The organism is Humiphilus diazotrophicus (genome assembly GCF_059726315.1).
Genome location: NZ_AP040870.1, coordinates 3,041,244 through 3,098,914 on the forward strand (window position 1 = coordinate 3,041,244; position 57,671 = coordinate 3,098,914).

The 57,671-nt window shown below is 47.7% G+C and carries 43 protein-coding genes and 1 pseudogene (2 of these 44 cut by a window edge); 5 read left to right on the top strand and 39 right to left on the bottom strand.

Going from position 1 to position 57,671, the window contains the following annotated elements; all coding sequences use genetic code 11:
- From AC6I7T_RS13155 to AC6I7T_RS13215, 13 genes and pseudogenes are all read right to left on the bottom strand, one after another.
- On the bottom strand, nucleotides 1-1,943 hold the 5' portion of the coding sequence (locus AC6I7T_RS13155; protein WP_497793917.1) for an RHS repeat domain-containing protein. 1,735 nt of this gene lie to the left of the window's left edge; 1,943 of the gene's 3,678 nt are visible here — the first part of the coding sequence; it begins with the start codon at nucleotides 1,941-1,943; the stop codon falls past the left edge of the window.
- Nucleotides 1,944-2,319: 376 nt separating this feature from the next.
- Nucleotides 2,320-3,780 (bottom strand): hypothetical protein, encoded by a 1,461-nt coding sequence (locus tag AC6I7T_RS13160; RefSeq protein ID WP_497793918.1) that lies wholly within the window; start codon nucleotides 3,778-3,780, stop codon nucleotides 2,320-2,322.
- A 43-nt stretch (nucleotides 3,781-3,823) separates the two neighbouring features.
- Nucleotides 3,824-5,173 carry a hypothetical protein gene (locus tag AC6I7T_RS13165; protein WP_497793919.1) on the bottom strand — a complete coding sequence of 450 codons (1,350 nt, stop codon included), beginning with the start codon at nucleotides 5,171-5,173 and terminating at the stop codon, nucleotides 3,824-3,826.
- Nucleotides 5,174-6,096: 923 nt separating this feature from the next.
- On the bottom strand, nucleotides 6,097-6,954 hold the full coding sequence (locus AC6I7T_RS13170) for a hypothetical protein (protein ID WP_497793920.1): 858 nt from the start codon (nucleotides 6,952-6,954) through the stop codon (nucleotides 6,097-6,099).
- Between the two features lie 53 nt (nucleotides 6,955-7,007).
- Nucleotides 7,008-8,609: a hypothetical protein gene (locus AC6I7T_RS13175; protein WP_497793921.1), complete on the bottom strand. Its 1,602-nt coding sequence runs from the start codon at nucleotides 8,607-8,609 to the stop codon at nucleotides 7,008-7,010.
- Between the two features lie 732 nt (nucleotides 8,610-9,341).
- Entirely contained in the window at nucleotides 9,342-10,541 is a 1,200-nt protein-coding gene (locus AC6I7T_RS13180; protein WP_497793922.1) for a hypothetical protein, read from the bottom strand.
- A gap of 60 nt (nucleotides 10,542-10,601) precedes the next feature.
- The gene (locus tag AC6I7T_RS13185; RefSeq protein ID WP_497793923.1) at nucleotides 10,602-11,804 is read right to left on the bottom strand and encodes a hypothetical protein; all 1,203 of its coding nucleotides are present in this window, start codon (nucleotides 11,802-11,804) and stop codon (nucleotides 10,602-10,604) included.
- Nucleotides 11,805-12,885: 1,081 nt separating this feature from the next.
- Entirely contained in the window at nucleotides 12,886-13,530 is a 645-nt protein-coding gene (locus AC6I7T_RS13190; protein WP_497793924.1) for a hypothetical protein, read from the bottom strand.
- A 134-nt stretch (nucleotides 13,531-13,664) separates the two neighbouring features.
- Nucleotides 13,665-14,354, bottom strand: a complete 690-nt coding sequence (locus AC6I7T_RS13195) for a hypothetical protein (protein ID WP_497793925.1) — start codon at nucleotides 14,352-14,354, stop codon at nucleotides 13,665-13,667.
- Nucleotides 14,355-14,563: 209 nt separating this feature from the next.
- A pseudogene (locus AC6I7T_RS13200) lies at nucleotides 14,564-14,710 on the bottom strand (RHS repeat-associated core domain-containing protein); the annotation flags it as partial.
- 177 nt (nucleotides 14,711-14,887) lie between these two features.
- Nucleotides 14,888-15,652, bottom strand: coding sequence for a hypothetical protein (locus tag AC6I7T_RS13205; RefSeq protein ID WP_497793926.1), 765 nt, complete (start codon nucleotides 15,650-15,652; stop codon nucleotides 14,888-14,890).
- Nucleotides 15,653-15,726: 74 nt separating this feature from the next.
- Entirely contained in the window at nucleotides 15,727-17,859 is a 2,133-nt protein-coding gene (locus tag AC6I7T_RS13210) for an RHS repeat-associated core domain-containing protein (protein ID WP_497793927.1), read from the bottom strand.
- A 133-nt stretch (nucleotides 17,860-17,992) separates the two neighbouring features.
- Nucleotides 17,993-20,518: a hypothetical protein gene (locus AC6I7T_RS13215; protein ID WP_497793928.1), complete on the bottom strand. Its 2,526-nt coding sequence runs from the start codon at nucleotides 20,516-20,518 to the stop codon at nucleotides 17,993-17,995.
- 403 nt (nucleotides 20,519-20,921) lie between these two features.
- On the opposite strand from AC6I7T_RS13215, the gene AC6I7T_RS13220 reads away from it, so the two are divergent.
- A complete protein-coding gene (locus tag AC6I7T_RS13220) occupies nucleotides 20,922-21,902 on the top strand; it encodes an IS5 family transposase (protein WP_497793517.1) in 981 nt (326 codons plus the stop codon).
- Nucleotides 21,903-21,989: 87 nt separating this feature from the next.
- On the opposite strand, the gene AC6I7T_RS13225 is transcribed toward AC6I7T_RS13220, so the two are convergent.
- From AC6I7T_RS13225 to AC6I7T_RS13350, 26 genes are all read right to left on the bottom strand, one after another.
- Nucleotides 21,990-22,754 (bottom strand): hypothetical protein, encoded by a 765-nt coding sequence (locus AC6I7T_RS13225; protein ID WP_497793929.1) that lies wholly within the window; start codon nucleotides 22,752-22,754, stop codon nucleotides 21,990-21,992.
- 539 nt (nucleotides 22,755-23,293) lie between these two features.
- Complete coding sequence (locus AC6I7T_RS13230; RefSeq protein ID WP_497793930.1) at nucleotides 23,294-24,514, bottom strand: hypothetical protein; 1,221 nt, start codon at nucleotides 24,512-24,514, stop codon at nucleotides 23,294-23,296.
- Between the two features lie 56 nt (nucleotides 24,515-24,570).
- Nucleotides 24,571-25,029: a hypothetical protein gene (locus tag AC6I7T_RS13235; RefSeq protein WP_497793931.1), complete on the bottom strand. Its 459-nt coding sequence runs from the start codon at nucleotides 25,027-25,029 to the stop codon at nucleotides 24,571-24,573.
- A 308-nt stretch (nucleotides 25,030-25,337) separates the two neighbouring features.
- Nucleotides 25,338-26,807 (bottom strand): hypothetical protein, encoded by a 1,470-nt coding sequence (locus AC6I7T_RS13240; RefSeq protein WP_497793932.1) that lies wholly within the window; start codon nucleotides 26,805-26,807, stop codon nucleotides 25,338-25,340.
- A 967-nt stretch (nucleotides 26,808-27,774) separates the two neighbouring features.
- Nucleotides 27,775-28,971, bottom strand: coding sequence for a hypothetical protein (locus tag AC6I7T_RS13245; protein WP_497793933.1), 1,197 nt, complete (start codon nucleotides 28,969-28,971; stop codon nucleotides 27,775-27,777).
- A gap of 58 nt (nucleotides 28,972-29,029) precedes the next feature.
- On the bottom strand, nucleotides 29,030-29,887 hold the full coding sequence (locus AC6I7T_RS13250) for a hypothetical protein (RefSeq protein WP_497793934.1): 858 nt from the start codon (nucleotides 29,885-29,887) through the stop codon (nucleotides 29,030-29,032).
- 316 nt (nucleotides 29,888-30,203) lie between these two features.
- Nucleotides 30,204-31,832, bottom strand: a complete 1,629-nt coding sequence (locus AC6I7T_RS13255) for an autotransporter outer membrane beta-barrel domain-containing protein (protein ID WP_497793935.1) — start codon at nucleotides 31,830-31,832, stop codon at nucleotides 30,204-30,206.
- Between the two features lie 66 nt (nucleotides 31,833-31,898).
- Nucleotides 31,899-33,080 carry a hypothetical protein gene (locus tag AC6I7T_RS13260; RefSeq protein ID WP_497793936.1) on the bottom strand — a complete coding sequence of 394 codons (1,182 nt, stop codon included), beginning with the start codon at nucleotides 33,078-33,080 and terminating at the stop codon, nucleotides 31,899-31,901.
- Between the two features lie 52 nt (nucleotides 33,081-33,132).
- Nucleotides 33,133-34,494 carry a hypothetical protein gene (locus tag AC6I7T_RS13265; RefSeq protein ID WP_497793937.1) on the bottom strand — a complete coding sequence of 454 codons (1,362 nt, stop codon included), beginning with the start codon at nucleotides 34,492-34,494 and terminating at the stop codon, nucleotides 33,133-33,135.
- Between the two features lie 67 nt (nucleotides 34,495-34,561).
- Nucleotides 34,562-35,134, bottom strand: coding sequence for a hypothetical protein (locus AC6I7T_RS13270; protein ID WP_497793938.1), 573 nt, complete (start codon nucleotides 35,132-35,134; stop codon nucleotides 34,562-34,564).
- An 11-nt stretch (nucleotides 35,135-35,145) separates the two neighbouring features.
- A complete protein-coding gene (locus AC6I7T_RS13275) occupies nucleotides 35,146-35,721 on the bottom strand; it encodes a hypothetical protein (RefSeq protein WP_497793939.1) in 576 nt (191 codons plus the stop codon).
- A 46-nt stretch (nucleotides 35,722-35,767) separates the two neighbouring features.
- Nucleotides 35,768-35,974, bottom strand: a complete 207-nt coding sequence (locus AC6I7T_RS13280) for a hypothetical protein (protein ID WP_497793941.1) — start codon at nucleotides 35,972-35,974, stop codon at nucleotides 35,768-35,770.
- A 138-nt stretch (nucleotides 35,975-36,112) separates the two neighbouring features.
- Nucleotides 36,113-36,748 carry an IS630 family transposase gene (locus tag AC6I7T_RS13285; protein ID WP_497792926.1) on the bottom strand — a complete coding sequence of 212 codons (636 nt, stop codon included), beginning with the start codon at nucleotides 36,746-36,748 and terminating at the stop codon, nucleotides 36,113-36,115.
- A 16-nt stretch (nucleotides 36,749-36,764) separates the two neighbouring features.
- Entirely contained in the window at nucleotides 36,765-37,244 is a 480-nt protein-coding gene (locus AC6I7T_RS13290; protein ID WP_497793942.1) for a helix-turn-helix domain-containing protein, read from the bottom strand.
- Between the two features lie 63 nt (nucleotides 37,245-37,307).
- Nucleotides 37,308-37,526, bottom strand: a complete 219-nt coding sequence (locus AC6I7T_RS13295; protein WP_497793944.1) for a hypothetical protein — start codon at nucleotides 37,524-37,526, stop codon at nucleotides 37,308-37,310.
- 89 nt (nucleotides 37,527-37,615) lie between these two features.
- Nucleotides 37,616-37,990, bottom strand: a complete 375-nt coding sequence (locus AC6I7T_RS13300; RefSeq protein WP_497793945.1) for a hypothetical protein — start codon at nucleotides 37,988-37,990, stop codon at nucleotides 37,616-37,618.
- Nucleotides 37,991-38,029: 39 nt separating this feature from the next.
- Complete coding sequence (locus tag AC6I7T_RS13305) at nucleotides 38,030-39,154, bottom strand: hypothetical protein (protein ID WP_497793946.1); 1,125 nt, start codon at nucleotides 39,152-39,154, stop codon at nucleotides 38,030-38,032.
- A 58-nt stretch (nucleotides 39,155-39,212) separates the two neighbouring features.
- Nucleotides 39,213-40,490: a hypothetical protein gene (locus AC6I7T_RS13310; protein WP_497793947.1), complete on the bottom strand. Its 1,278-nt coding sequence runs from the start codon at nucleotides 40,488-40,490 to the stop codon at nucleotides 39,213-39,215.
- A gap of 66 nt (nucleotides 40,491-40,556) precedes the next feature.
- Nucleotides 40,557-41,684, bottom strand: coding sequence for a hypothetical protein (locus tag AC6I7T_RS13315; protein ID WP_497793948.1), 1,128 nt, complete (start codon nucleotides 41,682-41,684; stop codon nucleotides 40,557-40,559).
- Nucleotides 41,685-41,987: 303 nt separating this feature from the next.
- On the bottom strand, nucleotides 41,988-43,460 hold the full coding sequence (locus tag AC6I7T_RS13320; RefSeq protein WP_497793949.1) for a hypothetical protein: 1,473 nt from the start codon (nucleotides 43,458-43,460) through the stop codon (nucleotides 41,988-41,990).
- A 970-nt stretch (nucleotides 43,461-44,430) separates the two neighbouring features.
- Complete coding sequence (locus AC6I7T_RS13325; protein WP_497793950.1) at nucleotides 44,431-45,534, bottom strand: hypothetical protein; 1,104 nt, start codon at nucleotides 45,532-45,534, stop codon at nucleotides 44,431-44,433.
- 85 nt (nucleotides 45,535-45,619) lie between these two features.
- A complete protein-coding gene (locus AC6I7T_RS13330; RefSeq protein ID WP_497793951.1) occupies nucleotides 45,620-46,891 on the bottom strand; it encodes a hypothetical protein in 1,272 nt (423 codons plus the stop codon).
- 54 nt (nucleotides 46,892-46,945) lie between these two features.
- Entirely contained in the window at nucleotides 46,946-48,127 is a 1,182-nt protein-coding gene (locus AC6I7T_RS13335) for a hypothetical protein (RefSeq protein ID WP_497793952.1), read from the bottom strand.
- Between the two features lie 46 nt (nucleotides 48,128-48,173).
- Entirely contained in the window at nucleotides 48,174-48,380 is a 207-nt protein-coding gene (locus AC6I7T_RS13340; RefSeq protein ID WP_497793953.1) for a hypothetical protein, read from the bottom strand.
- Entirely contained in the window at nucleotides 48,371-48,949 is a 579-nt protein-coding gene (locus AC6I7T_RS13345; RefSeq protein WP_497793954.1) for a hypothetical protein, read from the bottom strand. The genes AC6I7T_RS13340 and AC6I7T_RS13345 overlap by 10 nt, the downstream gene beginning before the upstream one ends.
- A 31-nt stretch (nucleotides 48,950-48,980) precedes the next feature.
- Entirely contained in the window at nucleotides 48,981-49,262 is a 282-nt protein-coding gene (locus AC6I7T_RS13350) for a hypothetical protein (RefSeq protein ID WP_497793955.1), read from the bottom strand.
- 101 nt (nucleotides 49,263-49,363) lie between these two features.
- On the opposite strand from AC6I7T_RS13350, the gene AC6I7T_RS13355 reads away from it, so the two are divergent.
- The 4 genes from AC6I7T_RS13355 to AC6I7T_RS13370 all read left to right on the top strand — a co-directional run.
- Nucleotides 49,364-50,410, top strand: a complete 1,047-nt coding sequence (locus AC6I7T_RS13355; RefSeq protein ID WP_497793956.1) for an IS630 family transposase — start codon at nucleotides 49,364-49,366, stop codon at nucleotides 50,408-50,410.
- A 1,080-nt stretch (nucleotides 50,411-51,490) separates the two neighbouring features.
- A complete protein-coding gene (locus tag AC6I7T_RS13360) occupies nucleotides 51,491-55,030 on the top strand; it encodes an RHS repeat domain-containing protein (protein ID WP_497793958.1) in 3,540 nt (1,179 codons plus the stop codon).
- A gap of 94 nt (nucleotides 55,031-55,124) precedes the next feature.
- The gene (locus AC6I7T_RS13365; RefSeq protein ID WP_497793959.1) at nucleotides 55,125-57,485 is read left to right on the top strand and encodes an RHS repeat-associated core domain-containing protein; all 2,361 of its coding nucleotides are present in this window, start codon (nucleotides 55,125-55,127) and stop codon (nucleotides 57,483-57,485) included.
- On the top strand, nucleotides 57,482-57,671 hold the 5' end (the start) of the coding sequence (locus AC6I7T_RS13370) for a hypothetical protein (RefSeq protein WP_497793960.1). Its footprint extends 329 nt past the window's final position; the window shows 190 of its 519 coding nt (coding positions 1-190); the start codon lies at nucleotides 57,482-57,484; the stop codon falls past the right edge of the window. Before AC6I7T_RS13365 ends, AC6I7T_RS13370 begins: the two co-directional genes overlap by 4 nt.

Below are 57,671 nucleotides of genomic sequence, written 5' to 3' on the forward strand. Positions count from 1 at the left end.
TAATCGGTTTCCGCAACCCAGTTCCCACTACCATCCTTGACAACGACACTTGATGGCAAATCCAGAAGGTTTGCGGACAGATATGACGACGAATTGGCAGATCCATCATTAATCTTGAAAGTGGTGGTTGTACTCTTAAGCAAAGATCCAGAATTACCTGAACCTGAGCTTCCCCAATCGTATTCCGATACTCCTGAGGTCAATCCATAATTTGTACATTGACAACTACCAGTTCTGATCCCCCCACTGGTCGACATCATATTGTCCCCAGGATTTTCATAGTTTACTGTAGGCCCTGAGACCGGGGTATATACAATCTTCGAAACAATACCACCCTGTGTAACTATTTTTGATAATGGTTGTCCGATGTGTGTCTGAACGAAAGTCCAGGGATAGCCATACCTCCCCTGTGTTGGAGTTCCCGAGCTGTTCCCATCTGGAGGAAGCGGATCTAAAGGCTCAAAAAATGGGCCAGCAATAATCTGGCTTGTAGTCTCTTCCGTCCGCAAAAGAGTGCCATTGCCCCCATTAGGGTTTTGGGGACTATGCCCCTGATAATACATAATCCTGGTTATCCCAGAGCCCGTACTAGTTGTATGAACCTCATCGTTATCATCAGGTTTATTTACATTTACCGTCACAGTCATAAGACCTGGAGCCCAATCCGAAGTTGCAGCCCAGTTATATGTCCAGGTGAAAGTCCTAGATCCAGTGGTGATTGTGCGGCTTTGCACCACCCGAGTCACAGGCTGGGATAGACCCTTCTGATCCCAAGGAATTGTAGTCCAGGTATAACTAATTGAACCGCCTGTCGGCAGTGTGATGTCTATCAATTCAAAATAGGAATCATAAGTGAAAGTATAGCTCGTATTATTCGGGAGAATGACCTGTGTCAACAGAAGCCCTTGTGCATTTCCTTCAACTGCACTTGCCCGATAGCCATTCATTTTTGTAACACCAAAAGCTGTAGAAGCAGTCTTCCGCGAATAGCAAAATTTATAGTTTTGTGTAGCATCGCCGAAGCCGGGTACCTGAAATATGCGAGCTGCGGATACATTATCCACAGAGCATCCTGTCAGATCGCTAGTCTCAACGCCTGGAAACGGATCAGCCTCAGCTGGGACCTGCAGAACATTCACTCCATTCTCTGATTGCAGGCCATTTCCCGGACCGCTATAGCTCCCAGGAATAGAACGGCCAACAGTGTCGGTCCATCCAGAGATAGAAGTGGTTATTGCGTTGCCATTTGGATCCGTCAAATCGAAAGCAAAGCCAGCTGTATATCCCGAAGAATTGTAGATTGCTTTTTGCTTATATTTTATTCCTTCCCTGTCAAGGTAGTACCCCACCGGAGAAAAGCTAGGACCGGGACCTTTTATTACCGGAGTATATCCAGAGCCATCGGGGGATGACAGAAACATAGATGCATACTCGCTTCTCCCACTCGTGTTTGTGCTTCCAATGAGATGCGTAGCGCCTGTCCTATCAGTAACACTCCACAGTGAAGCTTGTGTTGATGTGGTTGAGCTGGTCGTCGCAGCTCCGGTTTGCCAAGCAGGCTGTCCGGTATAACAATTCCCCGGCCCAGAAAGATCAGATGCAGGACACATGTATGTCTGAATGTCCTCGTGCTCTGTTAATCCCTGATCTCGAACTACATCAACGCCAACCGGGTGTTTCCCATAACTATTCAGCAACAACCAACGCGCTCCGTACTGCGGCTTTCCGGAAAAGTAATTGAATACAGCCGAATCGACTGATGTCGTCCAATCGGGCTGGTTGTATCGAAGAACAAAATTTAGCCGTAACTTCCCACCTCTCTGCGGAAAGGACACCAGCGGAATATGCAAATTGACGTTTCCGTTCGACAGGTTAACACTATCGATTTCCGAATGCTGGTAATCGAGATATGGAGCAATTCCTGCCTGCGGGATACTAGCCATTTGGCATAATCCATTCACACCGAAATGGACCAGGATCAGTAATATTAATGCGGCACTAAAGACACACTGTCGACATTGCATGGTTATATATCCGGGTTACACTGTTGGGTACATCGCATTTTTACATTATCGGATTTCGGCAATACAAATGCGCCATTGATTCAATTATGATCACGTGTGTTGCTCGTAATTCCCGAAATAACTGTGATTAGGAGCAACGTCTAAAACAACCGTACACGCTTAACGCATAACACATTTCCGCTGAAACACTTTAATTTCTGCGCACAAATGAGTCAGAACTTATGACATCCCCAACCGCGATGATGGCAATTTATGCATTTTCTCTCTCTATCAGAAATTAAGCAAGAGCAATACCCTACTGTAGAGAAATCAACACCTCAATGACTCCCGATTCAAACATTAGCGTGCCCATTGCCTTTCCGACAATAGCGCCAGCTAGCAAACTTCGATCCGTACCCTTCATGGCATATCCAGAAGTAGAGGAGGTTACCAATACATCTCCAGGATGAATCGCTCCGTTCTCTGTGGTGACCTTTGTCGGAACGATTCCCACAACAGCCATCGGAATCTCCTTGGGGTTCTTCGCCGTTGTCTGTCTCCTGCCAATTATCCCAGGTTTAGTGGAATATATTCCGGCAACTGCCATCGAATAAGGCCTTGAAGACTTGAGGAACTTGCCTTCCTCATTTGGATCGATGACTAGAACATCTCCCGGTTCGTACTTTTTGCGATCTCCGGAAACATCAATTGACTCGGCATAGTCACCGCCGCATAAGGAGCCAGTCCATGCTGTCCCCTGCTGACTGCCATCGGGGAAGGTGATATGTGAGCCGCTTCCGCTTAGTTTCATATTTCCACTGAGTTCTAGTTTTTCCCCAGGCGCCGTCGTGCCTATGCCAACATTTCCATTGTCCTTAATTCTTATCCGTTCTCTGCTAACATCTGCGTTAGGAGTCTCAAGGGAGTTAGTTGTATAGAACGCAAGGTCAGTTCCCTGCGCCAACCAATTGCAACAGACGTTTGTTCGCTCAGCAGTGATCTTTGCGCTGATGGCATTTGGAACTATATCACGATACCCATAAAACCTTATTGCATAGCTACCACCATTGCCTAATGGATCATTAGGATTGCCGATGGTAATCCCATCTCCATTTCCAGCTCCGAGGTGTAGTTTACTTACGGGATTCGATGTTCCAATCCCGACATTTCCTCCTGGACCAGTAATCCGAAGGCTGTCATATAACAAACTCAAGGAAGGAAACACGTCATTGCCTGAAGAAGATTGACTATAGCCAATGTTTGTTCCGTTGACAACATCGACGGCAGCCATGCTTACGCTCATGACGTGCATAGTAGTCCCAACATTTACCATTTGGGCATCAATTTCCCAATAAGCGGGGGAACAACTAGAGTTCAGTGCACTCGGAGGAACTTCTACCCAGTCCGTAGTCCCCTCACTAGGATTTCCCCAATTACTCATCAAAGTAAAACCGTGCCCGGCAATGCTATTTCCCCCGTTCCAGTCTGACGAGCAGGAAAATCTCCAATTACTTCCGCTTCCTCCAGGTTGGTTGTCTGCTCGACGGATAACCAGAAAGTATTTGCGCGTAGCTCCCAGTGCCACAGGAATACCTGCAAACAGGCCCGGAATGCTGGTATAGGTGGTCCGTGTAACTACCTGCCACTTCGTAGAATCGATTGTAGACTCGCCCCCAAACATCGCCAGCGGAACAATTGGAGATGCCGTTGTCTGTGCAAATGCATTCACAGCAATCAAGATCAATCCAAGCCAACCTAAGTTTTTCCGGTTACTCATTTAACAACCCTCTTAATTTATTCGATTCGTTTTATGCATAGATTTACTGAAGAGTAACCACTACTTCAATCATGCCTGTTCCTGTCTCCAAAGATTCAAGAGCCTTTCCAATCACAGCACCCAGCATGCGAGTACGATCGGTTCCTTTCATGGCATATCCCACGGTTGAGGATGTCACCAATAGGTCGCCAGGCCTGATCGGGCCATTTTCGGTACTGATCTTGGTGGGTACAATTCCAATCATCGCCATTGGAACCTCTTCAGGACTCTTCTGTACTGCCTGCCTGCGTCCCACCACCCCAGGTTTGGTCGAATATATACCCGTTACCGCTGTGGAATAGGCCTCGGCAGATTTCAGGAATTTTCCTGGATGATCCGGATCTATCACAATCACATCCCCAGGTTCATATTTCGTTCGATCTCCGCTTACATCGACAGACTCGGCATAGTCACCCCCGCATAAAGAGCCAGTCCAAGCCGTACCTTGAGTGCTACCGTCTGGAAAGACCACGGCCCCTGAAGTATGGATTTGGCCGGCCACATCAAGCTTGTAACCGGGGCTCTTTGTCCCAATGCCGACATTCCCATCGGCGCTAATCAACATGTTGGGGTCATGGATTGAAGGATCTGATGGATTATAGGCAGTATAGAATCCCAATGAATTCACCCTGACACCTGGATATCCCGCCGACGGATATCCACCACAGCAAACCCATACCGGAGTCGCTACGATACCGGACGTGATGTATTCGATGTCTCGGTACGCTCCAAACAATAAGGAGTAGTGCCCAGTACTACTGTTGTTACTGTCCTGCTCTCCAATCATGATGCTTGGATTTTGAGAATAGGTAGAACCCACTTGCAGAAGCTGATTCGGGGCTGTATTCCCGATTCCAACTTTACCCGAAGAACTGATTAGCAAATTTGGATCATGAGCAGACGGACTTGAAGGATTATAGGCAGTATAGAAGCCCAGTGAATTCACTCGAATGCCCGGATACCCTCCAGATGGATACCCCTGACAGCATACCCAAGCCGGAGTGGCAACAATGCCCGAGGTTATGTATTCGACATCTCGATATGCTCCAAACAACAGAGAATAGTGCCCAATGCTGTTGTTGTTGCTGTCCTGCTCTCCGATCATAATGCTTGGATTTTGAGAGTAGGTGGAGCCCACCTGTAATAGCTGATTCGGAGCTGTATTCCCGACCCCAATTTTGTTATTGGATTGAGTAATTACGGAATTTTCGATATTTGAGCTCGTGGTGAATACAGGAACCCTGTTAGCACTCCCACCGCTGCTGGTAGACACAGTAGTTTGAGCGGCGCCAACAACTGCCACAGTAAATAGAAAAACACCGGAAATCCCGCTTCTCAACGAAATTACTCTCATCTTGGCCTCTCTTGCTATCGCCGCTCAGCCAGGACACCACCAACTGAGCCCCACCAGGAGCAGTCTGCCCCTAAAGGAAACCACAACTTCAATGATGTTCTTCCTAGCATGCAGCATAGTTAGAACCATCTCTAGTACAGCTTCCAACATCCAGCTTCTTCAGTTGGTCCATTTTCCCGTATATTATCCCTTACGTCTCCCGATGTAACTCCTTGGATCTGTATGATTTCTTTTTGACGACTCCCGAGACCTCATACCCTACAGTCGCGTTATCGTTTCAACAAGTGACGACATAGAAACATTGAGCATAGACCATGCGGCACTCAGTGCGAGTGACATACGCGGCTCAGATTGCACTCGACGGGGGGGGGCGTCCTGATACGGCTAAGATCGATATTTTAGAATATGTCGGAGGCAGTTCCCCTGTGTCATCTTTTCTAGTGGCATTGTTACTTCTGCTTGAGCTATACCAACTACGTTCGCCATCATGAGATCTGGCCAAACTATATTTATAGGGTTACACATTTCGCTTGAAGCATCACACAACTTGGGTGGTCTCGTCAAAACGATTTTTTGCATGTCACAACACAACGTGCAAAGTAACCCACATTGCTAACTCTTTTAACAATATCAATCATGTAAAATTATACTGACAGTATTTGATCGGAGGATCAGAATAGAATTGGGAAATAGGTAGGAAATGGATGGTAGCAGTACAACTCTCGTTTACAGTGAGATGTAAGCATCCCACTGCAAGCATCTTTAATTTATTTTCAGTATTAACATTAAAAATATTGGTCCAATTATTGGACACCATTACCCGATGACTTTGGAAAGTGACCTTCGGCCAGATTGAATTCTGCACTATATAAATAGCTAGCGAAATATTCCACATCATTGGGCTTCCTTAATCGCATTGTCACCTATTGAAGCGTCACGACAACCTCAATAATGCCCTTTCCTGATTCAAGATTGTCGAGGGCCTTTCCAATCACGGCGCCAGTCAGACGACTACGGTCAGTACCTTTCATGGCATAGCCGAGCGTGGACGACGTAACAAGAAGGTCGCCTCGATGGACGGGACCATTTTCAGTGCTGACTTTTGCCGGAACGATACCAACCATCGCCATCGGAATCTCCTCTGAATTCTTCGAAACAATCTGCCGTCGTCCGACAACACCTGGTTTAGTGGAATAAATGCCTGTGACCGATGTCGAGTAAGGCTTTGCTGATTTCAGGAACTTCCCAGAAACATTCGGATCGATTACCAGAACGTCACCTGGTTCATAGTTGCTATGTCCTCCGCTTACATCTACCGACTCAGCATAATCGCCCCAGCAAAGAGATCCAGTCCAAGCAGTGCTTTGAATGCTTCCATCACCGAAAATTACAGAGCCCGCGGTATGGATACTACCCGCAACATCAAGTTTGAAATTCGAACCAGGGCTCGTCATGCCTATGCCCACATTGCCGCCGTTCGGATTGAGCAAAAGGAACTGCGGATGGTCAGCGGCACCAGCCGTTTTACTAGCTGCGATTCCAAGCGTTTCAGGATGAACGGAAAATCCATAAAAATGCGATCCATCGTTGTATAAAGATAATTTTCTCCCGAGATCCCCAATCCCGTATCCAGCGCCAAGATCAAGAAGAGTGTACGGATTCGTCGTTCCGATCCCGGCGTTGCCATTCCCGGGAAAGATATTCGTTGTTTGTGCTTTTGCCGCGACGGTAACCGCGGTCAAAACCAAGATCGTCAATATCAGATTTATATATTTCCCCATGTTTACAAGCCTTTCTCTTTCATCTTCTTTGCCGTGTTCCTAGTAACAACCAACTACTGCAGCGTGACTAATACTTCCACTACTCCGGTATCGGATTCGAGTGCACCTAGAGCCTTGCCAATGACAGCTCCGTTCAATAGGCTTCGATCCGTACCCTTCATTGCATAACCAAGTGTGGATGAGGTAACCAGCAGATCCCCAACCTTAATTGGACCGTTTTCTGCGCTGACTTTGGTCGGAACAATTCCAAGCATGGCCATGGGAACTTCGTCAGAGCCCTTTGTTGTACCCTGTCTCCGGCCGACTATTCCCGGCTTAGTAGAATAGATACCAGCAACCAGAGTCGAATAGGGTTCGGAGGATTTCAGAAACTTTCCGGGAGCATTAGGATCGATGACCAGCACATCTCCTGGTCCATATTGCGAACGAACAAGGGATACACCTACAGACTCTGCATAGTCACCGCCACACAAGGATCCGGTCCATGCCGTGCTTTGTGCGGTTCCATCAGAGAATACTATCGACCCTCCACGTCCGCCTGCCAACTGTATATTCCCACTGTTCGTTATTCGCATAACCTCAGAGGTATTATCGAAACCACCTGGGGTTGTACCTAGGGTGAAGAACGCCAGATCAGTATTCTGAACCAAAGCATTGCCAGAAGAATGAACATTCTTGTTAATTGCAACAATCTTCGCGCCGATCGTATCTGGAACTATGTCTCTGAAACTGGAGAACAGAATCTGATGCCGCGATGTCTCCGCTTGCATCGGAACTGCGAGATTTCCGCCAGTTTCACCTCCTATTCTCACACTTGTCTGAGTATTGCTGTTACTACTCAACCGCAAAACTTCTATGGTGTCGTCTTTTCCACTAGGAGTTCCTCCCAGCGTAGAAAAGCTTAAATCTGTGGTCTGAACCAAAGCATTATTTGGAGCAAGAGCATTTCTATTAATCGCAGCAATCTTTGCGCCTATTGTGTCAGGAACAATATCTCTCCACCCAGAGAAGAGAAGTTGATTTCTAGAGGTTTCAGCTTGCATTGGGACTGCAATATTTCCTCCAGTTATGCCACCGATCCTGATACTCGCAATATTATTTCCATCCTGCTGCGCCACTTCTAATTCATTTCTAGGAGAGGTTGTACCGATACCGACACTTCCGCTGGAGAGGTTGAAAATTCCTAACTTCCCATATGGCGTCACATTTGACACTTGAGCACTGGTAACAATCATCGGTGTCGCGTTGAGGACAAGCCCGTCAAATATTGCTCCATTATCGGAATTCCCTCCCGTAGAAGTGATTCCAATGGCCTGATAAACGATGCCATTATAGGTCACATGATATGTCCCTGTAATAAAACTAGCGTAGCTGCTTGAGCTGTTAACGAGAAAATATTCAGTGCTATATGCAGACTTAGATGAGATCTCCAAGACATCGGTCCGATTACCCGATACAGTCGAACCTCGAGAAAGCGTCAGCTTCCCTTGGACTTCAGAGTTTGCTACTGTCCCAGACGTATACGCCTTAGCGAGCAAAACATATCCTCCAAGTGTTCCATCGGCTGCAGGCGACATTACCATATTGTAGCCAGAATACTCTGTAAATGCTCCAGCAGACAGCATAGTCGCTTGCGCCATTGCCGAGGAATGCATTAGCAATAGGGTACCCCAACAAACCAATACTTTGATTAACCTTGTTAAATTTGCTTTCTTATGCAACGCCATGGTCGCTCCTGTATCATCATTGATTTATGCTGTTGCGGTGAATCTGTACTTCACATTTCCACTACCTTAGAGGAAAGGAGACCCTACTACAGAGAAACCAGCTTCGATTATTCCGGTTCCAGAAATCAAGGGAGCCCCTCATGCTTTTCTTACTCGCACGCTAATCAAGCGTGTGCGGTCTTCATCATTCCAGCTCTTAAATTTGAGTGACCAAATCCAAGCAAAGCAATGAACGATAGAACTATCTTGTTAGGATATACATCGCCACATACCCTCTCAAATTCCTGCAGTATTATTATGGCGTTATAGTGGTCTGATAATGCTGATGTCGGACATCCACGGTTCCAAGCGTATCAGTAAGGATGGAAAACACGTAAAGATGTAACCCATCGTTGTACTGGGATAATTCTTCACCAGCCCCCCAACTCCATATCCTTAGCCAAGATCAAGAAGAGTGTACGGATTCGTTGTCCCATCCGGACGTTACCATTCGATTGCGAAATCATGGAACTTTCCATATCGGAATCTGAAGTATATATCGGGATAATATTCGTAGTTCCTCCATTGATCGTTGCTACAGGTATTGTCGTCTATGCTAAAACTCCACTGTTCGTTCCCACTAGATCCTGGTGCTGTAATTGAGCACCTGTCAATACTGGACTACTGCAAAGAAATCAATACTTCGATGACTCCGGTTCCTGTAGCCAGAGAGTCCATGGCTTTGCCAACAATAGCTCCAGTCAACAAACTGCGATCTGTGCCTTTCATGGCATATCCCGGAGTAGCAGAAGTAACTAAAGCATCTCCTGGTTCTATTGCTCCATTTTCGGTACTCACTTTCGTTGGAACGATACCCACAACAGCCATTGGAACTTCATCTGGATTCTTCTCCGTAGTTTGTCTTCTTCCGATGACTCCAGGTTTTGTGGAATATACGCCTGCCACGGCCATCGAATATGGCGTACTTGCTTTTATAAATTTGCCTCTTACTCTAGGATCGATCATCAGCACATCTCCCGGCTCATACTTCGTACGATCTTCGGATATGTCCACCGATTCTGCATAATCCCCTCCGCAAAGCGAACCTGTCCACGCTACGGTTTGTGTGCCTCCACCATTGGGAAAGGTAATGGACGCTCCGCTGCCGCTCAGATTGATACTGCCATTGACATCCAGTTTGGCTGTTGGAGCCGTCGTGCCGATGCCGACGTTACCATTCTGCTGGATGACGAACGGGGAACCACTGACATAGCTAGTGCCGTTATAGTACGTCGGGGTGAATTCGTAACTATAGCCGAGGCCGCCATGAATCAGACTCAGGTTCAGATATTGATTGGTGTTCCCTCCTCTTACGATTCTTAACGCGGAGATATTATCGCTTGGACTATTCGAATCGTCAGGAGTTTGGATCGTGAGAGGCGCTCCTGGGCTCGTTGTTCCGACCCCAACGTTTCCTCCAACCGGATTAAGTAAAAGGGACCAAGGGATTGCAGAACTTGGATTTGTAGAGCCTGATTGAATCCATGAGTAGGCATTTACTCCGGGATTAAAAGTAACTCCAAAATCCATGGCATTGCCGCCTGTTGTTTCCAATACGCGCAAGATGCCATCGTTGTTGTTCAGCAACGATGGAGCTTCGGAATTGCCAGCAACACTTAGCTTTTCGGCAAGGTTCGTCGTGCCGATCCCCACATTACCATTTGATTCATATAGGGAAGAAGATCCGACAATAGTCGAGCTACCAGAAAACTTCGCTACTGAATTGGCAGTATTACTGCTTGAAGTAGTAACCGTATTTTGAGCAACAGCACCAAACGTGAGCACGGAGTACATTATTATTCCTGCTATCTTATTATTCATCTTTCTTTCCTCTTTATTCTTCTATCGACACCTGCTTGATAAGTAATATCAAATAGCAGGCTATTGTAATGAAACAAGCACCTCGATGATCCCCATCCCCGAATCAAGATTCCCCATAGCTTTCCCGATGACGGCACCGAGCATTCGGCTGCGGTCTGTTCCCTTCATTGCATAACCTGGAGTAGACGAGGTAACAAGTAGGTCCCCTCTCCGAATGGGACCATTTTCCGTGCTGATTTTCGTAGGAACGATGCCTATCATGGCCATAGGAACTTCCGTCTTGCTCCTGGATTGTTCGGAGATCTGTCTCCGGCCAATTACACCCGGTTTTGTGGAATATATTCCGGCGACTGAGGTAGAGTAGGGCTCGGCAGATTTTGTCACATCGGATGAACTGTCTGTCCCGATGACCAGAACATCGCCAGGTTCGTAGTTTATCCGGCCACCTGCTACATCTACTGATTCAGCGTAATCACCACCACAGAGGGATCCGGTCCATGCTACGCTCTGGACGCTTCCATCGGGGAAGACGATAGAGCTACCACTACCGCTCACCTTCACGCTACCAGCAACTTCAAGCTTGGCCCCAGGGGCTGTTGTGCCGATGCCGACGTTGCCACTATCCATCAAAGTAAAGCGAGGGGTACACATTCCCCCTGGTGTGCAGTCTTTCGTGTCGTACGCCCAAAACTGCAGTGAGTCACCATGAGGTCCGGTCATATTCCAAATGATCCATTTAGCTGCCGATCCTGGAGCTGTTTTCGACGGATTCCACAACCACAGTGAACCACCTTCAGCGTTAGCATATGAAGATGCGAGATATCCATTGCTAACGCTAATACTTCCTCCTGGATTGTAAGCGGTGGTTTGCATAGTCCCATCGGGAAATACAACACCTGATGAAGAATGTATCTGGCCAGCTACATCGAGAAGATATGCGGGGTTCGTCTTGCCTATACCTACAAATCCGCCGTCGGGATTAAGAAGAATATTACTGGAGCCCCGAAGCCATAAAGGGCCTGATCCTGCATTAAGATTTAGATTTCCATCATTGTAGAGCGCTCCAGGATTACCACCATTAGGAGCCTCAAACAGAATCTTTGCAGAAGAAGAACTATGAATATCGAGTGAGGCACTTGGGCTTGTAGTACCGATTCCGACATTACCACTCGAAGGAAACGTATTTGTCGTCTGAGCTTTCAGTGCTGAGCTGAAAGTCATTAGGGCCAAAACTAGCCAAACCGGCTTCACATATTTATGCATTTTGTTCTTTGCTCCATTTCCCCGTTCAGGTTTGAAATTGAGAATCATTACAATGTAGTTGCAACCTCAGTGGCACTGGCTCCGCAATCAAAGCCGCTAAGATTGCCTACCCAAAGGTTTGTTAATCAGATCCAACATCACTGCCGTTGGTCGAAATCGGTGAGTTCTATAAGATTAAACTTCCGCTATATGGCAAAACAATATTCTTTGCACTATTGTTACTGTTGATCATTTGGCTGCCACTATCTGGGCAGCAACGCCAGCACAGTGACAAAGAGTATTCCCGGCCAAATCACATCTAGATGTTTGCGTAATTCTTTGTTGTAGTCGATATGTTCTGAAATTGCATTCTATCCGTAACCCAATCTTTCCTCACTTCACCTTTTGTCCATGGAAATTGATGGATAAATTCTGGCGAGTTGGCTAATCCTGACTCGAATTGATGTGATGTTTATACTGGCTATAATGCAAGCTGTCTAATCGTTTCGCAGCGTGACATAAGCCGATCTGCTACGTCAAAAGCAGGTCGCCAGCTCTGGCCAATCAGATTTCCAGCAACCATTGTTACTTACTCATTCGCCATTAACAGATACGGCAAGTATGTAACATTGACGACAATGCTATACCTATCCCGATAAAACCTTGCGGACGATGAAATCTACAGTAATTTAGAATGGATATTGGCTCAAGCATTGCACTTGAACTGGCAAGGAATAGACTAGAGGTCCCGATCTGAACCATAGAGACATGCCTACAATGCTCTTCAAATTAGCGCAGCTTTTTTCCCGTCTCACCAGCTGTGCATGTCCGATTTAGATGTCAACCCGCGTAACAGAAGGCATGGATGCGCAATAAAAAGATCTGCAGGCAAAAGGGATGACTTCTGTCTAAACATTACAGTCAAAATGGAACCTGGAGTTAAGAGTCCAGTCGCCGCTCCATTTCTTTAGGAATGGAGCGAGATCACGCGATGCGCTGTTCTCGTCTGCGCCTTTTAAACATGTTAGTGTTGGTACTACCCATTCCATCCTGAAGTCATCGTCGAGCTACAATACTGGGCATTTCGTCGCAATTGAGAGGCTTACGACTGCAAATCAGTCTTGTAAAACGAGATGAAGCTAGAGGGCCCTCGTAATGGCGAATTCACTTTGAGGTCAAAGCGAAATGGTATCTCCACATGCCAATCATCAGACACATGATTGATCGGCAAGCTGAAATAAATGCTCCGTGCTGGTGCTAAGGTCACGAAAGAACTAGCTGGTGATGTGTAGCCGTAGGGCATCGTTGCAGAGGCATTGGTCACAGTCGACGGCGCTTTCTTTTCTACACCTTCTTGTCTTTCGAATAGTGGTGGGGGCAGTGGACAATTCATTGGAGGGTTGATGTACGAAACGACGCCATCTCCGGTGTTTTGCTTCGGGTTCGGCACTACATTGTCCAAAATTCCAATTTCACCAGTCGGACTATCCGGTGGAACTCCGAACGTGCGAACGATTATTGGTACCGTGCAGTTGTTGTGTAGACGGAGCCAGATGCCCACTTTTGGCTCATCTTCATTCCGTGGAATTCTTGGCCCAAGATGATCAACTTGTAGGTAGACGTAGGGCTTGGTCTGGTCTATCAAGAATGCTTTCTGTGCACTGTTTTTAGCGGACAGCTTCGTATCGCCCTGTAGTACAGAAGAGAGTAACGCCATCGCGAGAACTACTGATATTGGTCTTCTCATCTTGGGACCACAGCTCCTCTCACGAAAGCAGAATTCGTATCCTTGTACGCTAACCTGTACAGAAGATTCCTCTTAAACCTATTTGGGAAGTCTGGTCGTGCATCACTCCACGGCTCTCCCCGCCCACCTTCCCACTACTTTCGAACCGTCTCCCTCATAACCGCAGGCAGATCTGAAAGAAAGAAGGGGATATAGCTATACGGCTGACGAAGACCGCTTCTTTCGGCAAGAGCGAAGCGAAAGGGCAATTCAAAGTGCCAGCCTTCCCCGAGATGATTTTTAGGGATGCTGAAATCGATCTTCTCTCCAGGCCGCAGCAATACTAATACCTCAACTCCAGGCTGGAATCCGGAGTTGTAGCCATGCGGTCGAGGGGTAGCCGTTGCTACCCGAAGTGTATTTCCTACGGCTTTCCGCTGTTCAGCCTCGTGTTCATTCGGATGGTCAAGAAGTTCCGTGTATGGCTTAACTTCTTTACCGATAAGTACCACAGAGCCGACAGGCTCCGGTCCAGGTGGAGGCGGATCCTCTACAATCTCATCCTCCAATCCAGTCAAAGCAGTTGTTGGATCGTGTAACTTCTTGAACCCCATGACCACAACAGGAATCGTGCAGTTACTCACTAGCTGGAAATATATACCCTGATCGGGTTCACCATCCGTAAGGGGATGACGGAAACCGATGTGAGTCGGCACCAGATAAAGTAATGGCTTCTGCGAATCAATCCGGATCTCAACCTTTCCAGGGGAGACCGCAGACTCGCCAGAGACTTGTCCCGGAGCCTGTGTTAAAAGAAGCCCCAATATGCTGAAAGTAAGCATCATTGAGTTCGCCCTCTCTGGAAAGTCGGAGAATCCAAGTCTTTGTAGTTCTCCTGAATCTTCTTCTCAAGGTCTAGCGTAATTGCCCTAAAGTGGAAGTCACGGTCCATAGCGTCAGGCGCTCTGCGAGCTTGCTCCAGCGCGGCAGCACACTTCCGGTTGTTTGCAGAGTCGCAATTCCAACTGTCTTCACAAACATACATTCCGGTTGGGTCGCTCGCAGCCAATGGGCTGTTCAGAGCGTAATTGTACATATTCCACGTTTGCGGGTTAGCTAGATTGGTAGCTCCGATGTTGCCGGGATCCGAACTCAAGATCCTACCCATGCTGCTTGCATAGTACCTGGCCCCGAAGTTGATTCAGCATCCCGTTCTTTGCCGGTAAAACGGCATGGCGCACAACGCACATCAAATGTACAACCGCCGAACTGCATCATAACCATATCACCCTTCATCGTACATCTAGCCCAGGTCAGAATTGAGACCTGGGCTAGCCGCCCCGCAGGACGACTTGCGGTTGGTTACAACGGGTCGGGATTACGGCACTCGGCAGTAGTTTGTATCGAAATTGCCCCTTATTTCCGGATGTGTTTTGAGGTATCTAAACAGGCCCGGCTTGAAATCGCAGAGTGTGCTGCATGGAATCATACCTGTAAAGCAACTATGATTGAAATCGTAGGATATTTGCACTTGATCAAGTGTCGCTAAGGGTGTGAAGGATTCATCCAAGCCCGAGCCACCATTTGGGGCAATGTTTAAAAATGACATTTCAACGGAATAGACACTCAATGCCTTATCGATCCCAGACAGTTTGTGCCAGCTGCTCCCAAGCCAGCCGTGACTTCCTTCGACAAAGGTATCGCCATTTATAGATTCAACGCGTCCGTTTTGAATATGCACACCCACAAGGACAAGCCAGTTCCGCAAGCCGAGGAAACCACGCAAATAATTAGGGGCGTAAACCATCAGGTAGGCCATTGCGCTATGTCCATTAGAAAACACTTGAAACGGCGATAGCTTTATTTCATATGAATAACTTGTGCTGTTTGCCTCGGTAGACTCTGGATACTTCTTGGCACCGCCATAACGAGCAACGTACGGCAAGACGGTTTCCTCGTTGTCGCCAACCTTAATTAATGCCGCTTCAGACAGCATAGACAGAGCGAGGTGTACTGCATATCGCGAATAAACGCGAAGCCCGAAACAACACGCGAGAAAAGCGGCGATCAATGACAGAGTGACCTTCAACATAAAGCCGGATCGTTTGCCAAAAGCCGCTTTCATTTCAGTCAAAAGTTTCATGCTGTACCACTCATGTTCTTCGTTTGTGTGTGAAACATCCTAGCTCTCCACGAGATTTACAATCCTAATGCTAATCATTCCGGAGCAGGAGTGGAAACGGGAGTAAACTTCGGCACGTCGCCGCTACGATCTACATGAAGCTGCCAAGTGGTTTGCACTGTTCCGTCTGCATTCTTTCCCACCACAATCTGCACTCTCTCCCCGTTAACACTCCAGTGCTGATCGAGCGACGGCGAAAGAATTCCCGCTCCTGTCAAGATGCGATCCTTCCCGCTGCCATTGTTTGTTCCCTGATTTGCATAGCTTCCGTTATCAATGTTAGGATTTGACTCCCACAAAGTTACTTTGACATTGGGGTCATTGGGACTAGTTGAAACTGGCCCCTTCAACACACCATTCTCGATTTTAGTTGGAGTATATGTCACATGCCTGACATCACTGTTATCTGGTTCCTTCGTGTCTTTGTTTCCAGGTATCGAACTAGTCTGCACAAGCACAATATTCCTGTTCACTCCCTTTTGTGCCACTTGTTCGTCAGTTTTCCAGCCTTTACCGCTAGCCGCGTTCCATAGCTTTTGGCACCAATCGCAGTGGCCATCTGCATCCACTCCACCCAGTGGATTGTTCCGCATATATCCGTAGAGATTGAGCGTCTGAGGGTTGTCGAGCTTCGCGTACGGCACAGGCTCGGCTTTGGCGGACCAATCGGGCGACAGGAACCTACCCATCGTAGATGCATAGTATCTAGCACCGAAGTAGTCATTGCCAGATTCGGCATCCCGTTCTTTGCCGGTAAAATGTGGATTTACACAATTGGAAGTATCCCCAAAAGGTAAGCTTGCACATTGCTCATAAGCTCCTAAGTCTGCCCGTAGCTCAACCCGCTTTGTTCCCAGTGGATCTGTCAAGTTGAACTGCAAACCACCTGCATCATAGGTTGCCAAAAGTTGGTTTCCCAGATAGACTTTTGATTTACTCCACTGTCCTTGGCTATTCACAATACTGATTTCTTCTCCGGATTTTCCTGTGATATACCTCTCATTGAGTGCAAACCCATTGGCGCTGCTATCACAGTCAAATACACTAGTGGAACCTTTTGCAACACGGTTACCATCCGCATCGTAAATATACTGCGTGTTGAACCCCGTTGTTTTATTGTGTACAGCACATAATCGACCCTCCTCATCATATAGATACCGATATACATTATCGTCAGTCACATTCCCCGCGGCATCATAAATATGACCGCCCAGAGTGGAACTAATCACATGATTTGTGCTGTCGTAATTCGCCCAGTAGGAATGTGACCCTGATTTATCTTCTGCCGTTCGATTTCCATGTTGATCATAGGTCCAGGTCATCGGCTGACCTAGATATGGTCCACTGCTTGGGCTTCCAGTGACCAAACGGTTCAAGCTATCATACCTATAAGACCAAACACCATTTATCGAATCACTAATCCCAGAGACATTTCCGTTTTTTTCATAGTCAGTTACATTGTACTGATAGAGTGTTCCTCCGATAATAGGATTCGGAGCGCTATCCGGAACCAGCGTAAACGGCCAGCCGTTGCTATTTGCGTTATCGGCCGTAACAATAACGCTCCCGGTAGAGGCATTTGCAGGTACCGTAACTACAATGCTAGTGTGGCTCCAACTAGAAGGAACTGCCATCACTCCATTGAAGCTTACATAGTTCAGCCCTATTGTTGCCAGACCAAACCCTTGACCTGTAATAGTTACCTGCATTCCTGCTTTTCCTGAAGGCGGGAATATCGAAGTAATCTTGGGAGCCAAATTGCCGGTTATATTTGAGCCATTTATCCCAAACGAACCGGAGGCGAACCCTGCATCGGAAACAGACGAACCGCTGACATCATTGGGGCCTATTTCGATGCCATCTCTTGCCTGCAAAATAATATCGGCACCTACGGCCCTTGCACAAACTAAGCCACCATGACAGCCGCAATTTCGGGTGAACTTGACAGCAAGTGTAGAGGCTATTGAAGCTGGTGTGGAGTATTGCCCATATGAGGCAGTCTCAACGTGACCACTTATTCTAAGGATCACTGTGCCATAATCCCAGATCCCGCCAATAGATTGCTCCCCGCCTGTAATGGTGACTTTTGTTGACGCAGAAGCTAATAGATGGCCCATAGTTAAGAGTAAAGGAATCAGCAGGAGACTGCGGTTTAACTTGCTTGACATTTCAACTCCACCGAGATCAATCCCGGCTTTATTAGTCATGAGGACACGATGTCTTCAGAAATCTTTGTATGAGATGTGCAGCGACAAAAGCCGATATCGTCCACACGAATAAAAGCCTGAATTCGTCTTTGCGCTATTGAGAACTCGAATAGGTTTTCGCATTCAGGCGGCCACGGTTGTCATAAGTTTGTGTCAAGGAGAATTGAAAATTAGACTGGCTATTAATTCCAAACTGTCCATAGGACAAATTTCCCCAAGGATCGTAAGACGGTGACGACGTAAGTGGCACTTGAAAAAGTGTGTCAGGATAAAGAGAGCTACCAGCCCAGTTCGACTTGATGCTGCTCACTTGATTAGAGGAATCATAATCGTATGAGAGATGCACTTCAGGACTAGAGACCCCGTTTGTCGACGAGCTTGTCTTGCTTGCAAGGTTGTAACTATATTCGATTGGCGGAGGAAAGTTTGATCCTGCTTTGCAGTCTCCCGAAAGGGAAAAACAAGCTGCCTTCGCGCTCATATTTCCACTCTCGTCATAAGCAAACGCATTATGGGTTTTATTATCCGAAGTGTAGTTCTCAGTTAATCTTCCGATGGCGGACGAAAAGTCAAACAACCTTGAAGCGTTACACCCTGAGCAAATATTCGATAATTGATACCGATCATAAAGAAAGATCTGCGAAGGATTGCTTTCACAGGAGTTCTGTCCGTAGGATTTTCCCGTGATCCGGTTTAGAGCATCGTAGCAATAATTGATCTTCACATTTCGCGCATCTGTTTTCTCCAAGAGGTTTCCATTTCCATCGTATCCTCCAGCGCATTCGGATCCCGAACCACTCCAATGTCCATAGCAGGTCCAGCCCGATTCAGGATTATATGCAGTAACTAAATGCGAAAGGCTGTCGTAGTTAAAAACACGATCTGTAAGACCATTTTGAACTACCTTGGTAAGGTTACCCAATGCATCATAAGAATAGGTTGTCTTATAACCGAATCCTGATGGATCCTCAATGACATTCGTTAAGTGGTCCAGTGCATCATAGGCTCTTTGCCAATGCCTCCGCGTTTCATCATAAAAATTAACAACATTTTTATCATAAGTCCATTCCAGATATGAGTTGCCAGGACAATTTGCCGTCGCTCCATCATCTGGTTGACACTGATATCGCAGTCTACCTATTGAATCATAGATATAACTTGTTACGCCATAAGTGCTATCCTTTCCGCTATAATAAGGATTAGATTTCGAAGCTACTAGTCCTTCCGAATTATAGGTAATATCTATATTCCGTCTACCTGGGAAGCTTTGATTAATGATGCGCCCAAGCCCATCGTAGTTTGTCGTCGTCTGAATAAGACCGTCACCCTTAACATCTTTATCCTGCGACATCACAACTTGAGTCGCACTTGGATAAGAATATTGAATCCAGCTTTCTCTCGTCGTTCCAACTGCATTTTTGATTGTCTTTATTCTATCAGCTTCGTCGTAGCTGTACTGTGTCCGGACGGAGTTTTGATCGGTGCGAGAAAGGAGTAGCCCCGTTGAAAGATCGTAGCTGAGTTGTTCGATGTGAGATATGCCATTTGTCGATGGATATTGAATCATTATGGGGAAAGACCCACTTTTATCGTAGGTAATCTTTGTCACATTGCCTCTAGCATCTATCCTTTGAGTGGGCATGCCGTAGCTGCTATAGACTGTTGAGCTCGTGAGATTGCCATTGATTATGCTAGACCATCGTTTTATCGAAGTTTGATTGCCTCGTATGCCAGATGGGCTACCGTTGTCTTCGTCATATCCATAGGTGGTAACCGCAGAATTCCCACCCGATCCGCTCAACGTAATTTTATCAGGCAGGTCGAGAAGATTGGCCTTGTAGTATTCAGAAGAAGTCTGCCACTTATATTTCTCTTCTACCTTTGAAAGCGTGCTTCCATCAAAGTCGGTTATCGTGGTAGAAGTTGCTTTTTGAAAAGGGGTCCTATATTGGCCATTCCCACTCTCCATAAAAAAGCATTCCTGCTTCCCCGTGACTGGGCAAACAGGAAGAACATTTAAGAAACCATCATCATACATATATGAAGTCATGGTAGATATAGTTCCATCCAAAGTAGTTACTACCGAGTTTAGAATTGGATAGGAGCCAACTTCCGGCCACGAATTTGCTGGTATGATTAGTTCCGGCGCAGGTATGAAAGTGTAGTCTTTCTTTATTTCCTTCAGCAGGGTTCTGGATTCACCTCTACCGTGATAATACCGACGATCTGCTTCAACAAGGTTACACCCCCCAGATGTGCCATGGTACGAAACAAACCTATACTCGATATCATTACCATCTCCATGATTTAGATGATTTACATTTGTTCCATCAGTAGAATACTCCATCCCCCAACTCTTTATTGCGCCATTCAGTGAATCCTCTGACCTACCGGTGATGACTCTGTGCTGTGGATTATATGGAAGTCCGGCCAAGCTAATGAAGAAACCGTTCAGTTTTGTGCTATACATGTCGACGCAGTCGAAAAGAGATTTATAGCTGTAACTAACTTTACCCCCTTTCGGGCGATAAATCTTAACCAGATCTCCATATCCAATTGACTTTGCGTTGGAGGGGTCTGCTCCATCATACTCAAACGCCCAATAGGTCCCATCTGGCAAAACTACACTTTGTAATGCAATGGTCGAATCGAGATATTCATGAAAATCGTAACTTGTACTATGTGTATTCGAACCCCTATAGACAATTCCATAAACATCAGCTCCGTTTCTGCGAAGAAAGTTGGTGTGAATAGATATCTTTGCATCACAAAACGTATATTCTAGAGTCCCACCGTTTACATCTGGAACGGACCAGGTTCTACTGGATACCAAGCTCTGATTGCTAATACCTAAAAGGGGACATCTAGGAGAAATAGACCCATCTGCATAGTCGTCTAGATTGAACTTATTACCATGCGTGTCGGTGATATCGTAGTGGCTACTATCTAACCTAGGGAACCTCTGAAAAACTAGCCGAACCAGGAATGGAGCGGATAAAGTGAAAGAGGGGAGAAGATCACGGATGCAACAGATGACATTGGCCCATCAAGCAGAGTTCCAACGTTATGCGAAGAAGACACGGCGGGAACAGTTTCTGGAAGAGATGGAGGCGGCGATGCCATGGAGCGAACTGCTGAGACTGGTTGCACCGTATTATTCGAAGGGAGAACAAGGGCGCAAACCTGTGGGTCTTGGGATCATGCTGCGGGTCTACTTTTTGCAGCAGTGGTTTGCTCTGTCGGATCCAGCAGTGGAAGACGCGCTCTATGAATCGGCAGTGATGCGCCGCTTCGCCGGAATTGATCTGGGCCGAGCGCCGGCGCCGGATGAAACCACGATTCTCAACTTCCGCCACTTATTGGAAGCCCATCAACTGTGCGGGCAGATGCTGGATACGGTGAACCTGTATCTGGAGAGCAAAGGCATTCGTATCAGCACCGGCACCATCGTGGATGCGACGATTATTCACGCACCGACCTCGACGAAGAACGAGAAGAAAGAGCGCGATCCGGAGATGCATCAGACCAAGAAGGGAAATCAGTGGTACTTCGGAATCAAAGCCCATATCGGGGTGGATGCGAAAGCGGGCATCGTGCATTCGCTTTGTACGACAGCGGCTTCGGTCTCCGATGTGCATATGCTGGGGGACTTATTGCACGGGGAGGAGAAGAAAGTCTGGGGAGACGCGGGCTATCAAGGACAGAGCGATAAGATTCACCAAGCCGCACCGGGAGCACAAGACATGACCTCGCGGCGGGTGAAAACCAAGGCGGGTGTGGACGAAGAGCAAAAGCGCAGGAATCGGAGCAAATCGCGGGTGCGAGCCAAGGTAGAATGGCCCTTCCGTATCCTCAAACGTATCTTCGGCTTGGTGAAAGTTCGTTATCGTGGCTTAAAGAAGAACCACGAATGGTTGTGTGCTGCCTTTGCCCTGGTCAATCTTTATCAGAACCGTAAACGGTTGGCGAAGATCAACCAGCGGCTTGCCCCTCAAGGGGCGTAGTGTGTCCACTGGAGGTCTTGTGAACCTCCAGTGAACAAAAACGAGAAGAGGAATCACCGCAGAAAACGCTGCTTTGGGTTGGTTATGTTAAAAACTTAGCCCGCTACTTAATAACTCAATGTTTTTCAGAGGTTCCCTAGATACGACAAGTTGATTGCCTGAGGTATCGGTGATGGTCGAGGTATTTGTTGTATCGTTGCTCGCGTATTCTGTTCCGTCCGAAGTATAGAGCGTTCCTGTAGCTCCGTTTTTATATCCATTGCTATCTGTTAAAATCTCTAGCAACCCAGAACCATCGAAGGAATGCAATCTCACATTATCAGTTGATGAATCATAACCAAGAACGTGCTCTGCGCCGGAGGCATCAGTTACCTTGTGTATGTTGGTATGCCCATAAAAGATATCTACATGACTGGTATTTGAGTCATTAAAAAGAAAATCATCTCCCCCGTGATTAACTGACAATGCTTGGTCAAAAGACCGATATACAAATGCATCTCGATCCAACATGTAGCGTACGCTACAATTGTTCATGTCGTTGTCACAGGATCTGAAAGCTCTATATGCGGTGCCGTTGCTGCGAAGCGAAAAGCTCAGAGAAAGTTTTCCTTTTTGAGGTATGGAGTATAGCGGGATATGGATATTTAGATTTCCATTCGACATGTTAACTGAATCAATATCCGAATCCTCATAGGTTCCATAGCCAACAATTCCGATCTGATTGGGATTCCCTATCGTCTGACCGTACACCGTGGTACAAATAAGGACTGCTAAAACCGCATATTCAAAAAAAAACTGCCGGGGTGCAAAACCTCTACGCGTCAAATGTTCGGATGGGAGATCTAAATACATTCTTCCTCTCAACAACCTTCGTATTTTCTCTGTTTGGACAACTGTAAACATTTATGTGGTGCTTCATTGCATCGAGAGGTATCTAAATGCGTCAATGGAGAGCAAGAGGAATGCTTTTAACAGCAATGCGACTATGGTCACACATAACTTACCTGTCGCGATACTTGCAGAGAATGGCTCTTCATTCTGACAACTCTCCTTACTGGTTGCCTCTATCGAGATAGTTCTATGTAATACCGACACACGCAGTACTGAAGCAATCTTAATATTGTGGATAGATTTACGTGGATCTCTATGATTTGTCAAGGAGTATATACAAAGAGATGGCCAAATTCAGGTTCGATATTGCCTCCTGGCAATCAAATTCAGGGCGCATTGTTAATTGAAGCTCAAAAGAGAAGAGATGTACCCAGAGATCTTCGCTTTCTCGCCCTTACGAATCGACCAGATTTCGGGCAACTAAAATGGGAATCTTCACTTCACCAAGATCTAGGACTTCCAATTGTCGCGTAGTCTTGGCGATTAGACAGCCCAAATAGCTACTGCAGAGATACCAAAACCTCAACTATGCCAAAGCCTGAAACAAGAGAGCCCATGGCTTTCCCCACAATGGCTCCAGTCCACAAGCTGCGATCCGTCCCCTTCATGGCATATCCAGGAGTCGACGAAGTGACCAATATGTCTCCCGGACGAATTGCACCATTCTCCGCGCTTACCTTGGTCGGAACGATACCAACAACCGCCATGGGAATTTCATCGGCATTCTTCACGTTTGTCTGTCTTCTACCAACAACGCCCGGTTTCGTCGAATATATCCCGGCAACCGCAGTGGAATATTGCTCGGATGATTTGAGGAACTTGCCTTCCATATTTGGATCAATCACGAGTACATCTCCTGGCTCATATTTCCTACGATCATCGGAGACATCGACAGACTCAGCATAATCGCCACCGCATAGAGATCCCGTCCATGCCGAAGTTTGAGTACTGCCATCGGCAAAAATGATGGATCCCCCACTCCCACTGGTCAGTTTCACCCCGCCATTTACTTCGAGCTTGGCACCAGGGCCTGTTGTACCAATTCCAACGTTACCCCCGGCAGTAATTCTCATGTATTCATTTGCAGCACTCGTACTTCCGCAACAGACACCACTCCCAAAAGCAATTCCGTAGCTTCCATTAGGAGGGTTGAAGTCGATATACCCCATGCCGGTTTGATCGATCACCTGTCGAATTCTCGTTGTGGTCGACATCCAGTCTGCCCCATTGCTATTACGCAACTGGTAGATATCAAGAAAGCTGCTATTGCCATTACCGTTGTTGAGTGACAACAGATCTGCAATGCTGCCTGAAGACGTTCCCAAATTTGGACCTTGAACTGTTAATGGTGCGTTAGGACTCGCAGTGCCTATTCCAACATTTCCGCTATCACCGCGAATCACCATGCGGCCGCCATTGGTCTGAAAAGCCAACCCCCAATACCCTGCCAACTGGACAGCATTTGGATAACCGGGCCAGAGATTAACCGTACTCTTGCCTAGGCCATACCAGGGAGCACCATTCACGTTGTCCCCATTTGAGCTGTCGACTCTGAAACCCGCATTGGTGCCCAAGCTTGCAGCCTCACCAATCACTTGAAGTGGGAAACCTGGCGAGTTGGTTCCAATCCCGACATTGCCATTTGGAGGATAGATGTTCTGTGCGGCAGCACCGAACATGTTCACAAAATATAGGAATCCGACTATGACTAGCTTTCTCATAATCTATGTTTTCGCTTTCTGGTAGTTGCTAATCTTGCCACGATCAATCCCGAGCATCATCTCACGCGTTGGTAACACGGAAGCACAGCTCGCGTTTCCAGTGACTGAGGTAATTGTGGTTGAAACTGTAATTTCTCCGGGAGAATTACCATATCATCATCCGGCGCCGTCCGTAGAAGCATCTGCCCATAGGGAACATCGCAATTGTCTCGACGCCTGACTTTGAAGGCACTTCCGTTTGCTGAAGATAGTAGACTTTTGCTAATCGGAGCCGCATAGCTAGGATATTCATCAATGAACTTGGCCAGAACAGATTGAGATGAATTCTTTAGCCTCAATTCAACCAGATAAGTGTCCTGGTTCCCTGCCCATCCACCGTGAATAGCGGTTCCTCGAGCCCAAAATCGCACCGTTGCCTTCTCGCTGCGAATCTTTTCTGAAATAGCCCCTACGACAGTGAAGGACAATAGCACCATGAGAAAGCCCGCCAAAGCCCTTCTCTTAATCCGTTTCATAATCACATCCTTCTATAAACTCAACTCAGAACAAAGGAAAATTTGCATAAACTTTTAGTTCGGCAAGTATTCTGACAATTTTCGACTTTGACAAGGATGGGCACCTACAAACTAATAGAGCCCAATGTTCGAAGACTGGACACCAAGAAACGCAGCTATGGTATAGAGAAAATCGGCTTCACAAAGGGCTTCTCTCCTTCGTAAAGACTTCCCGTAGGCTCAAGTACTCTTCTCACAAGAAGCCTCAGCAATTATTGTGAGCCCCTAATATAAGAAGCCGCCGACAGAGGCATATTCAGCTCATGCAGTTATTGCAAGGAGACCAACACTTCAATAATCCCCGAACCAGAAGACAATGTGTCCATAGCCTTGCCAACAATAGCTCCTGTCCATAGACTACGGTCCGTACCCTTCATCGCATATCCCGGAATCGAAGAGGTTACAAGGATATCTCCCGGTTCAATCGGGCCATTCTCTGCACTGACCTTTGTTGGAACAATTCCAATAACCGCCAGGGGAATCTCATCTAGGCTCTTGGCGCTGGATTGTCTGCGCCCGACAACTCCAGGTTTTGTTGAATAGACCCCGGCCACCGCCGTGGAATACGGTGTATTTGCCTTGATGAACTTTCCTTTGACCTTGGGATCAATGATTAATACATCGCCCGGTTCATACGCCTTCCGGTCATCAGAAACGTCGATGGACTCAGCATAATCTCCCCCACAGAGAGATCCTGTCCACGCGGTACTTTGACTTGTCCCATCGGAGAAAATAATTGAGCCACCGCGACCGCTGGCTAACTGAATGTTTCCGGTATTCGTGATTCGCATCACCTCAGAGGTGTTATCGAAGTTTCCTGGAGTTGTACCCAAGGTATAGAAAGCGAGATCGGTATTTTGGACACGAGCATTATTCTCGGCATAAACATTCTTATTAATAGCAACGATCTTCGCCCCAATGGTGTCCTGATCGACGTCTCTCCAGCTGGAAAACAGAATTTGGTGACGAGATGTCTCGGCTTGCATCGGTACCCCTATATTCCCGCTGATCGTTCCGCCGATTCTCACATTGGTCTGAGTGCCTCCAGTATTGCTTAACCGCAGCACTTCAGCCGTATTGTCATTTGAACCTGGAGTCGTGCCCAGTGTAAAAAATGCCAGTTCGGTATTCTGGACCAGCGCATTATTTGTGGCATATATATTTTTGTTGATCGCTGCAATTTTTGCTCCAATTGTATCCGGAACAATATCTCTCCAACTGGAGAACAAGATCTGATGGCGTGATGTTTCAGCCTGCATTGGAACGCCAATATTGCCACTAGTGATACCTCCGATTCTCACATTTGCCTGGATCCCTCCAGTATTACTTAATCTCAGCACCTCAACTGTATTATCTCTAGAATCCGGAGTAGTACCTAACGTGAAAAAGGTGAGATCGGTATTCTGGACAAGCGCATTGCTATCAGCGTAAATATTCCTGTTGACAGCAGCGATTTTGGCGCCGATTGTATCCGGAACAATATCTCTCCAACTTGGAAATACGAGCTGCGTGTGAGAAGTCTCGCCCTGCATTGGCACTGCTATATTACCGGGTGTCGATATCCCAAGCTGCAGGCTGCTATCATTCAATTGATTAATTAATGAGTTCCCGATTGCAGAACCGTTTGTAAAAACCGGGATTCTGTTTGACGTTCCTCCAGATGTGGTAACTGTCGTCTGCGCAAACCCGGTCAGCATGCATGTTGAGTAAAGGATGCTCGTCAAGATTAACTTTTTCATAACTCCCGTAGCTTTCTCTCCTGCCAATTCAATGCTTCATATTGATAGTGGATATAGATTCTATCTCTATAGGTCCCGTCATGTAACAAGAATGTCTGGAATGGGAACACAATCGACATATAACAGTACTAACCTGCATTATTCACGAGAGCATGGGAATATGGTTTGCGGGGAAGGTTGCTAAAAAGCAGGTAGAAGAGAGAGTTTTGTTAAAAATGTAGTACCTATATAGCCTTCTATATTCTTTGAGTCCATGAGGGGAGAGGGCGGAGCAGTTTTGAGGCAGAACTCTCCTTTAGGCTATTAGCTGAAAGGTAGGGATCGGATTTTTGATCGTTAAAGACGGAGCTATCCTGGCAAGATGTGAGGGCAAGAGCCGGACGCAGACTCTATCGCCGCTAGCCGCTTGGAGGCGCAGTTCTTGGATCAAAGCATAGGCAGATGCAGGCAGCAATACGGCGAGCACGGCCGCTAAAACGCTTGGCATGACGCTGGATCACTTGGACAGCAACGCTTCTCCCTGAAGGTAAAGTTTCTTGACTCCCGCGGGGTTCTCGAAACCCGACATCGTTGACTGCGATACTAAATCCATCCCAGTAATAGGATTACGCTCTAATAGCATCTTGTGAATCGAACCCCTACCAGGCGTCCAACATCGTTGGCATTTGGGTATCCAGAAGCCAGAGAGAATACCTTCTGAGCGGGCAATCCTTCCAACAATTAATCCACGTTGCCCGATCGCCGCTTGTCCTGGAAACTGTCAGCCATCGCGGCAATCAGACCATTGTGCCTATCGGCTCCCTTCAGCAAAAACCGCCCCACCGGCGGTAGTTATTCTAACTAGCGTTGTCGTTTACGCCATAGCATCTGAAGCAAAGACTACCTGCAAAAACCCACGAGGCCTTCTCGTCTGCCAATCTTTTTCATCCAATTCTTGCTTTATCTGCTCAGTGCAGTAAGAGAATCATTATTGTAAAGTAACTAACACCTCTATCACCCCGGTTCCCGATTCCAGGCTACCCATGGCCTTGCCGATCACTGCTCCCAGCATGCGACTGCGGTCTATTCCTTTCATTGCATGTCCCAGTGTTGAGGAAGTAACAAGCAGATCTCCTCGCCGAATCGGGCCATTTTCTGCACTGACCTTGGTTGGCACAATTCCAACCATCGCCATGGGAATTTCTGTTTTACTCTTTGCCTGATCTGCAGCTTGTCTTCTGCCTATTACTCCAGGCTTCGTGGAGTAAATCCCGGCTACCATAGTCGAGTAAGGCTCGACGGCCTTGACCACATCCGACGAATCATCCGCACCGATCACCAGGACATCCCCAGGCTCATAGGATTTCCGATCACCTGCTACATCTACAGATTCAGCATAATCTCCTCCGCATAACGAGCCGGTCCACGCGACGCTCTGCGTTCCTCCGCCGTTCGGAAAGACGATACTGCCATCCACCTGGATACTTCCCGCCACCTCGAGCTTCTGGGCCGGGCTCGTCGTGCCAATGCCTACATTGCCGAGGGGTGTTCCGTCGGTTTTGGTGGCAAGGATCGTGTTAGCATTCAGCGACTTGATGACATCAAGATCGCCACCTACTGCATTTGAATTCACCCCGTTTGCGTATTGGTATACCCCACGTAACGCCCAGTTCTGCGCTCCTGTTGGACCGGAATAACCAAGTGAAACAAGACCTGCAACATTGCGTCCAGTAATTGTACCGTTGTCAAGAATGGATTGGATGTTACCGTTAACTGTCAGCATCTCAGTCGGGGTTACAGTCCCAATACCGACCTTGCCATTCACATATAGAGCATCGCTGCTGCCATAAACAGGTGTTATTCCGTATCCGATGGCCATGCCTCCACCCCCAACATTAAAGGTTTTAAACTTCCCATCAGTGGCAGCGGAATTAGTTTGGATGTAGCGAAAAGAGTTAAACAAATCTATAGATCCCCAAGAGGCTTGTGGCTGATAGAAGTACACTGCGGGGCCGGATTCATTGAAATAATGATCAACTTCAAGCTTTCCGACAGGATTTGTCGTGCCGATCCCGACGCTACCGTTTGGTGGAAATATGTTTGTTGTTTGCGATATCGATATTCCATTGCAGATTATCAGCAACAAGCCTAACCAAGCCAGATGTACAGTTTGCCCCTTATTCATATGCCCTTCATCCCATTCGTTTCTTCCATTGAATTTTGATTCCGGCTAATAGCAACAGTTACTGCAGTATGATTCCAATTTCAATAATGCCTTTACCAGAATCTAATGACCCTAGTGCTTTGCCCAATACGGCTCCAAACATTCGGCTATGATCTGTTCCCTTCATGGCATATCCCGCAAGGGAGGACGTAACCAGTAAATCCCCAGGTTTAATGGGGCCATTTTCTGCACTCACTTTGGTTGGCACGATACCCACCATCGCCATGGGAACCTCATCGGGACTCTTTTCGCTTGTTTGCCTCCTGCCAAGAACTCCGGGTTTGGTGGAATAAATTCCGAGAACAGCCGTCGAATAAGGTTCGCTAGATTTCAGAAATTTCCCAGGATGGTTCGGATCGATGACCAGCACATCGCCTGGCGCATAGCTTTTATGATCGTCAGAAACATCAACCGATTCCGCATAATCACCACCGCAGAGAGAACCTGTCCACGCTGTACTTTGGGTGCTTCCATCGGAGAAGGTAATAGAGCTACCACTACCACTCACCTTCACGCTGCCAGCAACCTCTAGCTTGGCTCCGGGAGCCGTCGTGCCGATGCCGACGTTGCCACTAGCATCCATTCGTAGTCCTGATGCAGTCGCGGTCCATGGAGCGATGACAAAACCTCCTGCATCACCGACGCTCCCATTTCCATAAATGATGGCCTTGTCGCCAGCTTGCACGATGTTATTGAAGCTTGTATGTCCTAAGCTCGGATAAATATTTATAAAGTGATTATCGGAACCGCTGACGCCAAAACCAGTACTTGCGGATTGCGCCACATTCGTATTGATCCCGACATTTCCTGTAGGGCCAACAGACAGGCGCTTAATCCCGCCTGTAAACAGCCCTAGTGTGCCAGATACACTGTTCACAAAATATCCAGTATTGGCGCCTGCGTCTCCTGAGAAATAGAAATCTCCGTTTGAACCGCTCCAAAAGTAACCGGCACTGCTGCTGTTTCCAAATGAAGCTACTACACCATTCGTATTTCTAACAACTTGGAGCGGGTATGATAGTGATGATGTCGTTCCAATCCCGACATTACCACTTAACGGAAACGCATTTGTCGTCTGCGCTTTCAATACAGAGCTGAATATCATTAGCGCTGCAAACACAAAAGCCGGCCTTACACTCTTATGCATCTTGATGCCTCTGCTCCATCTCCCTGTTCAAGTTTGAAGTTTTTAATCATTGCAACGTAACCGCCACCTCAATGACACCTGTTCCAGAATTAAGATGCCCAAAGGCTTTCCCTATTACTGCACCTAGCATGCGACCGCGATCCGTCCCTCTCATGGCATATCCCGGGATAGAGGACGTAACCAGAAGATCTCCTGGTCTGATAGATCCGTTTTCGGCGGTCACTTTAGTCGGCACAATACCGATCATTGCCATAGGAATCTCATCTGAGCTTTTCGGCGTTGTTTGTCTCCTGCCTACAACCCCAGGTTTGGTGGAATATATCCCGGTAACCGAGGTCGAATAAGATTCCGAGGATTTCAGAATCTTGCCCTCGACGTTCGGATCAATCACTAGTACGTCGCCCGGTTCGTATTTTGTACGATCATCGGAGACATCCACCGACTCTGCATAATCTCCCCCACAAAGAGAACCTGTCCATGCTACGGTCTGGGTGCCCCCACCGTTTGGAAAGGTAATCGATGCACCATTGCCACTCAAATTGATATTGCCGTTCACATCCAATTTGGCCTGAGGATTCGTCGTGCCGATGCCCACGTTACCGGTTCCGAGAACCGTGAGGAGATGGTTAGCCCAGGAGATAGTTGAGGGATTGAAGGTGCCCGAGGAAACTTGAAAAGCTATACCGTTCGTCTGATTTGTAGCGACTAGCAACCCATTATTGCCTGCAGATGAAATGGAATTCCAACCCCAATCTTCACCAGTATGAAGCCAGTTTAAGGAACCAGCACTGAGACCGTTGCCAAGGTCTCCGTAATTCATTGCATTGTTATTGATCGAACCACCAACTGTAATGCCACCTGTAAATGTCTGAGTTCCGGTCCAAGTATTCGATACTGTCGTGGGCCACGAGGAGATGCAACTTCCCCCGAGGCAATAGCCGTTGGAGCTAATCTGCCCATTCACAGTCAAAGGATATCCCGGGCTCGTTGTGCCGATGCCCACGTTGCCTCCGTCAGGATTCAAGGCCAGAGAAGTTACACCTGTTCCCGAAATTACAGAACGAATAAAACCAAAGTTACTTGTGGTGTTATATCCGATCATTAGTCTCTGATTCGGATTGGAACTTCCTGACAGCACCAGCTGTGCACCCGAGTCGTTACAAGACGGACAAGGCGTCCAATTGTAATCACCGGCAACATTCAGCCGATTTATTGGAGCTATAGTGCCGATGCCCACGTTGCCACTATTGAGATAACTAGTACCTGCAGCGGTTAGGAACACTCCTGTTGTATAGATGGGTGTTGTCGAAGCACTTGCAGCATTCAAGGCCAACGAGGAAGCAAGCGCACCTTGGGTTGAGCCACCCGGTTGCAGAGTAAGCAGGTTATAGGCATAATCGCCGGGCTCTGTTCCCATAACCAAGCCGTGGCTAGTCCAGAAAATGTGATTATTCCCCGGGTCGAGATCACCCGAATTAATATGTAGATCACCCCCAACGATATCAAGCCTTGCCTGGGGATTCGTCGTGCCAACCCCAACGTTATTACCACTGATAGCAATAGGAGAATTGCTCAATTCGGTAGAAGTCTTGAAATACGGAACCGTGTTCGCAGTGATGCTGCTATCCGTCGTCACCTGCGCCGCCGCTGAGACGCACATAAATATTAAACTCATCCAGAGTAGACTGCCGTGCCGATTCATCTTTCCACATCCTTCCATTCCCCGTTATTGTCTGCGGGGCTACTGCAAGGTTACAACCACCTCGATAATGCCTTTGCCCAATTCAAGATTATCGAGTGCCTTGCCTATTACCGCTCCAGTCAAGCGGCTACGATCAGTACCTTTCATCGCATATCCCATCGTCGATGAGGTCACCAACAGATCTCCCCGCCGAATCGGACCGTTCTCAGCGCTTACTTTCGTAGGAACAATGCCGATCATAGCCATTGGTACTTCATCGGGGATCTTCGGTGTCGTCTGCCGTCTTCCAACTACACCTGGATTAGTGGAATAGATCCCAGTAACTGCGGTTGAATATGGCTCGCCCGACCTCAGAAACTTGCCTGAAATCTCAGGATCTATCACCAATACATCTCCAGGTTCGTACTTCGTTCGATCTCCCGTCACATCCACAGACTCTGCATAATCACCTCCGCATAAGGAGCCCGTCCAAGCCGTACTCTGGGTACTTCCGTCCGCAAACACTACGGATCCTGATGTGTGTATCGTCCCAGCGACATCTAGCTTGTAATTAGGACCGAGAGTCGACGTGCCAATGCCCACATTCCCACTACCGTTCAGAACGAGAACATTATTGGAGACGGTTCCAGTTCCTGAGGCTATGTTGAATGCCATGCTGTTTCCGGAAGATGATGTAGACAATGTGTTGATAATGGTCGTGTTATACAGAGGGGTGGTTCCAGAATATTCTCCATTGCCAAATCCTAGAATGTTACTTGCATTGCCATCCAGCTGAATACGATAACTTCCATTTTTGGCCCCATTTAGAGTACCAACCGTTAGATTAGCGTTCGGAGATGCTGTGCCGATACCAACGTTGCCATTTCCTTGGAGAACCAGCACATTATTTGCAACCGTATTCACTCCAGAAGATAGATTGAATCTCATTTGATTGCCCGATGGCGATCGATAATCAAAGGTATTGACAATGTGAGTGTCATATACAGGGGTCGTCCCAGAATATTCTCCATTGCCAAATCCCAAAATATTACCTACGCTACCATCCAGTTGAATGCGGTAGCTTGAACCTAGGCCACCGACTGTCAAATTCGCATTCGGAGATGTTGTACCGATCCCTACATTGCCATTCCCGGGAAAGATATTCGTTGTCTGTGCTTCTGCCGTACCGGCAATCATGGTCAGAACCGAGATCGCCAATATAAACTTTATATGTTTCCCCATGCTTGCAAGCCTTTCTCTTTCATCTTCTTTGCTGTGTTCCTAGTAATACCAACTACTGCAGCGTGACCAGTACCTCGATTATCCCTGTACCGGAAACAAGAGAATCCATCGCTTTACCAATGACTGCTCCAAACATCCGACTATGATCTGTACCCTTCATCGCATATCCAGGAATCGAGGACGTAACTAAAATGTCTCCAGGCTCGATTGCTCCGTTTTCAGCACTCACCTTAATTGGTACGATACCCACAACAGCCATGGGAATCTCATTAGCACTTTTTTCAGAAGTCTGTCTTCGTCCAACTACTCCGGGCTTGGTGGAAAAAACACCCGCGACCGTTGTCAAATAAGCGGCGTTCGCCTTGAGGAACTTTCCTTTTGTTTTGGGATCAATTACCAGCACATCGCCCGGTTCATAACTCTTTCGGTCATCTGAAACATCTATTGATTCCGCGTAATCCCCACCGCAAAGAGAACCTGTCCATGCCGTTGCCTGTGTGCTTCCATCACCGAATACTACAGAACCCGAGGTATGGACATTCCCGGCAACGTCGAGTTTGTAGTTCGAACTAGGGATTGTCGTACCGATGCCAACGTTACCGTTGCCGTAAGATATACCTGTAACGTTGGTGTAGTTTTGCGTGGTAATAAAGTTGTACCAAGGACTCCAATTCTCATTTCCTACACGATACCAAGGGGATCCATCGGAATACCCTTGGCCGATTTGAAGTCCGCGAACAGAATTCCCAACAGAAATAACAGATACATTCCATGAAGCAGTCGGGAAATTAGGGACTGGACCGCCGTACCCATCAAAATTGGCAAGTGCCCCAACGACGTTCAAACCATTCAGTCCGCCCGCTGGTGATTGTTGAAAGAATGTTTGAAAGCCCGCGCCGTTAGTGCGAAGGATGCCGGATGTATTAATATCGCCAGCAACATCTAGTGGATAAACCGGACTGCTCTTTCCAATGCCTAGATTCCCGGAGTTAATGTAGGAGGTACCCGAGTTGGCAAAGCGCACCCCTGTTCCTATGTTCGTGCCTCCAGTAAAATCTCCTCCGTAGTTGATTGTCAGTGAATTGTTTTCATCAGCTACAAATGCACGGCCTCCGACACCACGTCCAGGATACGCAAATGTTATGTCGGCCCCGCCGTTATAGGTAAAGTGGGCACCTCCATTATTCACATTGAAAGCACCTCCCTCAATATCAAGTTTGTAGGCGGGGTTTATCGTTCCGATTCCGACATTACCGGAACTAGTGGTAGTGATGGGTGAATTGCCGATTGTCGAATTTCCAGTGAATATTGGAATTGTAGATGTCGTGCCCCCTGAAGTGGTAACTGTATTCTGCGCAGTTGCATTTAATGCAAGGCTCGAACAGAGGAGAATCCCCAATATCATCTTTCTCATCACTCGTACCTTTTTCGTATCAACTTCCTTTTGAGATTTCTACAGCCAATGCGTCTTTACGAAGCTACTATTGCAAAGAAACCAGCACTTCGATTACACCGTTCCCTGAATCAAGATTTCCCATTGCCTTGCCAATTACCGTTCCGAGCATGCGACTGTGATCAGTTCCCTTCATGGCGTAACCTGATGTGGAAGAAGTAACAAGAAGATCTCCAATCCGAATCGAGCCGTTTTCCGTACTGACTTTTGTAGGCACTATTCCTACCATAGCCATGGGAACTTCTGACGCTGTCTTCTCCGTGAGTTGCCTCCTGCCCACTACACCTGGTTTCGTCGAATATATGCCTGACACAAACGTAGAATAGGGCTCAATCGATTTGAGGACTTTTCCAGGATTGGCTGGATCCAATACTAAGACATCTCCAGGCTCATACTTAGCCCGATCTCCCGTCACATCCACAGACTCCGCATAATCACCTCCGCATAAGGACCCCGTCCATGCCGTGCTCTGGGTACTTCCGTCCCCGAACACCACCGATCCTGACGTATGTATCGTCCCTGCGACATCTAGCTTGTAATTGGAACCGAGTGATGTCGTCCCGATGCCTACACTACCGCCATTGGGGTTAAAAATAAGCACAGATCCACCCGCTAGAGCTCCAGCATTAGAGGCCTGAATCCACGCCCCGTATGAGCCAGAGTTATATAAACCAAGGTCGAGCACTTGCGAATTTCCTGTATTGGTTGATAACCTAAGACTTCCATTGCTTTGCAAAGTCCCCGAGGCCGCTGGGGGCCGGGCGTCCCTGCAATAATCGCAGGTAGCGAAACATAGCTTGATGTTGCATACGGTGTAATTCCGACTTGTAATGATGCCCCAGGCACCGTTGTTCCGATGCCGACATTGCCGTCTCCTCTCACATACAACGCAGACGCACCATTCCCCACAGCATTGATCAACGCGCGATCACTTTCAACGCCCACGCTTCCTTTTGAATGAAATGTGACGCTATTGCTTATACCTGTATCGACAGCAGTAAACACAACCCCTTGAAGTGTCGAAGCGCCACCTTCATTGCTATATACTTGCAGCGTGGCGCTTGGTGACGTCGTGCCAATCCCGACGTTACCACTTAAGGGGAACGTATTTGTTGTCTGTGCTTTCAATACAGGAATGAATATCATTAGCGCCGCAAGCACCCAAACCAGACTTACATTCTTATGCATCTTGATGCCTCTGCTCCATTTCCTTGTTCAAGCTTGAAGTATTTAATCATTGCAGCGTAATCGCCACCTCAATCACACCTGTTCCAGAATTAAGACGCCCAAAGGCCTTCCCTGTTACCGCACCCGGCATTCGGCCCCGATCTGTTCCTCTCATGGCATATCCCGGGGTGGAGGATGTGACCAGAAGATCACCGGGTTTGATAGGTCCATTTTCTGCGGTCACCTTAGTCGGTACGATACCTATCATCGCCATTGGAATCTCATCCGAGCTTTTCGGTATCGTCTGTCTTCTGTCCACGACCCCAGGTTTGGTGGAATATACCCCCCGTAACCGAGGTTGAATATGATTTGGAAGATTTCAGAATCTTATCCTCTACATTGGGATCAATGACTAGGTCTCTGACCGTGAGATGTTGTTCTTTGAATAGCCGAATTTTCGGCGTGCCTTAGTGCGAGTAAATTTCCAGCCGATAGTGGTGCGTTCACGATTCATCTTGCGGTTCCATGCGGCAGTTTCTCGCTGTAGGTCTTCCAAGGAGGGGATTCTGCGGATCCCCAGACATTGGCGACTGAACAGGCTGATCTCAATCTCTGCCTGATTCAGCCAACTGCCATGTTTCGGGGTGTAATGCACGGTGAAACAATCCCACAGCAGACTTCCGATCTTCTCTCCGTAACGATCCACCAGGGCTTTGCGATGATGCGTACTTAGATTGTCCATTACCAAATGGATCGTGTCAGCCTCTGGATAGCTGGCTATGATCTCTACCAGGTAATCGGCAAACTCCTGCGAACAACGGTTTGGCGTGATTTTGGTAAAGTGTCGTCCTGCTTTGGGTTCCACCCCGCAAAATGCGTTGACGGTGCCACGGCGCTCATATTCGCAATCTCGCCGGGTGACTCGTCCGGGTTGCATGGGATGCGGCGGGCGAACCTCGGCGTGCAAGACCACCGGCTTTTCATCCACGCAGACTACCGGTTCGGTCGCCGAAAGTGGCTTCTCATACACCTCCAGCACCTCTTCCATTCGGCAGACATACTCCTTATTCAGCTCTGTGATACACCAGCTTTTTTTCTCGCCACGGCTTCAGTTCGTGGCTTTGTAGCAGTATGCGAATTGTTTCTCGACCTACTGTTGTTACCAGCTTTCGCTTGATTGCTTCTGCAGCGATCAAGCGTACACTCCACCGCGCCTGGCCTTCTGGTGCCGCACCACATACCATTGCGATAATCCGCTGGCTTTGCGCTGTAGTCAGCAAGGGCTGCTTGCCTGGTCGCGGCTTTTCATGCAAGGCTGACTCCAATCCTTCCCTCTTGTACCGCATAGCAATGGCTCTTACTGTCTTTGCTGCCACGCTCAAATTACCAGCTACCTGCATCACTCTCTGTCCCTGGTCCAATTGCTGCAAAATTAGCCCCCGGCGCAACACTCGCGCCGACTCTCGGCCCTTGCTGAGAAGCTCCCTTATCTTTTGCCGATCCTTTTTCTCCAACTCAACTTGCGTCTTCTCTGTCTTCCTCATACCTCCAATTTGAATCTCGCTCCATTATTTTCCAAGTACCTTTCTCTATACCTCTCTTCGCGGTCACAGACCTAGCACATCACCTGGCTCGCATTTTGTACGATCATCGGAGACATCCACCGACTGTGCATAATCTCCTCCACAGAGTGAACCTGTCCACGCGGTACTCTGGGTGCTGTTGTCCGAAAAGACAATCGAGCCTGAAGTATGAATTTGACCAACCACGTCGAGCTTATATCCAGGCGATGTTGTACCAATGCCCATGTTACTGCTCGTATCCACAGTCAACCGTTCTGCTCCTCTAATTTGGGGCGGTGTAATACTGATTCTGGCTCCGCGTACCTATAAACCAATTCTTATAACTTTCCCCGTTAGTCTGAGAATAAATATCGGATGTATCGACTGAAGTTGCAGCAAAAACCAATGACATTCAGCTGCTTCGTATTGTTCGTGTCCTTGTAAGGGTCAACGAAATACGAGGCGATGTTCTGTATGGGATTGCCAGAGTAGATCCCTGTTGTACCTACTTGTAGCCGAGCAACAGGCTTCGTCGTACCAATTCCAATATCTCCGTTATATTGGGTAATTACGGAATTTTCTATATTCGAACTCGAAGTGACTACTGGGATAATATTCGCACTTCCTCTATTGGTCGTGACAGGATTTGTTGTCTGTGCTGTAGCTCCGTTAGTCAAGGCCATCAAACAAACAGTAAGAAATCCACCGCGTAATATGTTCGTCCCCATTCCATCCTCGCTTGCATTGCGATATCAGCCGATACTGGACTACTGTAAAGAAATCAATACTTCTATGACGCCCGTTCCTGTAGCCAAGGAATCCATTGCTTTGCCAATAATAGCTCCAGTCAACAGGCTGCGATCTGTGCCTTTCATGGCATATCCCGGCGTTGCAGAAGTAACCAGTACATCTCCTGGTGTTATCGCACCATTCTCAGCACTCACCTTCGTTGGAACAATCCCCACGACAGCCATTGGAACTTCATCTGGATTCTTCTCTGTAGTTTGTCTTCTTCCGACGACTCCGGGCTTCGTGGAATATACACCTGCCACAGCCATCGAATATGGCGTACTTGCTTTTATGAATTTGCCTTTTGCTCTAGGATCGATTATGAGCACATCTCCAGGCTCATACTTTGTGCGGTCATCGGATAAATCTATCGATTCCGCATAATCTCCACCGCAGAGTGAACCTGTCCATGCTACGGTCTGAGTACCGCTACCATTTGCAAAGGTAATCGAGGCTCCACTGCCACTCAAATTAATGCTGCCATTAACATCTAGCTTGGCTGCCGGAGCCGTCGTGCCGATGCCGACATTACCAGTCTGAGACAAAGTCAATATCTCTGGCATACCGCTTCCCATTCCACCTATAGAAAAACGAGGAACACCATTTATATTTGAGATCAGGTTCAAATTTACAGGCCAGTAGTTTGAAATGTCCCTGATTGTAATACCACCAGTTTGACTAACAGCGTGCGATATAGCCCCTATGTCTAATATATTTTGCGGAGATGTTGTTACAATCCCTACTCTGCCTCCCTTCAACACTAGATCAGTAGCACTGCCACCAGACTCCCCCAATGACAGATAACCATCATAGGTCTGAATATATCCCGTTAGGCCCCCGGAATCTGTATCTTGGAGGCGAATTTGCGATCTGTTAGATGAACCTGGTCCATAAATGTGCAAGCCAACCTGAGGAATGGCCGTACCAATTCCGACATTACCATTTGATTCATACAAGGAAGAAGATCCGACAATATTCGAATTGCCAGAAAACTTAGCTACCGAATTGACGGCATTACTGCCTGATGTGGTGACCGTATTTTGGGCAGCAGCGCCATAGGTAAGCGCAAAGCAAATTATTATTCTCGTTATTCTATTGTTCATCTTTTTCTTCCTCTCTTATTTTTAGAGACATCTCTCGCGAGAAATGCCCCGACTACGGCTATTGCAGCGAGACAAGCACCTCAATGATCCCTTTCCCCGAATCCAGATTCCCCATCGCCTTCCCAATGATGGCTCCGAGCATTCGGTTGCGATCTGTTCCCTTCATTGCGTAACCTGGAGTAGATGAGGTAACAAGTAAGTCGCCTCTCCTAACTTGGCCATTTTCCGCACTGACTTTTGTAGGAACAATACCGACCATCGCCATGGGAACTTCCGTCTTGCTCCTGGATTGTTCAGAGATTTGTCTTCGGCCAATGACACCTGGTTTTGTGGAATATATTCCGCCAACGAAGGTAGAATAGGGTTCGGTAGATTTTGTCACGTCAGATGAATTATCTGTCCCGATTACCAGAACATCGCCGGGTTCGTAGTTTATCCGGTCACCTGCTACATCTACTGATTCAGCGTAATCGCCACCGCAGAGAGAGCCGGTCCATGCTACGCTTTGGACGCTGCCATCGGGAAAGATGATGGAGCTTCCACTACCGCTGACCTTCACACTACCAGCGACTTCGAGTTTTGCCCCAGGGGCTGTTGTACCGATGCCGACATTGCCGCCTGCGGGATTAAGACTTAAAGGATTACCTACGCTACCCCATGATCTGACTTGCAGCCAATACGCCCAAGGAGAAGCAATATCCGTCCCACCTGCAAGCTCCTGACTTGCAGTATTGAAAATGAATCCTGCCGGTGATCCATAAGTGAGCGATGGAGCCAAGTTACCTACAGAACTGACCGCGTGCAATATAGCCGCAGGAGTATTCGTACCAATTCCAACGTTACCGTTTCCCTGAATTCTCATTATTTCTGTTTCGGCGGCTCCAAGAACAGTAGGATTCGCAAAGAACCTTATTACCCCCATTCCCGCTCCCTTTCCATCTGTGGCACCCCTCACTCTTATATCTAGAGTCCTGCCCCAATCCCCAGCACCTCCCAACACATAGTTGGCTGGATAAAAGGCGAATGCCGCAGTATCCTGCGGAATGGATGGCTGGTCTGCGTTTTTGTAACCATTGGTTTGCAATGCTACCTGATAGGTAGTATAGGGGGCCCATCCCGGTGTATCCACAATCTGGAGCTTGGCTCCAGGTGTTGTCGTGCCAATCCCGACATTGCCTGAGCTAGTAGTCGCAATGGGTGAATTACCGATTGTCGAATTTCCAGTGAATACTGGAATTGTAGATGTCGTGCCCCCTGAAGTGGTAACTGTATTCTGCGCAGTTACATTTAATGCAACGCTCGAACAGAGGAGAATCCCCAATATCGTCTTTCTCATTACTCTTACCTTTTTGTATCAACTTGCTTTTGAGGTTTCTACGGCCAATATGTCTTTACGAAGCTGCTATTGCAAAGAAACCAGCACTTCGATTACACCTTTCCCTGAATCAAGATTTCCCATTGCTTTGCCAATTACCGCTCCGAGCATGCGACTGTGATCAGTTCCCTTCATGGCGTAACCTGATGTGGAAGAAGTAACAAGAAGATCTCCAATCCGAATCGAGCCGTTTTCCGTATTGACCTTTGTCGGCACGATTCCTACCATAGCCATGGGAACTTCTGACGCTGTCTTCTCCGTGAGTTGTCTTCTCCCCACTACACCTGGTTTCGTCGAATATATGCCCGATACAAACGTAGAATAGGGATCGACCGATTTGAGAACTCTTCCAGCACTACCCGGATCCAGGACCAATACATCTCCAGGTTCGTACTTCGTTCGATCTCCCGTTACATCCACAGACTCCGCATAATCACCTCCGCACAAAGAGCCCGTCCATGCCGTGCTTTGGGTACTTCCGTCCCCGAACACCACCGATCCTGACGTGTGTATCGTCCCTGCAACATCTAGCCTGTAATTGGAACCAGGGGTCGTTGTGCCGATGCCAACATTACCTGCACCGTCTATTCTTACTCGTTCACTGTTATTACTGGTTGCGAATGTAATAAAGCCCCCATTCATATCTCCACCACGATAGAAGTTGATGCTGCTGTTGGTGTGCCCATAAAAATGATGTTCTAGAGAGAACGACAGAATATTCGGGAAGGATGTGTTACATTCACTCGACTGAGTGCACCACCCCCGTACGCCTAGAAACGTACCATCACCACTTGCGTTTCCCTCCCCAAGTCGTGCAAATACTGTCTCTAGTGATCCGCCACCTCCAGCATCACCTACATCTAGCTTTGCATTAGGACTGGATGTGCCAATTCCGAGGTTACCGTTATTGAGCAGAGTAATGGTATTCGCCCCCATACTGCTCGTGAATTGAAAACCTCCACCCGTAATTCCATAAAACTGCCCCGCAAAGGCGTTATTTCCATCCAAGACCCCAACACCGTGTGTACCGGCAGGGCCAATGGTTACTACCTTATCAACTTGCAGTTGGCTTGCAGTAATCGCCGATTGTGCAACCGCATCTACACTAAAACCTATTAAGCAGAATATAAATAACGCTCGTCGAATTAGATTCATCTTTTTCACTTTTTCTCATGGCTTGATCTTACTTAAGAGTAATCACTACTTAAACCACACTGATTCCGGATTAAGCATTTCTCAAGACTTTCCCAATCACGATGCCCTGCATCCGGCACCAAGATTCTATCCAGGGTTTGTTATGCCGATTCTCCACATTACCATTTGAGCAGAACGTATCTGTTGTCTGTTCTTTCAATCCAGAGCTGAATATCATTAGCATCGCAACCACCCAAACCAGCTTTACATTCTTATACATCTTGATGTTTCTGTTCTATTTCCCTGTTCAAGCTTGAAGCATTATTATTGCAGCGTAACCGCCACCTCAATGACTCCTGTTCCGGAATTAAGATGCCCAAAGGCTTTCCCTATCACTGCACCCAGCATGCGGCCGCGATCCGTTCCCTTCATAGCATATCCAGGGGTGGTGGACGTAACCAGAAGATCTCCTGGCTTGATAGGCCCATTTTCGACAATAACCTTAGTCGGCACGATACCGATCATCGCCATTGGAATCTCATTCGCGCTTTTCGGTGTTGTCTGTCTTCTGCCCACAACCCCAGGTTTGGTGGAATATATCCCTGTAACTGAGGTTGAATACGATTCCGAGGATTTCAGGATCTTGCCTTCGATGCTGGGATCGATCACCAGTACGTCACCCGGTTCGTATTTTGTACGATCATCGGAGACATCCACCGATTCTGCATAATCTCCTCCACAGAGGGAACCTGTCCACGCTGTAGCTTGCGTGCTTCCATCAGAAAATTTCAAACTGCCAGCCATCTTTAGATTTCCGCTGACTTCCAATTTCTCGCCAGGCGTGGCAGTGCCAACTCCAACGTTTCCGTTTTCTCTTACGACAAAAGAGTCTGTTGGCGTAAATGTATAGGTTGGACTAGTGGCAATTGTGAAAGATGGCATATACTGCCCAGGAAACACAACTGCCCTGACATCGACAAATTTGTCTCCATTCCCGACCTGATTGTTAAGGCGTATCCCTGCTACCTGCGTCGCAGAATTTGGCGATGCAATGTACTTCTTTTGCCCAATTGATATGATTGGGCTATCAGCACTTTGAACATCAACGAGGAAAGCGGGGATATTCGTTCCAATGCCAATGTTACCGCCCTCTCGAACTACAAATGTATTCACTGGGCTATGCGTGTAGGTTGGACTAGTGGCAATTGCGAAAGATGGCATATATTGCCCCGGGTATACTTCGGCTTTCAGGCCGACAAATTTATCTCCGTTGTCAACCTGATTGTTCAATCTCACTTCAGCTACGGTAGTGACAGAACTAGGCGAAGAGGTATAGCTCAGCTGGCCAATTGACACGATCGGACTGGTCGGGCGCTGAATATCCACAGAATATCCTGGAATATTTGTGCCAATTCCAACGTTCCCACCCATAAACCCAAAGCTGGCACCATGGTTGGATGAGAAATATGTATTGCCGTTATTATCAACCTGCATGTAATTAAGATTCGTACTTTGATTAATGCCAATTACATTGGACCAGGTCCCACTGCTCGAACTGTCAGCGACAATACTTCCCGATACAGCAAGAGGAAAAGTCGGATTTTTAATACCAATCCCTATATTGCCATTCGATTGGGTAATAATGGAGTTGGTTAGGCTCGAACTTCCAATATATACCGGAACGGTATTCGGAGCGCCATCATTACTATTTGTCACCGTTGTAGATGAAACTTGTCCAATTGCAGTCATCGCTATAAATGACAGGCTTACCCACACAATTCTGAGATGTTTACCCATTTCCCCTCTAGACCTCTCTGCGTTGAACGTAATCTAGACATGCTGCTAAATTACCTTAAATAATCGCGCCCCCAGACAATACTGTCCAGAGTACCCTCACCGCCCTACCTCGGTAATACGTTGAGGAGATATACGTATTCTGCGTTTACTCGCCAACAAACAATAATGACGTAACCCTATAAGGCCCCCGCACTGTTAGACTCTACCCTTTGGGCCCGGGTGTCCTTGATACCTTGCAAATGTGCAATGCCTTTGTTTACTACACGCATAATCATCTACTTATAACTTTTGATGTGACATGATGCTATTTTCTTAAACAGGTAGAATAAGGAACATAGGCCTTACAGAGCACTACACCTCCAAGAAGGGTTATTCACTGATGGTGCATGATCCTTCGGACATGGTTCGGTCGGGTCCGTTCGGGGACAAGTATCTATGCAAAAAATCCCAAACGTCGGGGATCGATATATTGTTACTTCCAGGATAGATAGGGTAAACGCTTTATCTACCGGAGCGATCTTTTTGCAACTTCATTCAGGACGAAATACACCATGGACAGTATGGATCGTACCCGTCTGACCTGTTCGAGAGTCCAGACAATCTCCAACAATAAAAGTGGCATTGAAATTGTTGCAAGACGGCAATTCTTGTCAACATTGCTGACAAGAATCGGGAGGGCGGACAGGTGGAATAAGATGAGGCTGGATTAACTCACTACTAACCCCAGACGGTATGTGCCTCTTCAACTATTAACCCACACACAAGCACACGCAAGACAAGTCAACAGCAGGAATGGAGACGCAGTTTTATACACAGAAAGAGTATTTGAATTCTGTGCCCAAACAGCTATTCCAACACCAATTAACAACCGTCAAGGCAAATACCGCCTCCTCTCAAACAATCGCTCATCGCTTTCACAACAATTCCTTGCTCATTCGCTGGGCAGGGATAGAATTCAATGGAGACTACGCTACTGTAACGATACCAACACTTCGACAATCCCTGTTCCAGAGATGAGTGTTCCCATCGCCTTGCCAATGACAGCTTGGAACATGCGACTACGATCTGTGCCCTTCATTGCATATCCAGGCATAGAAGCAGTAACGAGAATTTCTCCGGGACGAATGGCGCCATTTTCTGCACTGACCTTTACAGGAACGATGCCAATAACTGCCATGGGTATCTCATCTGGACCTTTGGTCGTTGTCTGTCTCCTACCTACAACACCCGGCTTCGTAGAATACACACCCGCAACGGCGGTTGAATAAGGCTCGGCAGATTTGAGAAACTTGCCTTCGGCAACAGGATCAATCACCAGAACGTCACCCGGCTCGTACTTCTTGCGATCATCCGACACATCGATGGATTCCGCATAATCCCCACCGCATAAGGAGCCGGTCCATGCTGTACTTTGTGTACTATTATCTGCAAAAACGATGCTGCCTGCCGTATGAATTTGTCCAGCTACATCCAGCTTGTACGATGGTGACATCGTCCCAATGCCTACATTACCTAAGAAATTTATATACATTGCATTGTAAGGATTATTTGCCGTATATGAAAAGTTGGTTGTAAATAGAATGCCAGATCTGCCGAGACCCACGCCAGAAACAATCAGATCATTGCTATCATAACTGACATTGTATGAGCCAGATAATAGACTGTGTGATGTTGCCAGATTCCCGTTCACTGTCAACTTTTGGCTCGGACTAGTTGTACCGACGCCAAGGTTTCCAAAGAAGTTCAAGTACATTGCGTTGTATGGGTTATTCGGCGAATACGACGCATTGGTTGTAAATAATATACCCGATCTGCCGAGGCCAACCCCAGACACAATCAGGTCATTGCTGTCATAACTGACATCGTAGTTGCCAGAGAATAATCCATATGTGTTGAGGATATTCCCGTTCACTTGCAAAGCTTGGCTCGGCGATGCTGTCGTACCAATCCCAACCTTCCCCCCACTCACAGCAATCGGAGAATTGCTCAATTCGGTAGAAGTCTTGAAATATGGAACAGTATTCGGTGTGGTGCTACCATCCGTCGTCACCTGTGCCCCTGCTGAGGTGCCCATAAATATCAAACACATCCAGAGTAGGCCGCAGTGCCTATTCATCATTCTGCATCCTTCCATTCCCCCCATTTATTTGAGTGCGGTTCTATTGCAGGGTTACGACGACCTCAATGATGCCCCGGCCGGACTCAAGACTGTCGAGTGCCTTGCCGATTATCGCCCCAACCAAGCGGCTACGATCAGTACCCTTCATCGCATATCCGATCGTGGATGAAGTCACCAGCAGATCGCCTCTGCGAATCGGACCATTCTCCGTGCTTACTTTCGTAGGAACAATGCCGACCATAGCCATTGGTACTTCATCGGGGGATTTCGGTGTTGTCTGTCTTCTTCCAACTACGCCAGGCCTAGTGGAATAGATCCCAGTGACAGTGGTTGAATATGGCTCGCGTGATTTCAGAAATTTGCCTGAGACGTCGGGATCGACCACCAACACATCTCCAGGTTCGTACCTGGTTCGATCTCCAGTGACATCCACAGACTCCGCATAATCACCGCCGCACAGTGAGCCCGTCCACGCGGTTGCCTGTGTGGTTCCATCCTGAAAGGTAACTGAACCGCCCTTGTTCCGAGTCAGCATAATATCGCCAGAGACTTCGAAGATAGGTGTGCCAGCAACATAACCCACAGGAGGTATGGCACCGGGCGAGATCGTGCCGATGCCCACGTTACCGTTGTATACCGACATTGCCTGATTAAACCAACCAGACGGTCCCCTAATGCCAAAATCGATACGACCATAATGATTGGAATGGTCGGTATTGACGAACGCAATACCAGCGTCAACTGTTCCATTAGCATCGTTGCTCTGTATGCCTTGCCAGTTATTTGCGGTTACATTGGAATTACTGAGTATTAACGTCCCGGCGCGACTCCATTCTGCCGTATCACTATTGGAATCGACAACCTGCAACTTCGAATCCGGCCATGGCGTGCCAATCCCAACGTTACCCGTACTCCCTTCAATTGTAAGTTGGGGTAACACCTGCACTCCAAGTGCTGGAGAACTATCAGCAGTGCCGATCTCCAAATCACCGTTTCTATTCAGAAATGAATAATGATGATAGCCACTTCCGTTGAGCTTCAATTCAGAACCCGTTGAGGTTGCGCCCAAAACTGCGCCAGTGGAAGAAGCACCTACATCAGCAGCAATGTATCCCCCTTCCACATCGAGCATCGAAGCTGGAAATGGGCTCGCCGTGCCGATTCCGACATTACTTCGAAATATATAGGTTCCGCCCCCAGTATTGTAGCCGAAAGTCCCTGCGGACACATTTCCAGCTGGTATAGTCTGGGCTATGGCGGCTGTCAGTGTTAGTACAAAGAATAATCCGGTCAAGCTTGCTCGTCTGCTCATCTTTCTGCAGTTCCTTTCGTTTGACGCCTTCAGCGCACCTGCGATGTTGTTCGCCTATTGCAGTGTGACAAGAACCTCAATGACACCTTTGCCTGAATCGAGCGATCCCATAGCTTTGCCGATCACAGCTCCAAACATGCGACTATAGTCAGTTCCTTTCATCGCATAGCCCACAGCGGAAGAGGTCACAAGCATATCGCCAGGTCGAATTACGCCGTTCTCTGCACTGCTTTTGACCGGAACTATACCGATGACGGCCATTGGTATTTCATAAGGGCTCTTAATTCTTATCTGCCTTCGACCAACCACTCCGGGCTTCGTGGAGTAGACCCCCGCAACTATCTTGGAATAGGGTTCGGAGGATTTTAGGAACTTGCCATCTACTTGGGGATCGATTACCAGTACATCGCCAGGTTCATATTTCTCTCTGTCATCGGAAACGTCCACAGACTCTGCATAGTCACCGCCACACAAAGAACCGGTCCACGCTGTACCCTGCTTACTCCCATCCTGAAAGATAACCGAACCGCCCTTTCCGCTGGTTAATGCAATATTGCCGCTGACTTCCAACATGCTTCCCGGATTGCTCGTACCTATACCCACGTTGCCGTTGTCCTGAACGGTCATTAAATCGGAAATAATGCCTGCCGAGTTTTTGCTAATGGCCATTTTCCAACCGGTATTATCTGTTCCAAAGACCAATCGGTTCGCGATGGGTGACGCTCCTCCGCTCAGTATCTGAAATTTCCCGACGCTCCCAAGACTATTTCCGCCCCAAGTTGGAATACCGAAAGAGGCACCTCCAAAGACATCAAGCAATGAAGACGGTGCCGATGTACCAATTCCAACATTTCCATTACCTAAAATGGTCATTTTGACGGTTGGGGTATTACTCAATCCATAGGTGATATCAGATGATCCATTGGTAAAAAACTGTAAATTCTGACTTGTATACCAAGGGGCACCAAATTGAGAAGTGATGTATGCCTCTGGTGCAAAATTCGCGTAATTCCCGCCCATTTCGAAACTGACACGCGGTGTATATGAATTGTCAGTCGGCGTTGTGTTCGATTTAACATGCACATCTCCCATGGCATCCGCCCCAGATGCCGGCAACGTCGTGCCAACTCCGACATTACCTCTCGCTGAGGACGTATTTGTTGTCTGGGCTTCCACAACAGAACCCAATATGATCAACGCAGCGATCATCCAAACCGAACTTGCATACTTATGCATCTTGCTCTCTCCATTTCATTTACCTCGTCATGTTTCAGCTTGCTAATTATTGCAGGGTAACCGCCACTTCAATCACACCCGTTCCGGCATTAAGATGTCCGAAAGCTTTCCCTATCACCGCACCCAACATGCGACCGAAATCTGTTCCTTTCATGGCATATCCTGGAATGGAGGATGTAACCAAAATATCTACAGGCTTGATAGACCCATTTTCGGCTGTAACCTTAGTTGGCGCGATACCGATCAACGCCATCGGAATCTCATCCGAGCTTCTCGATGTCGTCTATCTTCTGCCCACAACTCCAGGCTTGGTGGAATTACCCCAGTAACAGGGGTCGAATACGGCTCCGAAGATTTCAGAATCTTTTCCTCGACATTGGAATCAATTACCAGTACCTCGCCCGGTTCGTACTTTGTACGATTATCAGAGACATCAACCGATTCTGCATAATCTCCACCGCACAAAGAGCCCCTCCAAGCAGTATCTTGTTGGCTTCCATCTGGGAAGACGATATGCGAGCCATTTCCGTTTAACTTCATATTCCCTGCAACTTCCAGTCTTTCTCCAGGTGCCGTCGTCCCTATACCTATGTTGCCATTGAAGTCCTGCAACATCACGGGATTTCCATTGGAGACGGCTTCCCAGACAAAACCATTTGCACCCCTCCAAAACGCCACTTCTTTTTGAGTGATGTACAGACCTGTTTTCGCAATCTCCAAATCGATGCCGAATATCTCGGAAGAAGGAACGTTGTCACCACCCCCACCATAATCCTTGAGACAATAACAGACGGACTTGGTAAACCAGCAATTCCGGTGCATGTCGTCAGAGTAGCGCTTCGACTAGTGATGCCTATTCCAACATTACCGCTGCTGCTAATGGTGACTTGAGATATACAGGGGACTGATCGACAAAATTAAATCCAGCAACACCGAAAGCGCCCACACCAACCTGCCAGCTATGCCATCCATTTTTGCTGCTCTCATAAAGATCTGCAGAGGTTCCGGCTCTTTTAGTGTCGATCAGTGCATTACTTGAGGTAACCACTGAAAGAGGAAATACGCGGCTCGTTGTCCCAATTCCAGCATTGCCATTCCTGGGGAATGCATTTGCTGTTTGTGCCTGAACTGACAAACCGGCCACATATATTGGTTAAGGCAAACTGGTGTAGTTCGCCATAAATAAAGTCGTTTATAAGGTGTAGGACATCTCATCTACAGTTGAGGTGACTGAGTATGCGCGTAGCTCCAACCGTTGGGCTAGATTCTGAGGTACGAGCGGAATTGCAGAGGCTGCTACGACGGCGGACTACACCGGTGCGGGTAGCGGAACGTTGCCGCATTGTGCTGCTGGCCAGCGAAGGTTTAGGGAATAAGCAGATTGCCGCCCAGTTAGGGGTGGCTCCCCGCATGGCAGCACTGTGGCGCGGACGTTTCCTTGCCCTTGGCCTCGAAGGTTTGCTTCGGGATGCGCAACGTCCGGGGCGTAAGCCAACCATCACCGCTCAGACGGTTGCCGAAGTAATCAGCAAAACGACGCAAAGCAAACCAGAGGCTGCTACACACTGGTCTCGTAACACTATGTCCCGTGCCATGGGCCTTTCTGCGTCCAGTGTAGGTCGCATCTGGCGCGCACACGGGCTCAAGCCACATCTCGTCAAGAGCTTTAAGATTAGCAATGATCCGAACTTCGCAGATAAGCTGGAAGATATCGTCGGCCTCTACCTGAGTCCACCCGAACATGCGTTAGTTTTGTCGGTCGATGAGAAGAGTCAGATACAAGCTCTGGACCGCACACAGCCCGGCTTGCCCATGAAGAAGAGCCGCGGCCAGACCATGACTCACGACTACAAACGCAACGGCACCACCACGCTGTTTGCCGCCCTCAATACCGCCACCGGTGAGGTCTATGGTCTGTGTCAGCAGCGGCATCGCCATCAGGAGTGGCTGAAGTTCCTGCGTCTGATCGACCAGACGGTGCCTGTCGGCAAGCAGATCCACATCATTTGCGATAACTACGCTACACACAAGCATCCAGCAGTTCAGCGCTGGCTGGCCAAACACAAGCGCATTCTGGTGCACTTCGCACCTACTTCGGCTTCTTGGCTGAATATGATTGAACGCTTCTTCCGCGACCTAACCGTCAACCGCATCCGCCGAGGTGTTTTCTTCGATCTTGAACAACTCATCATGGCCATAGGCGATTACATCGACCGCCATAACCTGAACCCTAAACCTTTCATCTGGACTGCTAAGGCCAACGACATCTTGGAAAAGGTTTAGCGAGCCAAGTCTGCCTTGATTAAATGATGAGATTAACGGCGGACTACACTAGCCCGCATTATTCATGAATAGCTGTTGGTCTCTGAAAAGCAGCAATGATGCACTTCTTTCGATTCCAGGATTTTGACCGCCAAACAGTCTGTCAGTCGCGGCCGAATGCGAAAACAGGGCTCAAGTGTGCATAGGAAGCGGGTTTCCGAGAATCCAGATCCGAAATTCATGAATAATGCAGGCTAGAAATCGCATCATTCGCATACTCGTTATCACCATCTTCTTCTCCTGTAGCTCTTACTTAGAAAGAGCAATTCTATTGCGAAGAGAAAAGGGCCTCCGTATTTGGAGTCCACCGGAGCAAAGAATTCTGCTATAGCCGCAAAACGCATCATCTTAGTCCGTCACGTGTTACTTTTGTCACACCATGACTATTCTTGGGGCACATCGTAAGCTGCCCCAAGAATGTGATCAGCCCTGGAGTACCTTCCAACGGCATAACACCCAGGCGCGGATTAGCCTTCCCCAGATAATCTCAGAAGTTTTCTAATTGACAAGGGTGAAATGACATATATCCTACGTACGATGAAAATTGCCGCATCTCTTTGAGCTCTAAACATCTAGTATGCTGACACAAGTACAAACGACCGTGGAGACAAGCACACCACAAAATGTCAGACTATACTTCTCTTCGCAATCTGATTGGAGAAACGGCTCGCGATATAGCGCAAATAGATTGACTGCAAATTCACTTCGCGAAACACGCATTCGCAGAAGAGAAGGTGTGCCCACCTGGCTCCTTGTGTTGTACTATTGACCATTCTCCTGCGATCAGAGATTAGTCTTTGGGGGAGCGAAGTCAAGGTCGTTCATATCGCCCATCTTTCTTGACACTCGCAAGTCTCACTGCGATCAGGGATGGGCCTCGCTCGCAAATATGGTTTGTCCAGTTACCAATTCGTGAGCCATTTTGCCACCAGATGACAACGTTGTATTTAAGTGATTATATTGCATAACAGGCCTTAAACCATCGCTAGAAATTTGTTTCAGGCTTTAAAAGCATGGGTCTGTCGCATTGGGGAGGAAGTATTGCTAGATAAGCACTCAACGGCAATGACAAAGATTGTAGGATTTCTCGCTGCGGTATTGAGCATAGCCATCTCGTGTCAGGCACAATCGAATGACGTGACGGCAACAACGGCGACGCCCGCCCCAGGATCAGGGCATGACTATATTCACCTGCTGAATGAGACGGTCAATCCTGTCAATGGCTCAGTGGACATTCGCATTCCCATCCCCTTGCCTGCCGGGCGAAAACTCAGCATACCGTTTGCCATCACTTACAACACAAATACCGCATTCTTTCTCTCGCCAATCACCCCTACTGACAACAATGCATATGGCGGAATGGATTGGGTTAGCTCTAAAACCTTCTTAGCGAGTGGAGGTTGGACATATACGGCGCCAGTTCTCAGTATGACGACTATGAAAAAGCGTTATGCAAATACAGATGCACCAGGAGCTCCAATTGAAACCTGCACATACTATGACTCAATGTTATTCTCTTCCCCCGATGGCACATCCACGCCGTTGGGCACTTCCTTCATTATCGACGACGAATATGGCTGCAAACACCTTGCACATGTTTGGGAGACTGATGGTTTTGATGCGACCGATCCCTACAAAGTGAACATGCGAAAAGATGGCACTCACTACAGAGAAGTTGAAATTGCTGACGCTCATGGAACCGTGTATCACTTCCCTAGCTCTGAGCTCCATGGTGACTCTTGGGCATCTCTAGCCGGAGGCAATTCCTCTACGTGGTTAAAGCTAGCCGACACAATTGAAGATACAAATGGGAACAAGATCAATATTGTAGATAACAATAATGGTGCTTTCTCCTACACTGACACACTAAACAGAACCCTCCTCACTTCGTCTGGTTTCGGATCGGGAACAACTGCGCTAAATATATCTGGAATGCTAACACCGTACAAAATTGAATGGGAAAACATTTCGTTTGCTGACAAATTTGGCGGATATACACCGATTTCCATACGAACAGGCTATGCGTGTGGTGGAACAGGTGGGGTGATGGCATCCCCCATCAGTGTAATTCATCGCATTACGCTGCCCAATAACACCTCATATACATTCGATTACCATCCAATCTATGGGTTGATTAGCAAAATAACTTACCCCAATGGAGCATATGTTTCATATACCTGGGATATTGAAAAAGAATTTGACTCCGCTAGATATACCGCATTAGATATCGATACCCGCTCTAATTCCATTATATGCGAAGATCGATACGACCGAGTTGTTCTAAGATCCCGGGATGTAAGCTTTGATGGCTCGACCATATCCCTCCATCAGGACTATGCCTATTCCACAAACTGGTCTGCCCAGTTTAAGGGAAACTGGGAATCCAAAACCACCACCGTCACAACAATCGACAAAATATCCGGAAGCACTTATAACACAGTTTACTCATATTACCCTAAGAAGGTCCTTCCTAATTTAAGAGTCCCCATATGGGGTGACACAGATGCACACGTTCTACCTGTTGAGAATAGTGTCGCGTACCACGGAAAAGGTGATGAAACCTTGCTAACCGTAAACAAAGAATGGCAGAACTTCACATTACTTCATTCGGTCGAGCAAGTGATCCCCAAAGGTACTTCCTTAAAAACAGTCTATAGCTATGGATACGGAGGTCAAATTAGCCAGATTGCCGAATATGTAGATGGAGCAACATCGGCCACAAGAACTACAGACAAAACATACAAGAATTTCGCAGTGACACCTACGTATTCCAAAGGAGCCTCGATTTTTGATCGGCCGGAGAGCATTACAATAGCAGATTCACAGGGGACGACACTGGCGAAGACGGACTATTTTTATGACGAAGCAGATGTCTCCGAGACCTCGTCTGTCTTGCAGCATGACGAGAATGCCTACGGAGCAAAGGTAAAGAGTCCCCGCGGCAATTTAACCACGATTATAAAGAGATGTCTTCAGAGCGGATGCTCCGATATGCAAGCTCAATACCGTTACGATCAGACAGGACAGGTCGTTAAATCATTTGATGGTAAATCCCACGAAACGGACTACGCGTACGACGATTCCGGGAATGGAAAACCTTCTAATGGTATTACGAACGCCTACGTTTCAAAGATCACGTACCCGAAAACGGGAGAAAGATCACATGCGGTGAAATTCTCCTATGATTATGCAACTGGATATCTGGTCGAATCTGATGACGAGAACTCTCAAGCTACGAACTATACATATGCAGATCCGTTGAACCGACTAACCAAGATCGATGGGCCAGCAGATCCCAATAATGGAAACCAACGCCCAAGCACAAGCTACACATATAATGATAGTGGAAGTTCCCCAACAATCACAAAATCCGTTACGCAGAGCCCAACACCTTCGCTGAAGACCGTTCAAGTAATGGATGGAATAGGACATGTGATCCAAACACAAACAGATTCGGATCCTGGGGGAACAGATTATGTCGATATAACATTTGATGGCAATGGTCGTATACATACAGCCAGCAATCCTTATCGATCACAAGCCGATACGACATATGGGATATCCACGACCCTGTACGATGCCTTGGGGAGAGTGACCAGTATCGCAAACGCGGACAGCAAGACGAGCCAAACATGGGAATATATTGGGAATAAAGTTACTTTCACGAACGAAAATGGATCCAAGTGGGATAGAATCAGCGATGTCTTTGGAAGACTGGTCAAGGTGTTAGAGCCAGGCTCGCTCAATACAACCTACAGCTATAACCTGCTGAATAACTTAATTGAGGTAAAACAGCAAGGGAATATAGAGGCAAGCGATGCAACCCGAACACGAACCTTCAGCTACAACTCGTTATCACAATTGTTGTGCGCATCGAACCCAGAGAACTCTTCGGCTAGTTGTCCCACTTCAAATGTGATGACGTATGTGCCGGGAACAATGGGCTATACATACGATGCGAACGGAAATCTACTTACGAAAAAAGATGCCAGGGAGATAACGATAACCTATGGCTATGATGAATTAAACCGCATATTGAGCAAAAGCTACAGTAACGGGAGCCCGTATTCCTGCTATCAATACGATGCATCGAGTGTCAGTGGAGCCGGTGGAAACCTTAGTGGGCATCTGACCAATGAGTGGACACAGAGTTCGACTTGCGGCGATGCACCACCTGCAACGGGGATAATCACAATCCGGTCGATCCTAGGCTATGACGGAATGGGACATATCCTAAACGAACGGCAGTGTGTAGCGACAAAATGCACCACAGATTCAGGACCAACCCTCAGCTATGCATACGACCTTGCTGGGAATCAAGTAAGCCTGACCAACTCGATAGGGAAAGCCGCCAGTTCACTAGCTTTGAATTATACCTACGATGGTGTAGTACACCTGACAAGCATTGGAAGCAATTGGGATACATATCCAACGAACCTATATACGGCAACCAAGGATGGGTTCAGCGCTGTGGGGCCGATTCAATGGAGTTTGGGTTCAAATCTGACCATAAAACAGGATTACACGAAGCGCTTATGGATCGGAAGCATCACTGCTACAGGGCAGGTACCCGCGCAATAGGGATGATTCTAACGGACGTGAGATATTCGGATGTTGATATAGGACATCCACGAAGACCGGACAACACCGAAAGGCAACGAGAAAGCGAGCACAGATGAAAGTTCGGCACGTAATCGGCGGGAGTCTGATCATAGTACTGATGGCAGCAGTGATGAAAGGGCAAACAGCCCTGCTGAGCACTATTGAAGCGCCATATCCTCCGGTTCAGAATCCAGTAAGGATAGCCGGCGGCAGCTATGGGGCCGGTGCCGTGTCCTATGGTCCAGCAGGAACGCCATTGATTCTCAGTGGAAAGAGTTTCAGCCCTATGGCAATAGTGTTGTTTCCCGGTCCGCAGAAAGGCAGCACGGTAGCTGCAAAGATAAGCAGTTGGAGCAGCTCAATTCTCTTCCTGACGGTACCTGCGGGAGCTACAACGGGACTGGTATATGTAAGTAATGGAGCGAGGCAAAGTAATGGGCTGCCCTTCATCGTCACACAGGGCAGCTATTCCGGAAGCTGTCCTGCATTTCCACCTGCAAGCCAATTGGAAATTACGACTGCATCCCTACCGAATGGTCGTCTGGGACAAGGCTACAATGTAACCCTTAACGCCGAAGGGGGAGCACCTCCGTATAGCTGGTCGCTCTCTGGTGGCTCATTTCCATCCGGGTTGGCCTTGTCCAGTTCGTCTGGAGTGATCAGCGGAACGCCCACAACCGTTACTGGTGAAGTGAGCCTGCGCTTAAAGGCCACAGACAGTCGAGGACAGAGTACGGAATCAATGCTGAGCATGGCCGTCGATTCACAGCTATTGACTGCGGGAACTGTATACAGCTATTCAGTGGGAGAAGACGGCTATGACGGAACTGGAAACGTCACCTCTTATACGGATACAGTAATGGGAAAATGGAGCTTCGGTTACGATGCGCTGTCAAGGCTGATGACAGCGACACCAGCAGCGGGAACACCTGACAGCTATGTAGGACAAAATCTTTGCATGAACTACGACGCATTCGGTAATCAGACACAAGCCAATTTCCAAAAAACCGCGTGCAATCCGACTACTGACCCGTCCACGACCACATACACAGCGAATAATCGGATCAACTGGACAGCGAAGGATTCCGTAGGCACCAGTACGATTTATGATACGGCCGGAAACGTATTATACGATGGACATAATTACTATGCCTACGACGGAGAGGGACGTATTTGTGCGACGCAGAGCCAGTTTTACGCGGGAGGGTATTCCGCCCATGCCTACGTTTATGACGCAGAAGGGCGGAGAGTCGCGAAGGGGACCATCACTCCGATTGATCCAAATACCCGAACACTGACCTGTAGTATGCAAGGCTTCCAACTCACTGAGAGTTACACGCTAGGACAGGCAGGAGAGCAATTGACGGTGTCCGATGCAAACGGTGCGTGGAAACGGACAAATGTGTATGGGGCCGGCAAGTTGATCGCAACTTACGATCCCGATGGACAGCACTTTCAGATAACCGACCCCTTGGGCACCCGCCGTATGCAGACTAGCTCGAATGCGGAAGCGGAACTGGCATGCCAGAGCTTACCCTTTGGGGATCAGCAAAATTGCTACATCGTGCCGGATGCTCCGCCTACAGCAGATGATGCTACTTCATTGCACTTCACCGGCAAAGAACGTGACACAGAATCTGGACTCGACTACTTCGGGGCTAGGTACTATGCGTCTACGATGGGAAGGTTCTTGAGCCCTGATCCAACCTTCCAGAGTGCACTGCGAGCTAATCCGCAGACCTGGAATCGATATACCTATGGACTAAACAATCCACTGATTGTTGTCGACCCGAATGGCGAAGTGTGGCAGTACAGCATGTCGGGCACGTGGGACTGGATGAAAACGTGCAATATTGGCGCAACCTGTGTTGATCAGATTGCACAACAGGAAGGCAACAACGTTGTTACGTATGGTCCTTCCGGCCCGAACGACAAGCAGAGCTTCGCTGCAAACAAGCAGGGATACGTAAATGTCTCTGATATAGCAGCGACCGACGGCGCGTACTTCGAGCTCAAATCAGGATCTCACAGTTATGCCAGCCCGCAGACAGCGGTGGATCTTTACAATGGGGCTTTCGATTATCACTTGGCCTACCCGAATGACTCAAAGCTGTTCGTAACAGATATTGGGAAAAGCGATGGGTCAAACTTTTCTCCCCATAAGACGCACAACGTGGGCCGAAGCGTCGATTTCAGGTATATAGACAGTGATGGAAGACCGATCGCATCTGACCGAAAGCTCGCGGCGATATGGTATGCAGATGATGCCCGAACGCAAACGATGGTGAACATCTTCAAAGAAAATGGGTTCAATCAGAACTACAGTGACAACAACAACGTGTATGGGACTAGTTGGGCACCTGGTCACGATACGCACATTCACTTCGGTAAGTCCTCCCACTTGGGACAATGTGAGATAGGTCCGTGCAAATGAAACTGGCGTACATTTTTGTGAGACTGATGGTTGGCGCCGCATTCTTATGTTGCGTCGTCGCGCGTGTGTCTGCGGAAGTTCAGTGGAACAACGTTCCTCCAAAATTAAGAGAGGCTTTTGCGGCAAAACCATTTGGCGATCTCTATGACGTAAGCGACCGTATCAACCCTGTCTATTTGCGGGGAG

Bases quoted from the DNA above. Each gene is read 5' to 3' on its own strand.
- AC6I7T_RS13365 (WP_497793959.1), top strand. From the start codon at position 55,125: ATGAAAGTTCGGCACGTAATCGGCGGGAGTCTGATCATAGTACTGATG.
- AC6I7T_RS13220 (WP_497793517.1), top strand. From the start codon at position 20,922: ATGCAACAGATGACATTGGCCCATCAAGCAGAGTTCCAACGTTATGCG.
- AC6I7T_RS13345 (WP_497793954.1), bottom strand. From the start codon at position 48,949: ATGCACCGGAATTGCTGGTTTACCAAGTCCGTCTGTTATTGTCTCAAG.
- AC6I7T_RS13255 (WP_497793935.1), bottom strand. From the start codon at position 31,832: ATGAGTTTAATATTTATGTGCGTCTCAGCGGCGGCGCAGGTGACGACG.
- AC6I7T_RS13170 (WP_497793920.1), bottom strand. From the start codon at position 6,954: ATGGGGAAATATATAAATCTGATATTGACGATCTTGGTTTTGACCGCG.
- AC6I7T_RS13325 (WP_497793950.1), bottom strand. From the start codon at position 45,534: ATGGGCACCTCAGCAGGGGCACAGGTGACGACGGATGGTAGCACCACA.
- AC6I7T_RS13260 (WP_497793936.1), bottom strand. From the start codon at position 33,080: ATGGGGAAACATATAAAGTTTATATTGGCGATCTCGGTTCTGACCATG.
- AC6I7T_RS13280 (WP_497793941.1), bottom strand. From the start codon at position 35,974: ATGGCGATGATAGGTATCGTACCGACTAAGGTGACCGCAGAAAATGGA.
- AC6I7T_RS13330 (WP_497793951.1), bottom strand. From the start codon at position 46,891: ATGAGCAGACGAGCAAGCTTGACCGGATTATTCTTTGTACTAACACTG.
- AC6I7T_RS13340 (WP_497793953.1), bottom strand. From the start codon at position 48,380: ATGGCGTTGATCGGTATCGCGCCAACTAAGGTTACAGCCGAAAATGGG.
- AC6I7T_RS13190 (WP_497793924.1), bottom strand. From the start codon at position 13,530: ATGAGAAGACCAATATCAGTAGTTCTCGCGATGGCGTTACTCTCTTCT.
- AC6I7T_RS13165 (WP_497793919.1), bottom strand. From the start codon at position 5,173: ATGAGAGTAATTTCGTTGAGAAGCGGGATTTCCGGTGTTTTTCTATTT.
- AC6I7T_RS13335 (WP_497793952.1), bottom strand. From the start codon at position 48,127: ATGCATAAGTATGCAAGTTCGGTTTGGATGATCGCTGCGTTGATCATA.
- AC6I7T_RS13300 (WP_497793945.1), bottom strand. From the start codon at position 37,990: ATGGGGACGAACATATTACGCGGTGGATTTCTTACTGTTTGTTTGATG.
- AC6I7T_RS13235 (WP_497793931.1), bottom strand. From the start codon at position 25,029: ATGAAACGGATTAAGAGAAGGGCTTTGGCGGGCTTTCTCATGGTGCTA.
- AC6I7T_RS13210 (WP_497793927.1), bottom strand. From the start codon at position 17,859: ATGTCAAGCAAGTTAAACCGCAGTCTCCTGCTGATTCCTTTACTCTTA.
- AC6I7T_RS13180 (WP_497793922.1), bottom strand. From the start codon at position 10,541: ATGAATAATAAGATAGCAGGAATAATAATGTACTCCGTGCTCACGTTT.
- AC6I7T_RS13315 (WP_497793948.1), bottom strand. From the start codon at position 41,684: ATGAATCTAATTCGACGAGCGTTATTTATATTCTGCTTAATAGGTTTT.
- AC6I7T_RS13230 (WP_497793930.1), bottom strand. From the start codon at position 24,514: ATGAGAAAGCTAGTCATAGTCGGATTCCTATATTTTGTGAACATGTTC.
- AC6I7T_RS13355 (WP_497793956.1), top strand. From the start codon at position 49,364: ATGCGCGTAGCTCCAACCGTTGGGCTAGATTCTGAGGTACGAGCGGAA.
- AC6I7T_RS13225 (WP_497793929.1), bottom strand. From the start codon at position 22,754: ATGTATTTAGATCTCCCATCCGAACATTTGACGCGTAGAGGTTTTGCA.
- AC6I7T_RS13175 (WP_497793921.1), bottom strand. From the start codon at position 8,609: ATGCATTCCTCGGCAATGGCGCAAGCGACTATGCTGTCTGCTGGAGCA.
- AC6I7T_RS13305 (WP_497793946.1), bottom strand. From the start codon at position 39,154: ATGAACAATAGAATAACGAGAATAATAATTTGCTTTGCGCTTACCTAT.
- AC6I7T_RS13320 (WP_497793949.1), bottom strand. From the start codon at position 43,460: ATGGGTAAACATCTCAGAATTGTGTGGGTAAGCCTGTCATTTATAGCG.
- AC6I7T_RS13285 (WP_497792926.1), bottom strand. From the start codon at position 36,748: ATGGAAGAGGTGCTGGAGGTGTATGAGAAGCCACTTTCGGCGACCGAA.
- AC6I7T_RS13275 (WP_497793939.1), bottom strand. From the start codon at position 35,721: ATGCATAAGAATGTAAGTCTGGTTTGGGTGCTTGCGGCGCTAATGATA.
- AC6I7T_RS13240 (WP_497793932.1), bottom strand. From the start codon at position 26,807: ATGAAAAAGTTAATCTTGACGAGCATCCTTTACTCAACATGCATGCTG.
- AC6I7T_RS13195 (WP_497793925.1), bottom strand. From the start codon at position 14,354: ATGATGCTTACTTTCAGCATATTGGGGCTTCTTTTAACACAGGCTCCG.
- AC6I7T_RS13310 (WP_497793947.1), bottom strand. From the start codon at position 40,490: ATGAGAAAGACGATATTGGGGATTCTCCTCTGTTCGAGCGTTGCATTA.
- AC6I7T_RS13205 (WP_497793926.1), bottom strand. From the start codon at position 15,652: ATGAAACTTTTGACTGAAATGAAAGCGGCTTTTGGCAAACGATCCGGC.
- AC6I7T_RS13185 (WP_497793923.1), bottom strand. From the start codon at position 11,804: ATGCATAAATATGTGAAGCCGGTTTGGCTAGTTTTGGCCCTAATGACT.
- AC6I7T_RS13245 (WP_497793933.1), bottom strand. From the start codon at position 28,971: ATGAATAAGGGGCAAACTGTACATCTGGCTTGGTTAGGCTTGTTGCTG.
- AC6I7T_RS13265 (WP_497793937.1), bottom strand. From the start codon at position 34,494: ATGAGAAAGATGATATTGGGGATTCTCCTCTGTTCGAGCCTTGCATTA.
- AC6I7T_RS13160 (WP_497793918.1), bottom strand. From the start codon at position 3,780: ATGAGTAACCGGAAAAACTTAGGTTGGCTTGGATTGATCTTGATTGCT.
- AC6I7T_RS13290 (WP_497793942.1), bottom strand. From the start codon at position 37,244: ATGAGGAAGACAGAGAAGACGCAAGTTGAGTTGGAGAAAAAGGATCGG.